55 protein-coding genes (1 of these 55 running past the window's edge) are annotated in these 57,096 nt (G+C 65.5%); 34 read left to right on the top strand and 21 right to left on the bottom strand.

Going from position 1 to position 57,096, the window contains the following annotated elements:
- The 6 genes from ABIA30_RS17370 to ABIA30_RS17345 all read right to left on the bottom strand — a co-directional run.
- A protein-coding gene (locus ABIA30_RS17370) for a lysylphosphatidylglycerol synthase domain-containing protein (protein ID WP_370067539.1) crosses the window boundary here: on the bottom strand, window positions 1-2,200 show its 5' portion. Its footprint begins 164 nt before the window's first position; the window shows 2,200 of its 2,364 coding nt (coding positions 1-2,200); it begins with the start codon at window positions 2,198-2,200; the stop codon falls past the left edge of the window.
- 141 nt (window positions 2,201-2,341) lie between these two features.
- Window positions 2,342-4,117: a penicillin-binding transpeptidase domain-containing protein gene (locus ABIA30_RS17365; protein WP_370067537.1), complete on the bottom strand. Its 1,776-nt coding sequence runs from the start codon at window positions 4,115-4,117 to the stop codon at window positions 2,342-2,344.
- 43 nt (window positions 4,118-4,160) lie between these two features.
- Entirely contained in the window at window positions 4,161-5,081 is a 921-nt protein-coding gene (locus ABIA30_RS17360) for an acyl-CoA dehydrogenase family protein (protein WP_370067535.1), read from the bottom strand.
- Window positions 5,078-6,229, bottom strand: coding sequence for an acyl-CoA dehydrogenase family protein (locus ABIA30_RS17355; RefSeq protein WP_370067533.1), 1,152 nt, complete (start codon window positions 6,227-6,229; stop codon window positions 5,078-5,080). Before ABIA30_RS17355 ends, ABIA30_RS17360 begins: the two co-directional genes overlap by 4 nt.
- Window positions 6,226-7,134 (bottom strand): acyl-CoA dehydrogenase family protein, encoded by a 909-nt coding sequence (locus ABIA30_RS17350; RefSeq protein WP_370067531.1) that lies wholly within the window; start codon window positions 7,132-7,134, stop codon window positions 6,226-6,228. The genes ABIA30_RS17355 and ABIA30_RS17350 overlap by 4 nt, the downstream gene beginning before the upstream one ends.
- Window positions 7,131-8,312 carry an acyl-CoA dehydrogenase family protein gene (locus ABIA30_RS17345; protein WP_370067529.1) on the bottom strand — a complete coding sequence of 394 codons (1,182 nt, stop codon included), beginning with the start codon at window positions 8,310-8,312 and terminating at the stop codon, window positions 7,131-7,133. The genes ABIA30_RS17350 and ABIA30_RS17345 overlap by 4 nt, the downstream gene beginning before the upstream one ends.
- A gap of 47 nt (window positions 8,313-8,359) precedes the next feature.
- On the opposite strand from ABIA30_RS17345, the gene ABIA30_RS17340 reads away from it, so the two are divergent.
- Together ABIA30_RS17340 and ABIA30_RS17335 are read left to right on the top strand one after the other, a co-directional pair.
- Complete coding sequence (locus ABIA30_RS17340) at window positions 8,360-9,124, top strand: FadR/GntR family transcriptional regulator (protein ID WP_370067527.1); 765 nt, start codon at window positions 8,360-8,362, stop codon at window positions 9,122-9,124.
- Window positions 9,125-9,198: 74 nt separating this feature from the next.
- On the top strand, window positions 9,199-9,936 hold the full coding sequence (locus tag ABIA30_RS17335; protein WP_370067525.1) for an SDR family NAD(P)-dependent oxidoreductase: 738 nt from the start codon (window positions 9,199-9,201) through the stop codon (window positions 9,934-9,936).
- Here ABIA30_RS17335 and ABIA30_RS17330 read toward each other — a convergent pair.
- From ABIA30_RS17330 to ABIA30_RS17315, 4 genes are all read right to left on the bottom strand, one after another.
- Window positions 9,933-10,253, bottom strand: coding sequence for a hypothetical protein (locus ABIA30_RS17330; protein ID WP_370067523.1), 321 nt, complete (start codon window positions 10,251-10,253; stop codon window positions 9,933-9,935). The two genes, ABIA30_RS17335 and ABIA30_RS17330, sit on opposite strands and share 4 nt — an antisense overlap.
- Before the next feature lie 247 nt (window positions 10,254-10,500).
- Window positions 10,501-10,803, bottom strand: coding sequence for a hypothetical protein (locus tag ABIA30_RS17325; protein ID WP_370067522.1), 303 nt, complete (start codon window positions 10,801-10,803; stop codon window positions 10,501-10,503).
- On the bottom strand, window positions 10,800-12,281 hold the full coding sequence (locus ABIA30_RS17320; protein WP_370067520.1) for a class I adenylate-forming enzyme family protein: 1,482 nt from the start codon (window positions 12,279-12,281) through the stop codon (window positions 10,800-10,802). Before ABIA30_RS17320 ends, ABIA30_RS17325 begins: the two co-directional genes overlap by 4 nt.
- A gap of 13 nt (window positions 12,282-12,294) precedes the next feature.
- Window positions 12,295-13,158 carry an SDR family oxidoreductase gene (locus tag ABIA30_RS17315; protein ID WP_370067518.1) on the bottom strand — a complete coding sequence of 288 codons (864 nt, stop codon included), beginning with the start codon at window positions 13,156-13,158 and terminating at the stop codon, window positions 12,295-12,297.
- Between the two features lie 193 nt (window positions 13,159-13,351).
- On the opposite strand from ABIA30_RS17315, the gene ABIA30_RS17310 reads away from it, so the two are divergent.
- From ABIA30_RS17310 to ABIA30_RS17295, 4 genes are all read left to right on the top strand, one after another.
- Entirely contained in the window at window positions 13,352-14,929 is a 1,578-nt protein-coding gene (locus ABIA30_RS17310) for a methylmalonyl-CoA mutase family protein (protein WP_370067516.1), read from the top strand.
- Window positions 14,930-14,954: 25 nt separating this feature from the next.
- On the top strand, window positions 14,955-15,368 hold the full coding sequence (locus ABIA30_RS17305) for a cobalamin B12-binding domain-containing protein (protein WP_370067514.1): 414 nt from the start codon (window positions 14,955-14,957) through the stop codon (window positions 15,366-15,368).
- A complete protein-coding gene (locus ABIA30_RS17300) occupies window positions 15,359-16,315 on the top strand; it encodes an LLM class F420-dependent oxidoreductase (protein ID WP_370067512.1) in 957 nt (318 codons plus the stop codon). Before ABIA30_RS17305 ends, ABIA30_RS17300 begins: the two co-directional genes overlap by 10 nt.
- Before the next feature lie 67 nt (window positions 16,316-16,382).
- Window positions 16,383-17,414, top strand: coding sequence for a CaiB/BaiF CoA transferase family protein (locus tag ABIA30_RS17295; RefSeq protein WP_370067510.1), 1,032 nt, complete (start codon window positions 16,383-16,385; stop codon window positions 17,412-17,414).
- Window positions 17,415-17,424: 10 nt separating this feature from the next.
- Here ABIA30_RS17295 and epsC read toward each other — a convergent pair whose 3' ends face one another.
- The 3 genes from epsC to ABIA30_RS17280 form a co-directional block, all read right to left on the bottom strand.
- Window positions 17,425-18,009 carry a serine O-acetyltransferase EpsC gene (epsC, locus tag ABIA30_RS17290; protein WP_370067508.1) on the bottom strand — a complete coding sequence of 195 codons (585 nt, stop codon included), beginning with the start codon at window positions 18,007-18,009 and terminating at the stop codon, window positions 17,425-17,427.
- A gap of 4 nt (window positions 18,010-18,013) precedes the next feature.
- The gene (gene cysK / locus ABIA30_RS17285) at window positions 18,014-18,949 is read right to left on the bottom strand and encodes a cysteine synthase A (RefSeq protein WP_370067506.1); all 936 of its coding nucleotides are present in this window, start codon (window positions 18,947-18,949) and stop codon (window positions 18,014-18,016) included.
- Between the two features lie 113 nt (window positions 18,950-19,062).
- Entirely contained in the window at window positions 19,063-19,365 is a 303-nt protein-coding gene (locus tag ABIA30_RS17280; RefSeq protein WP_370067504.1) for a 2Fe-2S iron-sulfur cluster-binding protein, read from the bottom strand.
- 103 nt (window positions 19,366-19,468) lie between these two features.
- On the opposite strand from ABIA30_RS17280, the gene ABIA30_RS17275 reads away from it, so the two are divergent.
- The 4 genes from ABIA30_RS17275 to ABIA30_RS17260 all read left to right on the top strand — a co-directional run bounded on the left by ABIA30_RS17275 (window position 19,469) and on the right by ABIA30_RS17260 (window position 23,655).
- Window positions 19,469-20,878 carry a class I adenylate-forming enzyme family protein gene (locus ABIA30_RS17275; protein WP_370067502.1) on the top strand — a complete coding sequence of 470 codons (1,410 nt, stop codon included), beginning with the start codon at window positions 19,469-19,471 and terminating at the stop codon, window positions 20,876-20,878.
- 61 nt (window positions 20,879-20,939) lie between these two features.
- Window positions 20,940-21,776, top strand: a complete 837-nt coding sequence (locus ABIA30_RS17270) for an acyl-CoA dehydrogenase family protein (protein WP_370067500.1) — start codon at window positions 20,940-20,942, stop codon at window positions 21,774-21,776.
- Complete coding sequence (locus ABIA30_RS17265; RefSeq protein WP_370067498.1) at window positions 21,763-22,845, top strand: acyl-CoA dehydrogenase family protein; 1,083 nt, start codon at window positions 21,763-21,765, stop codon at window positions 22,843-22,845. The genes ABIA30_RS17270 and ABIA30_RS17265 overlap by 14 nt, the downstream gene beginning before the upstream one ends.
- Before the next feature lie 45 nt (window positions 22,846-22,890).
- The gene (locus ABIA30_RS17260; protein WP_370067496.1) at window positions 22,891-23,655 is read left to right on the top strand and encodes an enoyl-CoA hydratase/isomerase family protein; all 765 of its coding nucleotides are present in this window, start codon (window positions 22,891-22,893) and stop codon (window positions 23,653-23,655) included.
- 6 nt (window positions 23,656-23,661) lie between these two features.
- Here the strand turns inward: ABIA30_RS17260 and ABIA30_RS17255 are convergent, their stop codons facing one another.
- Entirely contained in the window at window positions 23,662-24,786 is a 1,125-nt protein-coding gene (locus ABIA30_RS17255; protein WP_370067494.1) for a sensor histidine kinase, read from the bottom strand.
- On the bottom strand, window positions 24,786-25,520 hold the full coding sequence (locus ABIA30_RS17250; protein WP_370067492.1) for a response regulator: 735 nt from the start codon (window positions 25,518-25,520) through the stop codon (window positions 24,786-24,788). The genes ABIA30_RS17255 and ABIA30_RS17250 overlap by 1 nt, the downstream gene beginning before the upstream one ends.
- Window positions 25,521-25,677: 157 nt before the next feature.
- Here ABIA30_RS17250 and ABIA30_RS17245 point away from each other — a divergent pair, with 157 nt between their 5' ends.
- A complete protein-coding gene (locus ABIA30_RS17245; RefSeq protein ID WP_370067490.1) occupies window positions 25,678-25,977 on the top strand; it encodes a hypothetical protein in 300 nt (99 codons plus the stop codon).
- A gap of 4 nt (window positions 25,978-25,981) precedes the next feature.
- Here the strand turns inward: ABIA30_RS17245 and ABIA30_RS17240 are convergent, their stop codons facing one another.
- Window positions 25,982-26,716, bottom strand: coding sequence for an SDR family NAD(P)-dependent oxidoreductase (locus ABIA30_RS17240; RefSeq protein WP_370067488.1), 735 nt, complete (start codon window positions 26,714-26,716; stop codon window positions 25,982-25,984).
- The gene (locus ABIA30_RS17235; protein WP_370067486.1) at window positions 26,716-27,480 is read right to left on the bottom strand and encodes an SDR family NAD(P)-dependent oxidoreductase; all 765 of its coding nucleotides are present in this window, start codon (window positions 27,478-27,480) and stop codon (window positions 26,716-26,718) included. Before ABIA30_RS17235 ends, ABIA30_RS17240 begins: the two co-directional genes overlap by 1 nt.
- A 125-nt stretch (window positions 27,481-27,605) precedes the next feature.
- Between ABIA30_RS17235 and meaB the strand changes: the two genes are divergently transcribed.
- From meaB to ABIA30_RS17215, 4 genes are all read left to right on the top strand, one after another.
- Complete coding sequence (meaB, locus tag ABIA30_RS17230; protein WP_370067484.1) at window positions 27,606-28,514, top strand: methylmalonyl Co-A mutase-associated GTPase MeaB; 909 nt, start codon at window positions 27,606-27,608, stop codon at window positions 28,512-28,514.
- 50 nt (window positions 28,515-28,564) lie between these two features.
- Window positions 28,565-28,978, top strand: a complete 414-nt coding sequence (locus ABIA30_RS17225) for a Zn-ribbon domain-containing OB-fold protein (protein WP_370067700.1) — start codon at window positions 28,565-28,567, stop codon at window positions 28,976-28,978.
- 11 nt (window positions 28,979-28,989) lie between these two features.
- On the top strand, window positions 28,990-30,135 hold the full coding sequence (locus tag ABIA30_RS17220) for a thiolase family protein (protein WP_370067482.1): 1,146 nt from the start codon (window positions 28,990-28,992) through the stop codon (window positions 30,133-30,135).
- Between the two features lie 85 nt (window positions 30,136-30,220).
- Window positions 30,221-31,138 (top strand): enoyl-CoA hydratase, encoded by a 918-nt coding sequence (locus tag ABIA30_RS17215; protein ID WP_370067480.1) that lies wholly within the window; start codon window positions 30,221-30,223, stop codon window positions 31,136-31,138.
- A gap of 95 nt (window positions 31,139-31,233) precedes the next feature.
- On the opposite strand, the gene ABIA30_RS17210 is transcribed toward ABIA30_RS17215, so the two are convergent.
- Entirely contained in the window at window positions 31,234-32,874 is a 1,641-nt protein-coding gene (locus ABIA30_RS17210) for an FAD-dependent oxidoreductase (RefSeq protein WP_370067478.1), read from the bottom strand.
- A 25-nt stretch (window positions 32,875-32,899) separates the two neighbouring features.
- Window positions 32,900-33,610, bottom strand: coding sequence for an IclR family transcriptional regulator (locus tag ABIA30_RS17205; RefSeq protein WP_370067476.1), 711 nt, complete (start codon window positions 33,608-33,610; stop codon window positions 32,900-32,902).
- Window positions 33,611-33,709: 99 nt separating this feature from the next.
- Here ABIA30_RS17205 and ABIA30_RS17200 point away from each other — a divergent pair, with 99 nt between their 5' ends.
- From ABIA30_RS17200 to ABIA30_RS17115, 18 genes are all read left to right on the top strand, one after another.
- Window positions 33,710-34,588: an alpha/beta fold hydrolase gene (locus ABIA30_RS17200; protein WP_370067474.1), complete on the top strand. Its 879-nt coding sequence runs from the start codon at window positions 33,710-33,712 to the stop codon at window positions 34,586-34,588.
- Window positions 34,543-36,264: a bifunctional 3-(3-hydroxy-phenyl)propionate/3-hydroxycinnamic acid hydroxylase gene (locus tag ABIA30_RS17195; protein ID WP_370067698.1), complete on the top strand. Its 1,722-nt coding sequence runs from the start codon at window positions 34,543-34,545 to the stop codon at window positions 36,262-36,264. The genes ABIA30_RS17200 and ABIA30_RS17195 overlap by 46 nt, the downstream gene beginning before the upstream one ends.
- Window positions 36,209-37,126: a 3-carboxyethylcatechol 2,3-dioxygenase gene (locus tag ABIA30_RS17190; protein ID WP_370067696.1), complete on the top strand. Its 918-nt coding sequence runs from the start codon at window positions 36,209-36,211 to the stop codon at window positions 37,124-37,126. Before ABIA30_RS17195 ends, ABIA30_RS17190 begins: the two co-directional genes overlap by 56 nt.
- Before the next feature lie 31 nt (window positions 37,127-37,157).
- Window positions 37,158-38,900 carry an FAD-binding protein gene (locus tag ABIA30_RS17185; RefSeq protein WP_370067472.1) on the top strand — a complete coding sequence of 581 codons (1,743 nt, stop codon included), beginning with the start codon at window positions 37,158-37,160 and terminating at the stop codon, window positions 38,898-38,900.
- Window positions 38,897-40,207, top strand: coding sequence for an LLM class flavin-dependent oxidoreductase (locus tag ABIA30_RS17180; RefSeq protein WP_370067470.1), 1,311 nt, complete (start codon window positions 38,897-38,899; stop codon window positions 40,205-40,207). The genes ABIA30_RS17185 and ABIA30_RS17180 overlap by 4 nt, the downstream gene beginning before the upstream one ends.
- 5 nt (window positions 40,208-40,212) lie before the next feature.
- The gene (locus tag ABIA30_RS17175; RefSeq protein ID WP_370067469.1) at window positions 40,213-41,121 is read left to right on the top strand and encodes a coniferyl-alcohol dehydrogenase; all 909 of its coding nucleotides are present in this window, start codon (window positions 40,213-40,215) and stop codon (window positions 41,119-41,121) included.
- A complete protein-coding gene (locus ABIA30_RS17170) occupies window positions 41,114-42,109 on the top strand; it encodes a cyclase family protein (protein WP_370067468.1) in 996 nt (331 codons plus the stop codon). The genes ABIA30_RS17175 and ABIA30_RS17170 overlap by 8 nt, the downstream gene beginning before the upstream one ends.
- A gap of 89 nt (window positions 42,110-42,198) precedes the next feature.
- Complete coding sequence (locus ABIA30_RS17165; RefSeq protein ID WP_370067466.1) at window positions 42,199-43,449, top strand: HNH endonuclease signature motif containing protein; 1,251 nt, start codon at window positions 42,199-42,201, stop codon at window positions 43,447-43,449.
- Window positions 43,450-43,709: 260 nt separating this feature from the next.
- On the top strand, window positions 43,710-44,534 hold the full coding sequence (locus ABIA30_RS17160) for an alpha/beta fold hydrolase (protein ID WP_370067464.1): 825 nt from the start codon (window positions 43,710-43,712) through the stop codon (window positions 44,532-44,534).
- Window positions 44,531-45,340 (top strand): SDR family NAD(P)-dependent oxidoreductase, encoded by an 810-nt coding sequence (locus tag ABIA30_RS17155; RefSeq protein WP_370067462.1) that lies wholly within the window; start codon window positions 44,531-44,533, stop codon window positions 45,338-45,340. Before ABIA30_RS17160 ends, ABIA30_RS17155 begins: the two co-directional genes overlap by 4 nt.
- Window positions 45,341-45,401: 61 nt before the next feature.
- Complete coding sequence (locus ABIA30_RS17150; RefSeq protein WP_370067460.1) at window positions 45,402-46,052, top strand: TetR family transcriptional regulator; 651 nt, start codon at window positions 45,402-45,404, stop codon at window positions 46,050-46,052.
- A gap of 9 nt (window positions 46,053-46,061) precedes the next feature.
- Entirely contained in the window at window positions 46,062-46,256 is a 195-nt protein-coding gene (locus tag ABIA30_RS17145; protein WP_370067458.1) for a ferredoxin, read from the top strand.
- 2 nt (window positions 46,257-46,258) lie between these two features.
- Complete coding sequence (locus ABIA30_RS17140; RefSeq protein WP_370067456.1) at window positions 46,259-47,491, top strand: cytochrome P450; 1,233 nt, start codon at window positions 46,259-46,261, stop codon at window positions 47,489-47,491.
- 33 nt (window positions 47,492-47,524) lie between these two features.
- Window positions 47,525-48,691 carry an amidohydrolase family protein gene (locus ABIA30_RS17135; protein ID WP_370067454.1) on the top strand — a complete coding sequence of 389 codons (1,167 nt, stop codon included), beginning with the start codon at window positions 47,525-47,527 and terminating at the stop codon, window positions 48,689-48,691.
- The gene (locus tag ABIA30_RS17130; RefSeq protein ID WP_370067452.1) at window positions 48,688-49,956 is read left to right on the top strand and encodes a M24 family metallopeptidase; all 1,269 of its coding nucleotides are present in this window, start codon (window positions 48,688-48,690) and stop codon (window positions 49,954-49,956) included. Before ABIA30_RS17135 ends, ABIA30_RS17130 begins: the two co-directional genes overlap by 4 nt.
- Window positions 49,946-51,079 carry a M24 family metallopeptidase gene (locus ABIA30_RS17125; protein WP_370067450.1) on the top strand — a complete coding sequence of 378 codons (1,134 nt, stop codon included), beginning with the start codon at window positions 49,946-49,948 and terminating at the stop codon, window positions 51,077-51,079. The genes ABIA30_RS17130 and ABIA30_RS17125 overlap by 11 nt, the downstream gene beginning before the upstream one ends.
- Window positions 51,072-52,031 carry an enoyl-CoA hydratase/isomerase family protein gene (locus ABIA30_RS17120; protein WP_370067448.1) on the top strand — a complete coding sequence of 320 codons (960 nt, stop codon included), beginning with the start codon at window positions 51,072-51,074 and terminating at the stop codon, window positions 52,029-52,031. Before ABIA30_RS17125 ends, ABIA30_RS17120 begins: the two co-directional genes overlap by 8 nt.
- Before the next feature lie 4 nt (window positions 52,032-52,035).
- The gene (locus tag ABIA30_RS17115) at window positions 52,036-54,414 is read left to right on the top strand and encodes a CaiB/BaiF CoA transferase family protein (RefSeq protein WP_370067446.1); all 2,379 of its coding nucleotides are present in this window, start codon (window positions 52,036-52,038) and stop codon (window positions 54,412-54,414) included.
- 69 nt (window positions 54,415-54,483) lie between these two features.
- Here ABIA30_RS17115 and ABIA30_RS17110 read toward each other — a convergent pair whose 3' ends face one another.
- Window positions 54,484-55,110 carry a TetR/AcrR family transcriptional regulator gene (locus ABIA30_RS17110; RefSeq protein ID WP_370067444.1) on the bottom strand — a complete coding sequence of 209 codons (627 nt, stop codon included), beginning with the start codon at window positions 55,108-55,110 and terminating at the stop codon, window positions 54,484-54,486.
- Between the two features lie 81 nt (window positions 55,111-55,191).
- On the opposite strand from ABIA30_RS17110, the gene ABIA30_RS17105 reads away from it, so the two are divergent.
- A complete protein-coding gene (locus ABIA30_RS17105) occupies window positions 55,192-56,145 on the top strand; it encodes an oxygenase MpaB family protein (protein ID WP_370067694.1) in 954 nt (317 codons plus the stop codon).
- 39 nt (window positions 56,146-56,184) lie between these two features.
- On the opposite strand, the gene ABIA30_RS17100 is transcribed toward ABIA30_RS17105, so the two are convergent.
- Window positions 56,185-57,030 (bottom strand): mycofactocin-coupled SDR family oxidoreductase, encoded by an 846-nt coding sequence (locus ABIA30_RS17100; protein ID WP_370067442.1) that lies wholly within the window; start codon window positions 57,028-57,030, stop codon window positions 56,185-56,187.
- Between the last annotated feature and the right edge of the window lie 66 nt (window positions 57,031-57,096).

Below are 57,096 nucleotides of genomic sequence, written 5' to 3'. Positions count from 1 at the left end.
CGCCGCCGGGCGTCGGCGCCGCTGACGCGAGGGTGCCACCGATCATCGTCACCACACACACTGTGACGAACGAGGTGGTCCCACCGAAGGCCTCGATGCTGGCCCATAGCACCAGCGCCGCACCGAGAGTCGTTGCGCCGCAGCCCAGAATCACCAGTCCCAGTCGCCGGGGCTGGCGGGCCAGGGTGATCAGATCGGCCCACACCTCGGCGAGGCGCGGCTGCAGCGAGGTACCCAACCAATGGCGTGCCCGCGGCACCAACATGAACGCGCCGACCACACCCAGCGCTGCGCCGGCGATCAGATACAGCGCGGTGGTCGACGGCACGAAATGCGACAGGTTGGCCGACACGCCCGCAACCGCACTGAGCATGATCAGCAGGGCCACGTGGGTCAGCACCTGCACGGTCTGTTGCATGGCCACCGCCGCCGTGGCCCGAACCGCGCCCAACCCGGCCTTCTGCAAGAACCGCGTACTGAGGGCCAGCCCACCGACGCCGGCGGGAGTGGTGGTCGCGGCAAAGGTGTTCGCCACCTGCATGATGGCCAACTTGCCGAAGTTCACCTCTTCTGAGGCGCAGGCCCAAAGTGCTGCTGCCGCACCCACATACGTCAGCCCGGAGACCACGAACCCGAGCAGCGCCCACCACCAGTTCGCGGTGCGCAGCTCGGAGAAGAAGGTCGGCACCGCGCTGATGAAGGGGTACGCCACATAGACCAGGCCCACCATCAACACCAGCTGGATCACCTGGTTGCGGGTGAAGCGGGTGATGGTCTCGGTCTGGATCTTGTCGGCACCGGTCTGCCGTTGTACCTCATCGCGGGCCGCGGAGATGACCTTCGACGCCTCTGGGATTCCATCCCGAAGTCGTTGCGGGACAGCTGATTTGGTTAGCCGTCCCGACGCGGTCAACACTACGTCCTTGTCGAAGCTCTCGATGGCCGCCGTCACCGCCGGCTCGGCGCCGTAGAGCGCGGTCGTGGTCACCAGCAACTGCGCCAAGTCGGACTGCAGCTGTACGTCCGAGGCGCCGTACTCGGCGCTCTCCAGTCCGCCGAACAGGACGGCGTCGTCCTCGACGGTGATCTCCGAGGCCCGCAGATCACCGTGCGAGATCTGGTGATTGTGCAGCATGCTCAGGGCGTTCCAGACCGTCTGCACCGGGGTCTGGCCGGTCAGTACCTGGCCACGCACGGGAGTCCGCGCGATCAGCGTCCAGCCGCGGTCCAGCGATGCCACCGTCAGCGTCTTGGTGTTGGCCAGCCCGAGTTCGCTGACCGCGATGGTGATCAGCCCGCGGTGCTCGACGGCCCGCCGCATCGACGTCTGCAGCGGCCCGGTCTCGTCGTTGCGCAGGGTGATCTTGCGCCACACCTGGCTCAGGGCGCCGCCACTGCGCTGATTGGGGCCGTACATCTCGACGACGACCCGGCTGCCGTTGTCGGCTTCGGCGCACAGTTCCAAAGGCCCGGCCCCCGCCGGCCGCACGACCGTCAGCGACGAGGCCGTGAACGAGCGGCGGGCCAGCGCCTGTACCGCGCCAACCAGTGGAACCTCCAACGCGGGCGTGCCGCTGGCCAGCACCACCAACGCACCGACGAACCAGCCGACCGCCAAACCCAGCAGCGACTGGGCCGGCACGATGGCGCTGACCACCAGATGGATCGGCACGAACGCCAGCAGCAGGGTCCACCACCAGCGTCGCAGCCGGGCCGGCTGCCACGGCCCGGACACCGTCAGCACCGCGGCGAGCCAGGCGATCCAGCGCGGATCGTCCAGAAACTGCGCGAGCACCGAGTTGAGTCGGTCGGACGGATCGAAATGCCACTTGGGCGCCGCGACGCCATTGGCGTTGACCGACAGCGCCAGCACTGCGAGGGTGCCGGCGATCGCATACGCGGCCAGCAGTTTCCACTGGCGGGAGACCAGCAGGCTGAGCAGGATCACGAACGGCAACGCCAGGATCGCGACGCCGTAGGCCAGATACACCAGGTTGGACTGGGTGGGTGAGAGCACTCCGACCACGCGCGATATCGACTTCTCCAGCGCCACCCAGTCGCGGCGGGTGATCAGTGAGCTGGTGATCACCGTGGCCAGGAAGGCCGACGCGGCGACCAACCGCAGGATGTCGTTGGTGCGGCGGGTCACTGGTTGCAGCAGACGACCCGAGACCGCGACCTCGCGTCCGTCAACCCGCATCGATCCAGAATCCCAAGTGGTGACGCGGTTCGCGGGCAGGGCACGCCGACCGTAACTGGATTGCGTCGAGACGACGGTTTGTGACGAAACCGGGCCGATTTGTGTCAAAAACCGTACCGCCGGCACTCACTATGCGAGTGCTCACGAGCCCATGGCGCGTAGGAAGTTGCCGGTGACCGTGACGGCGGGTGTCGACGAATCCCCGCCGACCACCAGCGTCGCGAACGCGAGATCACCGTCGATCCCCGCAAACCAGCCGTGCGAGTGGGTGTTGTCGCCGAACTCGGCCGTGCCGGTCTTGCCGCCGAGGCCATCGATGTCCTTGAGCGAGGCCGCGGTGCCATCGGTGACAGTCAGTCGCATCATCGCGCGCAGCGCGTCGGCGACCGCTCCGGGGATCGGGGCCGAGGGGGAGCTGGCCGTGGTCTTCTGATCGGGCAGCAGCACCGGGGTGATCGTCGAGCCATGCGCCAGGCTGGCCTCGGCAACGGCCAACCCGAACGGGCTGACGGTCACCGTGCCCTGCCCGATACCGTTCTCCACCCGCTGCGCCGGGGTGTCGGCATTGGGCACTTTGCCGGTGACCGTGGTGATCCCGGGGATGACGTAGTCCACGCCGATCCCGAAGTTGCGGGCCATGTTCGGCAGTGCATCGGGCGGCAACCGGTCGGCCAGCGCCGCCATCGTGGTGTTGCACGAATGCGAGAACGCCTCGGACAGCGGGACCGTCCCGAGACTGAACTGGTCCTCGTTGGGGATGGTGCGGTTCTCGATCGTCACCGTGCCCGGGCACTGCTCTGGGGTATCGGCGGTGGCCAGCCCCTTGTCCAAGGCGGCGGCGGTGGTGATGGTCTTGAACGTCGAGCCCGGCGGGTACAGGCCGGTGAACGCGATCGGTCCCTGGGCGTCGGCCGCTTCGTTCTGCGCCGCCGCCAGGATGCCGCCGGTGCTGGGTGCGATGGCCACCAGAACCGTCGGACGTGGGTCGGTGGCCACGGCCTGCTGGGCCAACAACTGCAGCCGGGGATCGAGGGTGGTACGGATCGGCTTGGTGTCCGCCGGCGGCGTGGCGGCAAGTTCATCGGTGGGCTGGTTGTTGGCGTCGACGAGTTCGACCGACCAGCCTGCAGTGGCGTCGATGGTCTTCTGCCAGACGTCGGACAGCCCGGCGATGGCCGGCGAGTGCAGGTTCGGGTCGGCGGTCAGCAGTTGGCCTTGTTTGGCGACGTTCACCCCGGCGATCTGGTTGAGGTCGTCACTGACCTGGTCCAGGTCGTGCTCGCGCAGCTTGATGACGGTCTCGCGGTCGTCCTGATTTCCGTTGAACTGATTGGTGATCGAGTCCGCCGTGATGGTGTTGTCGAATCGCTGCAGTACTGGCACCAGCGCTGCAGCCGAGTCGAGGTGATCGCGGCTGAGCGTGACGACCCCGATGGTCTGCCAGTTCAGCAGCGGCTGGCCGTCGCGGTCCACCACCGGCGTCAGCAGGGCTTTGTCCTGGCTGAACTGGAAGCTCACACCTGGTCGCAGCTTCGAATGCAGCACCGCTGGAGTCCAGTGCACCTTCCAGTCGTCGCCGACCTTGGCGGCGGTGGCGATGGTGTCGTAGGTGAACTGGTGACCGGGCGCGAACGTCCAGGTGTAGCTGAGTTTGGCCGTTGACTTGTTCTCGTCGCCGGACACCGCGGACTTGACGTCGACGGTCGCGTCCTTGCCCATGCCGTCGAACATCGCCTTGATCACCGGGGTGGCCTGGTCGGAGTTGTCGGTGTCGCCGGCCGCGGCGTCGCTGTCCTTGCGGTGCAGCGCGTCGACGAAGGCATTGAATGCGTCCTGCGGTTGGTGGCCGTGCAGCAGCGAACACCCGCTGGAAACAAGCGCGAACGTGAGCAGCGGCACCGCAATTCGTTTGATCATGGCGCTCCCAGCCAACCATGGTCAGCTGGGAATGCCCGGCATTTCAGGCGGTGAATCGCCTGGCCAGCGCCTGGCGGTGCTGGGCAGGGGAGCCGTAGAGCGCCCGGTTGAGCGCGGCCCGCTTGAGGTAGACGTGCACGCCGCTTTCCCAGGTGTAGCCGATGCCGCCGTGTAGTTGCATGGCCTTGCCGGCGACGTCGACGGCCATCTCGGTGACGTACGACTTGGCCATGTGCGCTTGGACGGTCGCGTCGTGCCCATCGGCGATGGCGGATGCCGCTGACGAAACCAATTGCCGGGCAATCGAAATCTTGACCTGCATGTCGGCGCAGGCGTGCTTGACTGCTTGGAACGAGCCGATGGCTCGGCCGAATTGTTTGCGGATCGTCACGTAGTCGACGGTCCTGGCCAGGATGGCCTCGGCGATGCCCAGGCTGTCGCAGGCGATGGCCACCTGCGCCCGCTGCTGGATTCCGGGTGCCAGCGGCCAGGTCTGTGTGATCGGCGCTTCGTCGGCCACCACGATGCCCAGCGATCGCGTCTCATCCAAAACTGGTTGCCGGGTGACCACAACCGGCGCGGTCACCACGGTGTCCTCGGCGACCAGCAGCAGAAGCTCGGCGCCCGGGGCGTCCGGGACGAATTCGGCTCGCCCGCTGACCTTTCCGTCCGTGACGGTGAATCCGTTGGCGACCGCGGCGCGGGTGATCAGGGCGGCGTCGGCCTCGGGTAGTGCGCCGACGGCCAGGACAATGCCGAGCAATGACTGCGTGGCGGCGGCCCGGCCCATCTCCTCGAGCAAGATTGCGGTCTCGGCGAACGAGGCGCCCGAGCCGCCCCGAGCTTCGGAAGTTTCCAGTGCGGTCCAGCCGGCATCGACGATTTGTGGCCAATCCGGTTGGGTGGCAAGCAGATCACGAGCCACTGAACGCAACTCGTCGTGAAGTTCGCGCATCTGCGTCATGCCGGCTCCCGCGGCAGTCCGAGCCCGCGCTCGGCGATGATGCTGCGTTGAATCTCGCTGGCGCCACCGGGAATCGTCCATTCCCACGACCCGATGAAGTCCAGCATCCACGCGCCGGATTCCCAGCCGCTGGACATCGGCTTGGCTGTTATGGCGTGGGTGTCCAGGCCGGCGATCTCGGTGCCGAAGTCGGTCATGCGTTGCAGCAGTTCGCTGTAGAACAGCTTGATGATCGAGGCATCAGCCGCGCCTGCGGCCTCGCCGGATACCATGTCACGGCACAGGCCCCGCAGCCCGGTGATCTCGATCTCGAACTGTGCCAACCGGTCTCGCGCCCGGCTGTCCATGGCGTTGGTGCTTCGGCATTCATCGACCAGCCAGCGGAACCCGGCGTTACCGAGCCGTTCGGCCAGCTCCAGCATGGTCATGCCACGCTCGGTGCCCAGTGTCTCTTGCGCCACCTGCCAGCCGGCATTCTCCGGTCCGACGAGATTGGCCTCCGGAATCACCACGTCGTTCAGGAAGATTTCACAGAAGTGCGACTCGCCGACGGCATTGCGGATCGGCCGGACGTCCACGCCGGGGGAGCGCATGTCCATCAAGAAGTACGAGATGCCTTTGCGTTTCGGGGCGTCCGGGTCGGTGCGGGCGAGCAGGAGGCACCAGTCCGCGTGCAATCCGCCACTGGCCCAGAGCTTCTGGCCGTTGACCACGAAGTTCCTCCCGTCCCGGCGGGCGGTGGTCCGCAGTGCCGCCAGGTCGGAGCCGGCTTCGGGTTCGGAGAATCCCTGCACCCAGATCTCGCCGTCGAGGATGGCCGGTAGATGTCGGCGGCGTTGGGCGTCGGTGCCCGCGGCCAATAACGTCGCGGCGGCATGGTGAATGCTGACGAACTGCAAGACCAGTCGCGGCGCGTCGTGAACGGCCAGCTCCTGGTAGAGCACGACCTGCTGGTCCACCGACATGCCGCCGCCCCATTCGGCCGGCCAATGCGGCACGGCGAAGCCGGCGCTGCGCAGTTGTCGAAACCAGTCCTGCTGGAACCGCACGAATTCGGTGTCGCTGACGCCGGTTTGGGACTGCCGCCAGTCTTTCGGGATGTGGCTTGTGCACCACTCCCGGACCCGTCGCCGGAACTCTGCGGTCACGACAGCGCGGCCAATCCGGCGCTGCCGATCCGCCGGGTCAACAGGTCGCGGGTTGCCGACAGCCCCAGCGGCAACCGGCGCAGCGGTTGGCTGTACCGCGACAGCCAGGACAGCGTGGTCTCATCGCAGAAGCCGGAGGCACCGTGCAGTTGATGGGTTACGCGGAACACCACTTCGGCGGCTTCCAATGCGGCCATTCGTAGGGCCAGCGCGTCGTCGAGGGCTGCCTCACGGCAGGCTGCGACGCTCCAGAGAGTATGGCGGGCAAGCATTTCCAGTCCGCTGCGCTCGACCTCGGCGTCGGTCAGCTGGAATTGCACACTTTGGAAACCCGACAGGGCCTGACCGAACTGCTTGCGGATGTTGACGTGGGCAATGGTCAGATCGAGCGCCCGGTCGAGCATGCCGAGCAGCGTCCACACCGGCAGCATCAGCGCCAAGGCCAAGTCCTTGGTGCCGTCGGGGTCGACTGGCTGCAGGTCCAGGTCGGCGACGAACGCGATACCCGCAGCTTTGGGTGTTGCCAGGCTGCGGGCTCCGTCCAGGGTGACAGCGCCCCAACGTTCATGCAGCCCACCGATCGCGGCTTGCGGACGCTGCGCGACCACCACCAGGCCGTCGACATCCAGATCAGTTGGCCGACAGAGTCGTTCGGCAACCGGATAGGGGAGCGCCCAATAGCCTGCGCTGCGGCACAAGGCGGCAGTCGCCTCGAGTTGGTCGGCATCGCTGCGGGGTTCCAGATCCAGCGCACCGAGCTCGTTGAGGATCGGGGCGATCAGCGGTCCCCGGATGGTCGGGTCGGCTTGGGCGCGCTGAACCAGCGCGTCGCCACCGGCAGCTTCGAAGGCCCGCGAGGCCTGGTGGCCGTATTCGGTTGCTTCGTCGGAGAATTCGATGTTCACTTCACCGCCAACATGTTCCGGGACAGCAGGATCCGCTGCATCTCGATGCTTCCCGACGACACCGTCGAGGCCTGCGAGTAGCGCCAATGATCTTCGATCTCGGCGCGCAGCAGGCGGTCGTCATCCGAGGTGTCCAGATGGGCCGCGAGTTCCATCAGCACCTCGGCGCTGTCCTGATCAAGTTTGGTCACCGCGATGCGGTACCCGGCCGAGTCCTTGGGCGACACCGTCCCCGAACTCTGCAGCGCCACAATGCGGTATGCCATCAACTGGGCGCGCCGACAATGCGTGAGCATCCGGGTCCAGCGGCTCTTGAGTTCGTCGGGTACGTCGTCCCATCGGTCGCCCAACACCGTTGGCGCCAGCCGCAACAGCCGGTCGCACCGGGCGTATCGGGCGATGCCGACCCGTTCGAAGGACAGCACGTCGCCGACGATCGACCAGCCGTCGTCCACGGTGCCCAGCAGGTCGGCCTCGGTGACCCGCAGGTCGTCGAAGAACACTTCGTTGAGGTGGTGCGGACCCAACATGGCGCGAATCGGCCGGACCGTGATCGCCGGATCGGACATCGGTACCAGGAAGATGGTCAGGCCCTGCTGCTTCTTGGCGGCGGTCTGAGTAGGGTTGTTGTGCAGTGGCTCACCGACTTTGGTGGTGCGCGCCAACAGGAAGATCCATTGGGCCATGGTGGCGTACGAGGTCCAGATTTTCTGACCGTTGATCCGCCAGCCGTCGCCGTCGCGAGTTGCGTGGGTGCGTAGCGATGCCAGGTCTGAGCCCGCCTCCGGCTCACTGAAGCCCTGGCACCAGATCACCTCGCCCTTGGCGATGGGCGGCAGATGTTGGGCTTGTTGTTCGGCTGTACCGTGCCGCATCAGAGTCGGGCCGACCCAGTTGACACCCATGTACTGCGCACCGCGCGGTTCGTGGTGCGCCCACATCTCCTCCCGCACCACGGTCTGCTCCCACGGGGATGAGCCGCGCCCGCCGTACTCCGGTGGCCAGGACATGCATAGCAGGCCCTGCTCGGCGAGTAGTCGGCAGAACTGTTGTGCGGTCGCCAGGTCATTGGGGTTATCGGTGAAGGCGCCCAGGAAGTCTTCGGGTACATGCTTTTTCACCAGCGTGCGAAGTTCCCGGCGGAGGGCCTCGGCCTTGGCTCCCATCTCGAAGTCCACGCTTGGATCGTATGTCAATCCTTATAAGGATTGCTAGTATTGATTTCATGCCACGGCGCACACCGCAGCAGCGAATTGCTGAGACGATCGCCGGCGACCTGCGTGAGCGAATACTTGCGGGCCGCATGCGCGACCAGCTGCCCACCCAGGACCAGTTGGTCACCGAGTTCGGGGTCAGCTATCCGTCGGTCCGTGAGGCGCTGCGCATTCTGGAAACCGAGGGGCTGATCACGGTCAGGCGTGGCAGCGTCGGCGGAGCCGAGGTGCACCGGCCCGACGGCGCCTCGGCGGCCTACCACCTGGGCCTGGTATTGCAGGGCGAAGGCGTGACACTCGGGGACCTGGCGTCGGCGTTGTTGCGACTGGAGCCGATGTGCGTTGGTGAGGTGGCCCGGCGGCCGGACCGGCTGAACAAGGTCGTTCCAGTGCTGACGGCCAACGTCGACGCCAGCGCCGAGGTGGTCGAAGACGGTATCGAGTTCACCCGGATCGCTCGCGAATTCCATGATCTGGTGGTCGCTTTCACGCCCAACGACACGATCCGACATGTGGTGCGGTCGCTGGTGGCGCTGTGGTCGGCGCAGGAGCAGCAGTGGGCCGCGGCGTTGACCAAGCGCGGCGAGTACCCATCGGTTGCCGAGGCACGCGGTGCGGTGCGAACTCACCGTCGGCTGGTGTCGGACATCGCCGCCGGGCGTGCCGATGACGCCGAGCGGATCGCACGCCGGCACCTGGCCGCGACCCAGTCGCTGTTGTTGGACCGGTTCACCGATGACGTGGTGAGTGCGGCCCCGGCGCGCAGAGCCCGCTAGTTGGGACGATCTCGAACGCAGGCGCTGACTTTGAGGTTCAATGCCAGCCAGACTCGATCAACGGGAGGTCCTTCGTGAGTGGTGTGGTGGTTACCGGTGGCGCTTCGGGTATCGGACTGGCGTCGGCCAAGGCGTTGATCGCCGACGGCCGCGCGGTGGCGTTGTTCGACATCTCGCCGCAGGTCGAGTCGGTGGCCTCGTCGATCGGTGCGCACGGATTCGTGGTCGATTGCAGTGACACCGAGTCGATGTCAGCCGGCGTCGCGGCTGCGGCCGCCGCCCTGGATGGGATCGACGGCCTGGTCCACGCCGCGGGCCGGGTGGCCGCCGAGCCGGTCGGCGCCTTCACCGCCGAATCATGGGATGCCGTCGTCGATGTGAACCTGCGGGCGCAGGCGCTGCTGTCACAGATGCTGCTGCCGCATTTCAAGCAGGCGCTCGCCGGCGGCGCTGCGCCGTCGATTGTGGGCATCTCCAGCATCGAGGGATTGGTCGGTAACCCGTTCATCCCGGCGTACTGCGCGTCCAAGGCCGGCCTGCTGGGCCTGACTCGGTCGATGGCTGGTCAATTGGGGCCCATCGGAATTCGGGTCAATGCGGTCTGCCCGGGCTTCATCGAGACGCCGATGCTGGCCGACGCGCTGGCGGTCGACGAGGTCAAGTCGGCGTTCGTTGCTGCCGCTCCGCTGGGTCGTCTTGGCCAGCCGGAGGAGATCGGCGCGACGGTGGCATTCCTCATGTCGGCGAAGGCGTCGTTCATCACCGGAACTCAGATCGTCGTCGACGGCGGGGTGACGTCCCGGCACGCCTAGGCCTGGTCGCCACGGGCGCGGGCACGCAGTTCGAGCCAGCGCTGGTGCATGCGGTACTCGGTGCTGCGCGGCATTGAGCCTGGGCCGTAGCGGCCGCGCCCGCGGCGCCATACCCGGCCGCGTGCACGCTCGGTGCGCAGTGCATCCGAAATACATTTAGAGGGGCGGCCGGCGGTGGTGAAGCCCTGCTCGGTTAGCAGCTCGACCATTTCTTTGATGGTCATCGTGCCGTGCACCGCCAAGTTCATGGTCAGCACGTAGCGCAGATTGGTCCAGCGCAAGACCAATGGGCCAGAAGAAGATTCGATGACGTTCATCAGCCGAGGATGGCACCGGCCGCTGACATGTTCGGGGTCGAGTAACACTGGCCCCATCCGTCGCTGGCCGAGGGTAGTGGCGTTGTGCCCACCTATTTGCGACAAAGTGAGCGAGTGAAGGTGCGGTGCGGCGTGGCGGTTCGTTTTGTCGCAAATAGGCGGGCACAACGAAGAGTCTTCCGCGCAGGTGCGCGTGTTACTGCTGTGGCGCGAAAGGCGCGGGGTGGCTGAGTGGGTGCCGGCGAAGCTAGTCGCTGGCGGGCAGCGGCTTGGCTTCCTTGATCGACAGCGGGGCCGACCCGATCGACAGGGTGCCGGCGCCGGCCTTGGTCACCAACACCTCAGCTCCGCCGTCATCGACGTAACGCTTTCCCATCAGGGTGCCATCCGACAGCGCGGGATCCAGCGCCAGCGACGAGTCGACCTCGCCGCCGACCGCGACCATCGGCGCACCGCCGGCCCGCAGATCATCGAGGCTGTCGGCGCTGCGCACCACGATCACCTGGGTGTCGCAGACCTGGCTCTGCAGGCGGGTGCCGTTCTTGATCATGCGGGCTCCTTGGAAGGGGTCAGGTCGCGAATAAGCTCGCGGCGCAGCACTTTACCGGTGGCGTTCGTGGGCAGCTCATCGCGGAACACCACCCGGTCCGGGGTGCGCGAACCACGCAAGTGTCCGCGGGCGAAGTCGCGCAGTTCTTCGGGTGATGGTTCGCTACCGGCGGGCACCACGACCGCGACGATGATCTGGCCCCACTCGGCGTCCTCGACACCGACCACCGCGCAATCGCGTACCGACGGGTGCTCGACCAACACGTCCTCGATCTCCGCAGGTGCGATGTTCTCACCGCCGCGGATGATGGTGTCGTCGGACCGGCCGCCGATGAACAGATAACCCTCGTGGTCGAGCATCGCCACATCGCGCGTCGGGAACCAGCCCTCGGCATCAAGCACCGATCCGATGCCGGTGTAGCGACCCGAAACCTGTTCCCCGCGAACGAACAACTCGCCGGTCTCGCCCGCGCCCAGCACCGTCCCGTCCTCGGCGCGGATCTGTACCTCGACACCGGGAACGGCCTGACCGACCGATCCGAGCCGGCGGGCGACGGCTGCGCTGGACGAACCCAGGGCGGCCCGGTGGTCGTCCGGCGTCAGCACCGCGATGGTGGAGCTGGTCTCGGTCAGTCCATACGCGTTGACGAAACCGACGCCCGGCAGCAGGTCAAGTGCCTTGCGCACCAACGGCAATGCGACCTTCGACCCGCCGTAGGCCAGGGTCCGCAGCGAAGCCAGTGGGGTCGGAGTCTCTTCCAACACCGTGATGATCCGATCCAGCATGGTCGGCACCACGGTCGCCGAGCTGACGCCCTCATCGCCCACCAGGCGCACCCATTCGTGCGCATCGAACTGCGGCAGGTACACCATCTTTCGGCCCGCGTACAGGTTCGACAGTGCCGCACTGACCCCGGCGATGTGGTACGGCGGCACGCAGATCAGCGCCGCGTCACCCGGCTCGGCGGAATCGAACTCGACGCTGCCGGTGATGTAGCTGGTCAGGTTGTTGTGGGTCAGTTCAACGGCTTTGGGCTTGGATGTGGTGCCCGAGGTGAACAGCACCACGGCCACCGCATCCGGGTCGGCGAACTCGACATTGGGTTCGGCCGTGCGGGCCGAGGCGACGAAATCGGTGGACGACATCCCGGATACCACGTCGGCATACTCGGGGTCGACGATCACCAACGGCGAGGGCAGCCGCTCGATCAACTCGGCCAGAGCCGCCGTCGACAAGCGATAGTTCAGTGGCGTCACCGGAACACCGGCCCGCGCAGCCGAGAACAACAGCAGCGGCAGCATGGCCGCGCCGGCACCGACGTAGGCAACATGCTGGGCACCCGACGCGGCGATGACGCCCGCCCCGCCGTCGGCGAGCGCGCTGAGTTCGGCTGTGGTGAAACGGGTCTCGCCGGCCACCAGCGCGGTGCGGTCCGGATTGGCCGACGAGGCCATTTCCAACAGCAGCGAGATGCTCATGACGGGTCCACACTCACACTTGATCAACAAATATGTCGATGATCGGATGGTCGCCACCACCGTAACGCGAAAGGTCGGTGACCCCGGCGGACTTGAGGACGTCCGAGTCGATGAAGGTCTGCGCAGTCACCGCGGCGGCAGCGCTGCTGAAGATCTCCATCGCGGCGTCGGCCATGATCTGCGGGCTGCGCGAGGACTGCAGCTGCGCTTTGCCGTCAGGGGAGTTGGCCACTGCTGAGGTGGCGATGTAGGTCTCCGGCCAAAGACACGAGAAGCCGATGCCGGCGTGGCGGTACTCCTCGGCCCAGCCCAGTGACAGCAGAGTCATGCCGTACTTGGACAGGGTGTAGGTCGGGTGCGCACCGAGCCAGTGCGGGTTCATGTTCATCGGCGGCGAGATGGTCAGCACGTGGGCTCCGGCTATCCGTGCTCCTTGCGTGCGCGCAGCCGACTTTCGCAGGTGCGGCAGGCAGGCCTTGGTCAGCAGGAAGGTGCCGCGTACGTTGATGTCCATCATCAGGTCGTACTTCTTGGCGGCCAACGCCTCGGTGGGCTCGGCCGCGATGGCGCTGGCATTGTTCACGCAGATATCGATGCCGCCGAAGTGCTCGACCGCGGCGTCGACCGCGCGCTGGACGTCCTCTTCCTTGCGTACGTCGCCCACCACTGCGACACCCTTGCCGCCGGCGGCTTCGATCTCGGCGACCGCGGTGTGCACGGTGCCGGGCAGCTTGGGATGAGGTTCGGCCGTCTTGGCCAGCAGCACGACGTTGGCGCCGTGGTGGGCGGCGCCGAGCGCGATGGCCAGGCCGATACCGCGGCTGGCACCGGAAACGACCAGCGTCTTACCGGCCAGCGAGTGCTTGTCGCAGGACATTGCCCTCCTTGGTGTCGTTCTCGATGGTATTGGCATTCTCATTTTTGGCAAATGCGATATTCGCAGACCGATTCGCGCGGCCACGGTCGGGGTGCGGTTGCACGTTGGGTCTGGATGAGAAACCGCATGTCGTGCCCACATTTTCCGACAGCGGTATTGGCATTCTCATTTTTGGCAAGTACGTTATCCAGTGATGAGCGAGATCGTGCAGACCCCTTCGGGCATCCCGCTGGAACCGGTGTACGGCCCGAGCGACCGGGCCGGGGAGCCGCCTGCGTCCGGCGAGTACCCGTTCACCCGCGGCAACTTCGCGTCCGGCTACCGCGGCAAGACCTGGACCTTTCGGCAGTATTCGGGCTTCGGCACGGCCGAGGAGTCGAACAAGCGGTATCGCTATCTACTCGACCAGGGCGGCACCGGCCTGTCGGTCGCACTGGATCTGCCCACTCAGTGCGGCTACGACTCAGATGACCCGGAGTACGGCGAAGAGGTGGGTCGGGTCGGCGTCGCGGTGGATACCCTGGCCGATGCCGAGATCTTGTTCGATGGCATTCCGCTGGAAACGATCAGTACCAGCTTCACCATCAACGGCACCGCGGCCATCCTGCTGGCGTTCTACGTCGCCGCCGCCGAGAAGAAGGGCGTGCCGCGCGAGAAGCTCACCGGCACAATCCAGAACGACATCCTCAAGGAGTACGCCTCTCGCGGTACCTGGATCTGGCCGCCGGAACCGTCGCTGCGGCTGATCGCCGACACCATCGAGTTCTGTGCCGCCGAAGTGCCGCGCTTCAATGCCATTTCGGTTGCCGGAGCGCACTTCCGGGATGCCGGCGCCAACGCTGTACAGGAGATGGCGTTCACCCTGGCCGACGGCGTCACGTACTGCGACACGGTCGTGGAGCGTGGCCGGATGTCCATCGACAAGTTCGCTCCGCAGATCTCATTCTTCTTCTACACCCACGGCGACTTCTTCGAGGAGATCGCCAAATACCGTGCGGGACGGCGTCGTTGGGCCACCATCGTGCGGGAGCGCTATGGTGCCGGCACCGACAAGGCGTCGATGTTCCGCTTCGGCTGTGTATCGGGCGGGGCATCGTTGTATGCCCCGCAGGCGCAGAACAACCTGGTGCGGGTGGCCTATGAGGCGCTGGCATCGGTGCTGGGCGGAGTGCAATCGATGTTCACCGCGGCCTGGGATGAGCCGTTCGCGCTGCCCAGCGAGGAGTCGGCGACGCTGGCGCTACGCACCCAGCAGATCCTGGCTTATGAGACCGGCGTGACGAAAGTGGCTGACCCGCTGGGTGGTTCGTACTTCGTGGAGGCGCTGACTGACGCCACCGAGAACCGCATCATCGAGATCATGGCCGATCTGGACGCGCACGGCGGCATGGTGCGGTGCATCGAAGACGGCTACCTGCAAGGGCTCATCGCCGACGAAGCCTTCAAGATCCACCAGGAGACCGAATCCGGTGCGCGTCCGGTGGTCGGGGTGAACAGGTTCGTGGTCGACGAGCCGGCGCCGGAGATCGCCACCTACGAACTCGATGCTGAGGGGCGTGACCTGCAACTCAAGCGGCTGGCAAAGGTGAAGGCCGAACGGGACGACGTAGCCGTCAAAGAGACGTTGGCGGCATTGGCCAGGGGCGCGGAGGGTGATGACAACCTGATGCACCGGCTGATCGACTGCGCCAACGCGTATTGCACAGTGGGAGAGATGGTGTCGACGCTGAAGTCGGTGTGGGGCGAGTTTCAGCAGCCGGTGGTGTTCTGATGGCGCGCACGCGAGGAGCAATCCAATGAGTGACAGCCCGGTTCGCGTGCTGGTGGCCAAGCCCGGGCTGGACGGTCACGACCGGGGTGCCAAGATCGTCGCCCGGACCCTGCGCGATGCCGGCTTCGAGGTGATCTATACAGGTATCAGGCAACGCATCGAGGACATCGTATCGATCGCGTTGCAGGAAGACGTTGCGCTGGTGGGCCTTTCGATCCTCTCTGGTGCGCACGTAGCGCTGACCACCCGGACCGTGCAGGCGCTACGTGCTGCTGACGCGGGTGATATCGCCGTCGTTGTCGGTGGCACCATCCCGCAGGGCGATGTGCAGAAGCTGCTCGATGCCGGTGCAGCCGCGGTCTTTCCGACCGGCACCGCGCTCGACACCCTGGTCACCGAGGTTCGGGCTCTGACGGGGAAGGCACGGGCATGCGATTAGGCGTGATGATCGGCGCCGAGCGTGGGGACATGGCGCGCAAGGTGTCCAAGCTGGTATCCGACATCGAGTGGGCCGAGTCCGCTGGACTGGACACCGCATGGATGCCGCAGGTGCCCGACGACTTCGACTGCTTGACCATGGCGGCACTGATGGCCGCACACAGTTCCCGCATCGAGCTGGGGACCGCGGTGGTGCCGCTGCAAGCCCAGCATCCGATTGCCCTGGCCCGCCAGGCACTCTCGACCCATGCGGTGTCCGATGGTCGGCTCGCGTTGGGCGTCGGGCCGTCGCATCACTGGATCATTCGGGACATGCTGGGACTGCCGTACGACCAGCCGGCCGCCTACACCCGGAACTACCTGCAGGTGCTGAACACCGCCATCGCCGGGCCGGGATCTGTTGATGTGGAGAATGATTCGTTCACCGTGCACAATCCGACGGCCATTGGTGCGGACACCCCGATGCCCGTGCTGATTGCGGCGCTCGGCCCGGTGATGCTCCAGATTGCCGGCGAACTGGCCGATGGCACCGTGCTGTGGATGGCCGACGAACGAGCGATCGGCGACCACATCGCTCCGAAGATCACCAGGGCCGCCGAAGCTGCGGGCCGCGCAGCGCCGCGGATCGTCGCGGGTATCCCGGTATGTCTGTGTGCGCCTTCGCAAGTCGACGATGCCAAGCAGCGGGCCAACCGGATCCTCGGCGAGGCCGAGGTGTCGCCGAACTATCAGCGACTGTTGGAGCGCGGCGATGCCCGTGATGTCGGTGACCTGTGCGCGGCCGGTGACGAGGACGCGATTCTTCGGCGGTTCAAGCAGTTCGCCGATGCCGGCGTGACGGATCTGTCGGTGCGGTTGTTGCCGATCGGTGACAGCCGCGACGAGCTGATCGCGTCGAAGTACCGCACCCGTGAGGTGATCGCAGAGCTCGCCAAGCAGGTCCGATGAGCCGCCGAAGCTACGGTTTATTGCGACTTTTCGGCCCGATCCCGTCACAAACCGTATCCTCGGCGCAATGACGGGACCGCTCACGGGCATCAAGATCCTCGAGGTCGGCACCATGCTGGCCGGCCCGTACGCCACCATGATGCTCGCCGACCTCGGCGCCGAGGTGACCAAGCTCGAGCCGCCGACCGGGGACATCTCCCGGCAGGTCAGCGACGACTACTTCGCCAGTCTCAACCGCGGCAAGCGCAGCATCGTATTGGAGTTGGCCACCGAAGAGGGGCAGCGCCGTCTCGGTGAACTCGTCGCCGAATCCCATGCACTGCTGGTGAATCTGAAGCCGTCGGCCATTCACCGGCTGGGGCTCACTTACGACGCACTCCGCAGGTACAACGAGAAGTTCGTGTGCGTGGCGGTCACCGGGTTCGGCCTGCACGACGGCGACGACCCGGCCTTCGACTACATCGTGCAGGCGGCCACCGGTATCGCCGCGCTGACCGGCAGCCCCGATGACCCGCCCACATTGCCGGGCTATTCGTCCGCGGACAATTCGACGGGACTGACTGCTGCGCTCGGCTTGTTGGCGCAGGTCATCTCGGGCCGCGGCGGCCAGATCGATGTCAGCCTGCGCGACGTGATGCTCTCGCAGTTGAACTACCATGCGTCGGCCTACCTGAACAGCGGAGTGCAACCGCAGCGGCGGCCCTTCGGTGCGCACTCGTTTTATGTTCCGGCGCAACTGTTTCCGACTGCATCGGGATACTTGGCTTTGTTCGTCACGCACGACGGGTTCTGGCGGTCGTTCGCGTCGGAGGCCGGTATCTCGGGTTTCGAGACCATGGCCGAGCGGGTGGCCAAGCGCGACGAGGTGCTCGACGTGGTGTCACGCGCCCTGACCACCGACACAGCGGCGAACTGGGAGGCCCGACTCAAACCGTTGGGGATCCCGGCGGCCGCGGTGCGCACGCTGCCCGAAGCGCTCGACGCCCGGCCCGAGGCAGTGGTGAAGGCCGGGCCATATCGATTGGTGGGCAGCTCGATTCGCGTGGACGGCTACGTGCCGGACTACCGGCCACCACCGCTTCTCGGCGCCGACAGCTGAAATCAGTGCCTCAGATGAACATCGCGGGGTCGATGTAGGTCGTCGGGTCGACGCCCTGCTCGCGTTGCTTGTCGGTGCGTGGGCGCACCAGGGCTGGGATTCCGGTGGCGATGGAATCGGCTGGAACATCGTGTGTCACAACGGCATTGGCGCCGATCGCCGAATCGTCACCGATCTTCACCGGGCCCAGGACCTTGGCTCCGGCGCCGATGGTGACGCGGTTTCCGAGGGTCGGGTGACGTTTGCCCTGGTTCAGGCTCCGACCGCCTAGCGTCACCCCGTGATAGAGCATCACGTCGTCGCCGATCTCGGTGGTCTCGCCGATCACCACGCCCATGCCGTGGTCGATGAAGAACCGGCGACCGATGGTCGCGCCCGGATGGATCTCGATGCCTGTCAACAGCCGAGTCAGCTGCGCGAGCACCCGGGCCGGTCCTCGCAACGCGGGTCGCTCCCACATCTGATGAGCGACCCGGTACGACCAGATCGCGTGCAGACCCGAATACACCAGCGCGTTCTCGAGATCACCGCGGGAAGCCGGGTCGTGACTGCGTGCGTTCGTCAGGTCCTCGCGCACGGCCGACCACAAGGTCATGTTCTCAGTCCCGGATGTGCTCGTACAGCGCCGTGGAAACGTACCGCTCACCGAAGTCCGGAATGATGACCACGATCAGCTTGCCGGCGTTCTCGGGGCGCGCTGCCAATTGCAAGGCAGCCCAGACATTCGCTCCTGCCGAGATGCCACCCAGAATGCCTTCGTCGGTGCCCAAGGCCCGCGAGGTCTTGATCGCGTCATCGAAAGCGACGTCGATGATCTCGTCATAGACGTCGCGATCGAGGATCTCCGGAATGAAGTTGGCGCCAAGGCCCTGAATCTTGTGCGGGCCGGCCGCGCCGCCGGTGAGGATGGGGGAGTCCACGGGCTCGACCCCGACGATCTGCACCCCGGGCTTGCGTGCCTTGAGCACATGCCCGACCCCGGTCAGCGTTCCGCCGGTGCCGATGCCGGCCACGAAGATGTCGACCTCGCCGTCGGTGTCGGCCCAGATCTCCTCGGCGGTGGTGGCTTCGTGGATCGCCGGGTTGGCCGGGTTGGCGAACTGGTCGGCGGACACGGCGTTTTCGGTCTCGGAGATGATCTGCTTGGCCCGGGCCACGGCGCCGGCCATTCCTTCGGAGCCCGGCGTGAGCACGATTTCTGCACCGAAGGCCCGCAACATCACCCGACGCTCGGTGGACATGGTCTCCGGCATGGTCAGGATGACCTTGTAGCCGCGGGCCGCGCCGACCAACGCCAGTGCGATGCCGGTGTTGCCGCTGGTGGCTTCCACGATGGTGCCGCCGGGCTTGAGGGCACCGGAACGCTCGGCGGCATCAACGATGGCCACTCCGATCCGGTCTTTGACGCTGTTGGCGGGGTTGTAGAACTCCAGCTTGGCCACCACCTGCGCACCGAGATCGGCGGTCAAGCGGTTCAGTCGCACCAACGGTGTGCGCCCGACCAACTCCGTGACGTCGTTATAAATCGTGCCCATCGGTGCCTTCCTGCCATCGCCGACCAGTCTGCGGCCATGAATACATCAAACCGCATTGCGTCGACCTTGGGCGGGTATGGATCGTGCTGAGGCAAACAATAGGTGAGCGGGTTTTAGTCCTCGTAGTCGCAGACCACTGTGGTGGTGGTCGGAACTGCCTGACAGGTCAGCACGTAGCCGTCCTGAACTTCGTCCTCGGTGAGCGCATCGTTGACCCGCATCGTCGCCGCGCCTTCGGTCAGCTTGGCCATGCAGGTGCCGCAGTTTCCGGCTTCGCAGGAGAACGGTGGCGTCAGACCGGCACGCCGGGCGGTCTCCAGGATGGTCTCGCCTGCGACCTGGGTGGCTTTGGTGGATCTGCGGTCGAAAATGATGGTGACCTCGGCGACCTGGGTGTCCAGTGCTTCTACGGTCATCGGTCCTCCTGGCCAAGTACTGACACGTGCATTCTGATCTAGCGAGAATATCATTCTCGCAGGGTGATACCATCTTCTCAACAAGAATCGTCGAGGAGGGCGAGTGGCTGATCGGGTCGTGCTCGCGTTCGGCCACCGGCAGTACCGCCGCGCCGATCTCGACTCGATGGCCGACCGAATGGCCGCCGAATTACGGCGCCGCGGCGTCGTCCCCGGCGATCGGGTCGCCCTGATGTCATCCAACCGCCCGGAGTTCGTGGTGGCGGTACTGGCCATCTGGCGGCTGGGCGGTTCGGTCGTCCTGCTCAGCCCCGCGTGGAAACGGACCGAGGTGCTCCACGCCCTGAATCTCACGGCGCCGGCCGCCGCGGTCGGCGACCATGAGGTGCTGGCCGACCTCATGCCGATGCTGCATCTCGATGAGCCCGTGCCCGACGGCTCCGTCCAGCCCGCGCCCCTCGATGGTGAAGCCGTGCTGGTGTTCAGCTCCGGCACCACCGGCATGCCCAAGGCGGTCCGGCACACCCACCGGGGGCTCAGGGCGGCCGTCGACCAGTGGCGCGCGGTGCTGGGACTCGGCGACACCGACCGCATGCAGATCATGACTCCGCCCTCCCACATCCTGGGCCTACTGAACATCTTGACGGCGCTCGACGCCGGGGTCTGGCAACGGCTACATCCGCGATTCGACATCGACGCGATGCTCCAGCACATCCAGGACGACCGCGTCACCGTCGAGATGGTGGTTGCCCCAATGGCTTTGGCGCTCGCTGCGCATCCCGGCCTGGAGTCCTACGACCTGTCGTCCCTGCGTTTCATGATGTGGTGTGCGACGCCCGTGACAGCCAGTGTGGCCGAAGAGATCACTCGGCGTACCGGCGTGCCGTGGTTGACCGCCAGTGGATCCAGCGAGGTTGTGTTGTTCTCCTGCAACGAGATCGGCGGGAATCTCGACACCGTCGGTAAGGCAGCGCCGGGCGTGCAGATCCGCATCCGCTCCGTGTACTCCGATGAGGTCCTGGGCGCCGGCGCTGAGGGCGAGATCCAGGTGCGCTCGGATGCGGTGATGGCCGGCTACGTACCCGACACCGACACCGCTACGGCCTTCGAAGACGGCTGGTACCGCTCCGGGGACATCGGCTACCTCGATGTCGACGGACGGCTGTATATCACCGACCGGGCCAAGGAGATGATCAAGGTCCGCGGATTCCAGGTCGCCCCTGCGGAAATCGAGTCGGTCCTCCTCGGGCACCCCGCCGTGGCCGATTGCGCTGCGTTCGGGATACCCGACGCGGCGGATGGTGAAGCCGTGGTGGCTGCGGTGGCCCGCGCGGGGCAGGTCGAAGCCGACGAGTTGGCCCAGTCTGTCGCCGAGTGCCTGGCCTCCTACAAGCATCTGTCGAAAGTGGTTTTCGTACCGGAGATTCCACGTCTCCCATCCGGAAAGGTGTTGCGCCGAGTGTTGAAGGAGCAATTGATGAGCGCTTGCGCGAAGAACGTGTGCTCAGTATGAGCGCTTGCGCGAAGAACCTGTCGCTCAGTATGAGCGCTTGCGCGACGAACAGAGGGCTCTAGTGGACGTCCGTCTGACGGCCGAACAACAACAACTGCGGAAGGCCGCGGCGAGCTTGGCCGACGACCTCGGACCGGAGTCGGTCGCCGATCTGGACAACGAGATTCGCCGGGCCCGGCTGGAAAAGGCGGTCAATGCGACGGGCTTTCGCACTTTGCGTACCGACTTGGCCTCCGGGGTCGAGGTTGCCATCGTGGCCGAGGAGTTCGCCCGCGGGCTGGTCGACGTGCCGTTCATCGGCCCGGTCCTGGCCGATGATCTGCAGCACCGCACGGGCAGCGCGCCGGCGGTCGGTGACAGCGAACCCGTCGGTGTCGGCTTTGGGGTGGATCTGACGGCGAGCCTGCGCGGTGTGGTCGAGTCGCCCGCCGAACTGGAGGCGTTGGACACCGAAGACGTATTGCTTTGGCAGGCACTGGCTTTGACCGTCACTGCCGCCGATCTGGTCGGCGCTTCTCGTGGCGCGCTGACGCTGGCATCCGACTACGCCAAGGTGCGTGAGCAGTACGGCGCCCCGATCGGCTCCTATCAGGCCATCGGACACTTGCTGGCCGAGGGGCTGACGCTGATCGAAGGATCGATCAGCGTGCTGCGGCACGCGGCCTGGGCTGTCGACGAGCTGCCCGGTGACGAAGCGATGCGGGCGGCGAAGATCGCCAAGATCTACTGCGCTCGGGCCGCTCGCACGGTGTGCGAGACCGCCATTCAGGTGCACGGCGGCATCGGCAACACCTGGGAATGCCTGGCGCACGTGTACCTGCGCCGAGTGCTGGTGGCCACCTCGACGTGGCCCGTGGAGCTTCGGGACCTGGAAGGCAAAGACCTTGGACTTTCGTGACTCACCGGAGGAAGCCGCATTCCGGGATCGACTGCGCGCCTGGCTGACTGACAACGCCGCAAGCTACAAGGCCTCTGGCGACGACTACTGGTCCCGAATGGGTGAATGGCACCAGGCCCTTTACGCTGCAGGGTTTTTCGGAACGTCCTGGCCCTTGGAATTCGGCGGTCAGGACTTGGCGCCGGTTTACGACGTCATCGTCGATGAGGAGATCGCCCGGGCCGGCGCGCCACCGCGGCCGTCACTCGGGTATCTGGTTGTCGGCCTGGGGCAGCACGGCAGCAAGGAACTGCAGCAGCGGTTCCTGCCTGGGATGATCAACGGCACCGAGCGCTGGTGCCAAGGATTCTCTGAGCCGGGCGCCGGTTCGGATCTGGCCTCGCTGACCGCCACCGCGGTGCAAGACGGCGATGACTACGTCATCAACGGGCACAAGATCTGGACCAGCTACTCGGATGTCGCCGACTGGTGCCTGGTGCTGGCCCGCACCGACAAAGAGGTGCCCCGGCACAAGGGCATCTCGGCATTCGTCGTCTCCATGCACCAGGACGGCGTACAGCAGCGGCCGCTGCAGATGATCAACGGTGTGACGACCGAATTCGGCCAGGTGACGTTCGACGCCGCCCGGGTACCGGCAGTCAACATGGTCGGTGCGCTCGGCGATGGCTGGAAGCTCGCCATGACGGTGGTCAGCCATGAGCGTGAGCCCTCGACGCTGGGTTACTCGGCACGTTACGGAAAGCTGGTGCGGCAGATGGCCTCCGGCTACGACGGTCCATTGCCAGACGATCTGGCCTGGGCCGGAGTGCAGGCCGAGATGCTGCGGCTGCACGTACGACGGCGCCTCTCTGAGCAACTCGACGGAATCACCCACGGCCCCAACGGATCTTTGGACAAGCTGCTGATGACCTGGGTCGAGCAGTCGGTCGGCCATGCCGCGCTGGCGGTCACCGGCACCAAGGATCCCGAATTGCTCAGTGCCTATCTGTACAGCCGCGCCCAGAGCGTCATGGGTGGCACCTCGCAGATTCAGAAGAACATCATCGCGCAGCGAATCCTCGGTTTGTGATGAGCGCTTGCACAAAGACCGATCAGGACTGGTAGGAGAGACGAATTGTACGGAATGCCAGAGGAAATCGATGTCCGGGCCGACGGTGGTCTGCGGATCATCACCCTGAACCGTCCCGACGCACTCAACGCCGTCAACGACAATCTGCACGTCGGGCTGGCGCGGGTGTGGGAGGAGCTCAACGAAGACGCCTCGGCGCGTGCCGCGGTGATCACCGGCGCGGGCCGGGCGTTCTCGGCCGGCGGCGACTTCAACTATCTCGATGAGCTGCGTCGCGATGAGGCGTTGCGGCAGAAGACCATCAAACACGGTCGCGATCTCGTCATCGGCATGGTGCGCTGCCGGATCCCGGTGGTGGCCGCGGTGAATGGCCCGGCGGTCGGGCTGGGCTGCAGCCTGGCCGCGCTCTCGGACATCGTGTACATGGCGCCGGGCGCGCACTTCGCCGATCCGCATGTGCAGATCGGACTGGTCGCCGCGGACGGCGGACCGCTGGTGTGGGGTTCGCAGATTTCCTTGTTGCAGGCCAAGGAGTTTGCCCTCACCGGCGTGCGGATCAAGGCCGGGCGGGCGCTGGAGCTGGGGCTGTGCAACCATGTCGTCGAGGACCCGCTGGCCGAGGCGATCACGTGCGCACGCAAGCTGATCGAGCTACCCAAGCAAGCCGTCGAGGCGACCAAGCGACTGATGAACATCCAACTGGAGCAGCAGGTGATGGCCTCGCTCGACTACGCCAACCTGGCCGAGTACGTGTCATTCGGCACCGCCGACTTCAACCGGATCGTGGACGGGCTGATCGCCAAGAGCTAGCGCGCACTAGGCGGCCGGGCGGACCGGAAGGTCGACGGTGAAGGTGGATCCTGCGCCGACGCCGGTGCTGGCGGCTGTGATGTGGCCGTCGTGGGCTTCGACGAGCGCCTTGGCGATGGCCAGTCCGATCCCGGCACCGCCGTGCGCGCGGTCTCGCGCGGAATCGACTCGATAGAACCGTTCGAACAGCCGAGGCAGGTGCTCGGGTGGTATGCCGTCGCCGTCGTCGGCGATCTGGATGCGTACCCCCGCGCCGGCCGCGGTCGCGGTCACCCGCACCGCTCCGCCTGCCGTGGTGTGCCGCAGTGCATTGGCGAGCAGGTTCGCCAAGACCTGGCCGAGCCGTTGCGGATCGGCCCACAGCTGGGGCAGGTTCGGGGCGACGCTTGACGTCAGGGCAACATCCTTGGCTCGGTACGGCGCCGCGAAGGCGTCGACGGCAGCGGCGATCACGTCGGTAGGCGAGACGCTCTGGGTGTCCAGCAGCGCGGCATCGCTTTCGGCTTCGGTCAGCGCCCGCACGTCGGCGCTGAGCCGGGTGAGCCTGCGCGTCTGGTCCCGCAGCACGCCGATCGTCGTCGTGTCGAGCTCGTGTACGCCGTCTTCGAGTGCCTCCAGGTAGGCCTCGATCACCGACACCGGCGTGCGGAGCTCGTGCGCCAGGTCAGCGAGCAACTGCCGCCGGGTCGCTTCGACGGAGCCGAGCTGCTCGGCCATCGTATTGAAAGCTTCGGCAATGGTGTCGAATTCGGCACCCAGATGTGGTGACGAGACGCGGATGTCGTAGTTCCCGCCGGCGACGGCGGTGGCCGCTGCGGCGAGTTCGGCAGTGGACCGGTGCATCCGGCGACTCAGATACCAGCTCAGGGCGAGGGCGGCGGTGGCAGCCACCACGAGCGATATCCCCACCGATACGGCGGTGGCCTGGCGGAAGGCATGCTCATACGGGTGGGGGCCGGTACGTCCGGGTATCAGCACGTCGCGCATCACCCGCCGGAACATCGGCGGGCCGATGGCCAGCCCGACGGCGGTGCTGGTGACGATGGCCGCGGCCACCACCACGGCGTTGGTGGCCAGCAGCCGGGTCTGAATTCCGTGCTTGCTGCGCGGACGGTCGAGATCAGTGGCCATCAGCCATCACCCATTCGGTAGCCCACGCCGCGCACGGTGGTGACGTAGCGCGGCTCCGTCGAATTGTCGCTGAGCTTGCGTCGTAGATGACCCACATGGACGTCGACGACATTGTCGTTGCCGAACCACGATTCGCCCCACACGGCTTCCAGCAGTTGGTGCCGGGTCCACACGTGCCGGGGCCGTGAGGACAGCGCGGCGAGCACATCAAATTCGGTACGGGTCAGCATGATTGGTGTGCCCCTGAGATGTGTCAGCCGGCTTTCGACATCGATGTGCAGATCGCCGAATTCTCTCGGCGGAGTTCCGCCGGACGATGGCTTGTCCAGATTCGACGCCCTGCGGGGGCGTCGTAACATCGCGCGGATGCGGGCCACCACCTCGCGCGGGCTGAACGGCTTGGTCACGTAGTCGTCCGCGCCCACCGACAACCCGACGATGGTGTCGACCTCGGTATCGCGGGCGGTCAGCATGACCACGTACGCGTCGGAGAAGGTACGCAATTGGCGGCACACCTCGATGCCGTCCAGGCCGGGCAGACCGATGTCGAGGATGACTACGTCGGGGTCCATCTCGCGCGCCGCCGTCAACGCCGAGGGGCCGTCCGCCGCGACGCGCACTTCGAATTGCTCGCGGCGCAAATAGCTGGCCACCACGTCGGCCAGAGCTGTCTCGTCGTCGACGACCAGCGCGCGCAAGCCCTGGGCGGCCGGCGTGGGATCGGTGTCGTTCACCTGCTCATAGTGCACCCACGCAATGACCTGTTCTGCGGAACTGCCTGGTCGGCGACTGCTTCTTTAGCGAATCTTCATCGTTTCACCGCGGAACCCTTGTCGGCGGATTCGAAGCTGAGAGTCGTCAAACAAAACCTCTCCCGAAGGGACAGAGATCATGTTCAGCAAGATCGCACTCATTTCCACCGTCGCAGCTCTGGCGGCGACTGCCCTGACTTCTGCTGGTGCCGCGCAGGCCTCCAGCGCCGCCGGCAACAATGCCGGCGATGTGGTGGGCGCGTTGATCGGCGAAGGCTACAACGTGCAGATCGATGGCACGCCCAGCGCTCCGCTGTCGGGGTGCACGGTGACCGATGTCCACGGCCTGCCCAATGCGGCCGATGCCCTGACCCAGCGTGCCGATCCGAAGGTCGTCACCACCGTCTACGTCGACGTCGACTGCGCCTCGGACGTCTGAGGCGCTAGATATCAATCTCTTCGGAACGCTGAACGGTGCCGGTGATGCCGGAGCCGTCTTGGTGGGCCAGAAGCACTGCGGCACGGGCCATGGCCTCGGGCGGCTCTACGTACTCCGGCGGAATCTGCATACCCTCGCCGCCGGCTTGCCAACCTTCGGTGAGCACCACCCGCGACGGGCTCAGGCAGTTCACCGCGATGTTGTCGCCGCGCAGATCCTCCGCCAGCCCGAGGTACAGCCGCTCGGCGGCCGCCTTCGATACCCAGTAGGCGTTGGCCCCGGGCATCCCTACGCCGGTCGTGGTGATGGCCATCAGCGATCCACCACCGCGTGCCCGGACGTGCGGGATGACGGCCTTGGTCACCAGGAAAACCCCGGTCAGGTTGACGTCCAGGCAGAGCTGCCACCGCTTCACAGGAGTCGATTCGATCGGTCCGAGCCACAGCACCCCGGCGTTGGCGACCAGGATGTCGATCCCACCGAACTCCGAAACTGTTGCTGCGACAGCGTCTTCCACCGAGGATTCGTCGGTGACGTCGCATCGCACCGCTAACGCGCGGCCGCCGGCCGCCGCAATCGACGCGGTCACCGAGCCGATGGTTCCGGGAAGCTTGCCTTCCTCCGAAGACCGGGCAGCCACCGCGACACAGGCACCTTCGGCGGCCAGCGCCGTGGCGATCGTCGCGCCGATGCCGCGGCTGGCACCCGCGACGAACGCGACCTTCCCGTCGAGGCTCACTAGCGAGGCGGGAACCGCAGCGCGCCGTCGAGTCGGATGATCTCGCCGTTGAGGTAGTCGTTCTCGACGATGGACTGCGCCAGCTGCGCGTACTCGGTCGAGCGGCCCATGCGCTTCGGGAAGGGCACCTGCGGACCCCAGTACTGCTCCAGCTGGTCTGCGGCCTTGCCGTATGCGGGGGTGTTGATGGTGCCCGGCGCGATGGTGCAGACGCGAATACCCAAGGGGGACAGGTCTCGCGCCGCCACCAGCGTCATGCCGAGCACGCCGCCCTTGGCCGCGGCGTAGGGCAGCTGCCCGATCTGGCCCTCGTATCCGGCGATCGAGGCGGTGTTGATGATCACGCCGCGGGCGCCCTCGTCGAGCGGCTCGGTCTGGGCGATCGCCGCAGCGGTCAGCCGCATGACGTTGAACACCGCGGTCAGGTAGAACTTGATGGTCTTCTCGAAGCCCTCCAGGTCCAGCGGCGAACCGTCCTTGCCGATCAACCGGCCGCCGGCGGCCGGCCCGCCGTGCGTATCCACCGAAATACGCAGTGGCCCAAGAGCTTGCGCCTCCGCGATGGCTGCATTGACGGATTCTTCCGAGGTGGCGTCGGTGCTCACATACCTGACGCCGAGCTCGGCTTCGAGGGCCTTGCCTTTATCGTCGGCGAGGTCCGCGACCACGACCTTGGCGCCGGCGGCATTCAGTCGGCGGGTCGTCGCCTCTCCCAACCCACCTGCGCCGCCGACAACGATCGCGGAAACACCTGCGATATCCATGCCATTCCCCTCCTTGCAACTAAGACTCTCTGACTGAGAGAATAGTATTCTCATACTGGGCGGGAGGCGGCAAGTCTGTGGCGAAAGCCGTTGTCCGGGGGCTGCTCCAACTAGGGTCCCGATAGATGACCGAAAAGACCGTCCCCGACCTGATCGCCGCGGCGCGTGGCGGTTCGATCCGTGCGGTCGGGCGACTACTGAGCATGGTCGAAAGTCCACGTCGTGACGAGCTTCTTGTAGCCATCGAGCCGGTTCCGATTCGAATCATCGGCATCACCGGCCCGCCGGGTGCGGGCAAGTCGACAACCATTGCGGTGCTGGTCGCCGCCTATCGTGCACGCGGACAACGCGTCGCGGTGTTGGCCGTGGACCCGTCGTCGCCCTACAGCGGGGGAGCGCTGTTGGGTGACCGGATCCGGATGTCCCAGCACATCAATGATCCCGACGTCCTGATTCGGTCGGTCGCGGCCCGCGGGCACCTTGGGGGTTTGGCGGCGGCGGTGCCCGCCGCGATCCGCTTGCTCGGTGCGCTGGGCTACGACGTCGTCTTCATCGAGACCGTCGGGGTCGGACAGTCTGAGATCGAGGTCGCGGCGGTCGCTGAGCCGACGGTGGTTGTCCTCAATCCCGGTGCGGGCGATGCCATTCAAGCCGCCAAAGCCGGCCTGCTCGAGGTGGCTGACATCGTCGCGGTCAACAAGGCCGATCGTGAGGGCGCTGATCAAACGGTCCGGGACCTGCATGCTGAGACCGATGCGCCGATCCTGAAAATCGTTGCGGCGCAATGCGAGGGTATCGACGAGTTGGTTCGGGCCATCGAGGACCATCACCGCGCAGACAATCCCGAACGCCGCGTTGCCCGGGCCCGCGCACAACTGCTGTCGTTGGCGCAGAGCGCGTTGCGGGGCCACGCCGGTCTGGACGCATTGGCGGCCGGGGTCGCGGCGGGTTCGATCGATGTCTATGCGGCCACCGCGCAGCTGCTCAATCGGGATGAGTCGAAGGATGAGAATGGGGTTACCGGTTTTCAGTAACCATGTTGTACGATTTCGTCAACGTATTCTTTCGGCGTATCGAGGAACTCATGCAGAAGGCGCTCGCCCCCGAGATTTCCACCTGGCCCGACGAGAACCCGCAGCTCATCGGCAGTCAGTGCGGCGCCTGTTCGGCGACGGTCTTCCCACGTCAGCCGATCTGCCCCAAGTGCAGCCAGGCTGCGATGGCCGACCTGCTGTTGCCGCGCCGCGGTACCGTGATCGCTTGGACCACACAGGGTTTCCCGCCTGGAGCGCCGTACGCGGGACCCACCGGTAAGGACTTCGTGCCCTACGGCGTCGGCCTGGTTCAGCTCGGAGACGTCATCCGAGTGGAGGGCCGCTTGACCGAAAACGACCCGGCGAAACTGGAATTCGGCATGGAGGTCGAGTTGGCGATGGCGCCTTTCGCCACCGATGCCGAGGGCGACGAGCTCGTGACGTTCTGGTTCCAGCCGGTCTAGAAGGGTTACCCGTGTCTAACGATGTAGCGATCATCGGCGTCGGTATCCACCCGTTCGGCCGGTTCGACAAGACCGCCATGGAGATGGGTGCCGAGGCCATCCAGTCCGCGCTGGCCGATGCCAAGCTGGAGTGGAAGGACATCCAGTTCGGTTTCGGTGGCAGCTATGAGATCTCCAATCCGGACGCGGTCACGCGACTGGTCGGACTCACCGGCATCACGTTCACCAACGTATTCAACGCCTGCGCGACCGCGGCCAGTGCCATCCAGCAGACGGCCGACACCATCCGATTGGGCAAGTACGACATCGGGATTGCCATCGGGCTGGACAAGCATCCGCGCGGCGCGTTCACCGACGATCCGGCCAAACTCGCGCTGCCGCAGTGGTACGCGCGGGGCGGGCAGTTCGTCACCACCAAGTTTTTCGGCATGAAGGCCAACCACTACATCCACAAGCACGGCATCTCGGAGGAGACGCTGGCGCGGGTGGCCAACAAGAATTTCCGCAACGGCATCCTGAATCCGAATGCGTTCCGGCGCAAAGAGATCTCGGTCGAGGAGATCATGGCGTCGCCGATACTGAACTACCCGCTGCGGCAATACATGTTCTGTGCGCCCGACGAAGGTGCGGCTGCGGTGATCATGTGCCGCGCCGACATCGCCCACAAGTACACCGACAAGCCGGTCTACGTGCGGGCCAGCGAGATTCGCACCCGGACCTACGGCGCCTACGAGGTGCACGCGACTTCCGCGCCGCTCGACGAGGACGTCGCACCGACTGTGTATGCGGCGAAGGCTGCCTATGAGGCCGCCGGCATCGGACCCGAAGATGTCGACATCGCGCAGTTGCAGGACACCGACGCCGGCGCCGAGGTCATCCACATGGCCGAGACCGGGCTGTGCGCCGACGGAGACCAGGAGAAACTGCTCGCCGATGGTGCCACCGAGATCGGCGGCACGCTGCCGATCAACACCGACGGCGGGTTGATCGCCAATGGTGAACCGATCGGCGCCTCGGGCCTGCGGCAGATGCACGAGCTGGTGCGCCAGCTGCGCGGCGAGGCGGGGGACCGGCAGGTCCCGGGCAGTCCGCGCGTCGGCCTGGCCCAGGTGTACGGCGCGCCCGGAACCGCCTCGGCCACGCTGTTGTCGCTATAACCTCGCGAGCAGACACAAATGTGCCGCGACAGGCCATGTTTCGGGTACATATGTGTCTGCTCACGGAGTAACGAAAGGTGCCCTCATGACTTCGGCCAACGCCGGCGACGCTGACTACAAGTACGTCACGTACGAAACCCTCGACGACGGCACCATCGCCCGGATCATGCTCAACCGGCCGGACGCCCGCAATGCCCAGAACCGGGGCCTGCTGGTCGAACTGCATGAGGCGTTCCTGCGGGCCGAGGCCGACGACACCGTCCGTGTGGTGATCCTGGGCGGCAACGGCCCGATGTTCTCTTCGGGTCACGATCTCGGCTCGGCGGCTCAGCGCACCGAATACACACCGGGACCGGATCAGCACCCGAGCTTCAAGGTCAACGGCGCCAACCGGCAGGGCGCCGAGAGCCTGATGTTGCAGGAATGGCACCACTACTTCGAGAACACCCGACGCTGGCGCAACTTGCGCAAGATCACCGTCGCCTCCGTACACGGCGACGTGTACGCCGCCGCCCTGATGCTGATGTGGGCCTGCGACCTGATCGTGGCGGCCGACAACACCCGGTTCGCCGATGTGGTGGGCACCCGCCTCGGCATGTGCGGCGTCGAATACTTCGCGCACCCATGGGAATTCGGTCCGCGTAAGACCAAGGAGCTGATGCTCACCGGCGACACCCTGTCGGTCGACGAGGCGCACGCGATGGGCATGGTCTCCAAGATTTTCCCGGTCGACGAACTAGCGGACAAGACACTGGAATTCGCCCGCCGGATCGCCAAGGTACCCACCATGGCCGCGCTGCTGATCAAGGAGTCGGTCAACCAGACCCAAGACAACCAGGGCTTCTACAACTCGCTCAATGCCTGCTTCACCCTGCATGAGCTGAACCACAGTCACTGGGCTCAGGTGCACGAGAACAGCTTTCCGGTCGGCCTGGCCTCCGATGGCCTGGAGGACTGGAAGACCGCCGGCCCGCCGCGGGCTTCGATCAAAGACCAGCCGTAGGTCGCGTCATCGCCGAGATAGCAACTATTGGCGAGGTTGTGGCCAGATCTCGCCAATAGTTGCGATGTCGGCGCGCGTCGGTGCCGGCTGCCGGCTTACCCCGGGGCCGACTCGCCGGTCGCGGCAGCGTAGCCGCAGCGGTAGCCGAAAACCATTGCCGGACCCAGGGTTCCGCCGGCGCCGCCATACGCCTTGCCGGTCACCCCGGCCATCGCGTTGCCGGCGGCAAATAACCCCGGGATCAGCGCACCGTTGACGTGCAGCACGGCGCCGTCACGGTCCGTGCGGGGTCCGCCCTTGGTGCCCATCGCGCCGACGGTGACCGGTACCGCGAAGTAGGGTGCCGTGTCGATCGGACCCAGGGTCTTCAGTGCCGGGGTGCTCTCGGCGGTATCACCCCAGTAGCCGTCGTAGGCACTGGAGCCGCGGCCGAAGTCGGGGTCGCTCCCGTCGGCAACGTTGGCATTCCATGCCGCCAGGGTGTCGGCCAGGGCCACGGCGGAGATGCCGGTCTTGGCCTCCAGCTCCTCCAGGGTTGCGGACTGGCAGAACCAGTCGGGCACTGCGACACTCCCCGTCGCTTCGCTCGCCCCGGCTCCGTCTGGGTCGATACCGAGGAAGCCGTACTTCTTCAGGTGCAGCGAGTCGAACACGATCCACGCCGGGTCGTTGAGATAGCCCAACCGTGGGTCGAGATGGTGGAACGGCCCGGCCATCGAGTTGTATTCGCCGGCCTCATTGAGGAAGCGCTTGCCGGCCCGGTTGACAATGATGCTGCGTGGACGGGTGCGTTCCAGGCGGACACTGCGGCTGCGGGGCTTGCCCTCGAAGGTATCGCCGGGAATCTGCACGATCGGCACCCACCAGGCCTCGCCCATGTTGGCCAGCTCGGCGCCGTGTGCCATCGCCATCCGCAGGCCGTCGCCGGTGTTGTTCGGCGGCGAGACCGGTCCGTGCATGGGGCCGCGCAGAAATGCATCGACCAGGTCGGGGTCCCATTCGAAGCCGCCGGTGGCCAGCACCACGCCCCGGCGGGCACCGACTCGAATATCGGTGCCGTCCACACTGATTCGCACGCCTGCGATTCGGCCGCCGACCGCGACCAACTCGGTAGCGCGGGCTTCGGTCACCGGCACCACACCTAAATCCAGCAGACCCTTGAGCAGCCCGGCGATCAACGCGGTGCCGGCCACGCAGACATCGGCGTCGTCGACGGCGGCATGGATCCGCGCCCGCGTCTCGGCGTCGATGCCGACGTTGCTGAAGTCTGCGGGGAAGGACGTGATGCGATCACGCCAATCACCCAACTCGGCGAGGTTGAAGGGTTTGGCGTTCAACGACCGCCCACCGCCGGGCTGACCGCCGGGCAGTTCGGGTTTGTAGTCGGGAAAGCCCTCGGCGACTTCGAATTTCAACAGGCTGTGTGCCTCGAGGAACTCCAGCATCTGTGGCCCGGTGCGCACGAAGGTCTCGACCAGCGCGGTGTCCATGGCGCCGAGCGACTGGGCCGCCAGATATCTCATGGCGTCGTCGACGGTCAGCTCGCCGGCGGCGGCCCGGTTATGCGCTGGTATCCAGGCAATACCTCCGGATACGGCGGTGGTGCCGCCGACCGTCGCGGCCTTCTCGTACACCGCGACCTCGGCGCCGTTGACCGCCGCAGTCAATGCCGCGGTCAGGCCTGCTCCGCCGGTGCCGAGCACGACAACGTCGACCTCGTGATCCCAGTTACTCACGGGCTCAGATCCTTTCGATCGCTGCTCAGCTCAGAATGTCCGAGAGTCGTTGGGCTGCCGCGATAACGGCGTCCTTGCCTTTCAGTAGCACGTCTTCCCGGTGCGAGATGACGTTGATGCACGTTGGTGGTGACGGTGGTCGCCGCCGGACCGGGACGGCCAGTCCGTAGGTGTCGGGTTCGATCTCGCCGTGGGTGATCACCCAGCCCTGGGTGCGGGTCTGAGGTACCAGTTCACGCTCGCCCGGACGCGGAGCCATGCTGGAGAGCAGCGCAATGCCGGCCGCGCCGCGATCCAGGGGTTCGCGGCTGCCCTCGTGAAAAGCCAACTGGTAGAAGACAAGTGTCGGCACGATGACGGCGATGGCCACTTGATGCTCGCCTTCGGCGACCAGTAGCGAGACTGTCGAGCCGAGGTCGTCGGCGAGGGTGCGCAATGTGGGCACACAGAGTTGGCGCAAGTTGTTGTCGAACGAGGCGCCGAGCGTCGCCAACGCAGCGGCGGGTCGATAGCGACCGTCCTCACCCTTGGTGATGTACCGGAACTGAACCAGGGTGGACAGCAGTCGGTAGGCGATGGTCCGGTGCACTCCGACGTGGTCGGCAACCTGTTGCGCGGTGGCGCCGCTGGGCGAGCTGGTGACGGCGTGAAGCGCACTGAGACCGCGGCCGAGGGTCTGAGAACCAGTGGCCGCTTTGTCGCCGGCGTTTGTGTCGTCACCCTTGACAGGGGTCATCGCGAGAGTGATGCTCTATAGATAGTGCACATCGTAGTGCGATATTAGCACAGATGATTATCGATACAAGAGAATCGGATTTCCGCAAAGAAGGGTCGCATGGCTGGATTCGACGGGTTCGAAAGCATCTGGAGCGACCTGCAGGGCGTCGCGTTCTCGCAGGGCTATCTCGATGTTGCGGGGGTCCGCACCCGTTACCTGCACGCCGGTGACACGAATCGGCCAACCCTGGTCCTGTTGCACGGCTCGGGCGGACATGCCGAGGCTTACGTTCGCAACCTGGAGTCTCACGCAGAGCACTTCTCGACCTGGTCCATCGACATGCTGGGCCACGGCTACACCGACAAACCCGGGCATCCCCTGGAGATCCAGCACTATGTCGACCATCTGATCGCGTTCTTCGACACCATTGGCGCGCAGCGGGTTTACCTGTCCGGTGAATCGCTCGGAGGGTGGGTTGCGGCCCGCGCCGCGTCCGATCACCCCGACCGAATCATTCGTCTGGTGCTGAACACCGCCGGCGGCTCGCAGGCAGACCCGGAGGTGATGAAGCGGATCATCACGCTGTCCATGGCCGCTGCCGAGAACCCGTCCTGGGAGACCGTGCAGGCCCGGATCAAGTGGTTGATGGCCGACAAGCTCAAAGACTACGACGACATCGTGGCCAGCCGTCAGCGGATCTACCGGACGCCCGGATTCGTCGGGGCAATGAGCGACATCATGGCGCTGCAAGATCCGGTCATCCGGCAGCGGAACCTGCTGGGGCCCAAAGAGTATGGTTCCATCGCGGCACCCACCTTGGTGCTGTGGACCAGCGATGACCCCACTGCCGATGTGAGCGAAGGTCGTCGGATCTCCGAGATGATCCCGGGTGCAACGTTCGTGGTGATGCCCGACTGTGGTCACTGGCCGCAGTACGAGGACCCTGACACATTCAACAAGCTGCACGTCGACTTCCTGCTTGGGCGCGACACGTGAGCGAATCCGTGGATGTGGTGATCGTCGGTGCCGGGCCGGTCGGCCTGACGCTGGCAAACATCCTTGGGCTGCAGGGAGTCCGGACGCTGCTCCTCGAAGAGCGGGACTGTCTGATCGACTACCCGCGGGGTGTCGGTCTGGATGACGAGTCACTGCGGGCATTCCAGTCGATCGGCGTGGTGGACGACGTGCTGCCACACACCGTGCCCAACCAGATCCTGCGGTTCTATGACCGCAAGCGCCGACTGCTGGCCGAAATGGCACCGGCCAACCCGCTTTACGGCTGGCCCCGGCGTAACGGCTTCGTACAGCCGATGGTCGACGCCGAGTTGCTGCGCGGGCTAGACCGCTTCGAGCAGGTAAGTGTGCGCTGGGATGCGCAGATGGCGACCTGCGCGCAGGACGCCCGTGGGGTGACTGTCGAGATCGACGGTGCCGCACCGGTAAGCGCCAAATTCGTGGTCGGTTGCGATGGCGGACGCAGCGCCACCCGCCGCCTCATGGGTGTGACCTTCGAGGGTACGACGTCGGAAACCCGTTGGCTGGTCATCGATGTGGCCACCGACCCGCTTGGCCACCCGAACAGTGAAGTCGGTGCCGACCCGGCCCGGCCGTACGCGTGCATCTCGATCGCTCACGGTATCCGCCGGTTCGAGTTCATGATTCACGCCGACGAGTCGGACGAAATGGTCGAGCGCCCGGAGTTCATCGCTCGGATGCTCAAACCCTTCGTGCCCTACCCTGAGCGTGTCGAAGTGATCCGGCATCGCGTCTATACCCACCATTCGCGCATCGCCGGGTCGTTCCGGAAAGGCCGGATGTTGTTGGCCGGCGACGCCGCCCATCTGATGCCGGTATGGCAGGGGCAGGGCTACAACAGCGGCATTCGAGACGCCTTCAACCTCGGATGGAAGCTCGCGACGGTAGTCAACGGTCAGGCCGGTGAGGCCCTGCTGGATACGTATGACACCGAGCGCCGCAAGCACGCCCGCGCCATGATCGACCTGTCGACACTCGTCGGCCGGGTCATCTCGCCGACCAGCCACCGCATTGCCGCCCTGCGGGACAGCGTGATTCGGGCGGCGTCGGTGGTACCCACTCTCAAGCGGTACATCCTGGAGATGCGGTTCAAGCCGATGCCGCGATACGAGCAGGGCGCGGTCGTCCACCTTTCATCGCCGACCGACGCCGCACCCGCCGGTACGCTGTTCATCCAACCGCGGGTGGACACCCGTGACCAGAAAGACGTATTGCTCGACGATGTCCTCGGTGCCGGCTTCGCGATTCTGAGTTGGAACAACAATCCGCGACGACTTCTGGGCGAGGACGCCTTCGCGTTGTGGCGCGATCTCGGCGCGACGTTCGTGTCGGCCCGGCCGAATACTCAACTGAATTGGACCGGGCACGACGACCCCGAGGTCGTCATCGTCGGTGATCGCACCGGCGCGCTCAAGGCGTGGTTCGACGCTCACACCGAATCGGTGCTGTTCCTGCGACCTGACCGGTGCATCGCTGCCGCCGGAATCGCCCAATTGGCACCAGAACTCAGCGCCAAGCTGAGCCAGGTCCTGCATCTCACGCCGGGAGGCTCTCATGGAATCGCAACTGGCCCTGTGCTGCATGTCGCACAGCCCGCTGCTGAATCTGCCGGGACCATCAGCGGAGCTGCTGGATGACATCAACAGTGCCATCGTGCAGGCCCGCGACGCCGTGCAGGACTTCGACCCGGAGCTGGTCGTCATCTTTTCACCGGACCACTACAACGGATTCTTCTACCGCACCATGCCCCCGTTTGCGATCGGCTCAGCGGCGTCGGGCGTGGGTGACTACGGTACCCAGAGTGGACCGCTGAACGTGCCCAGCGACATTGCCATCCAATGTGTTTCGTCGGTCCTGGAGTCCGGCGTCGACGTTGCGTTTTCCGCGGCCATGGACGTCGACCACGGTACGGTGCAACCGCTGCAGGGATTGTTCGGCGACGCCACGGCCAAGCCGGTGATCCCGATCTTCATCAACTCGGTGGCCACCCCACTCGGTCCGATGCGTCGGGTTCGTGCGCTCGGTGCGGCGGTGGGGGAGTTTCTGTCAGGCCTGGGCAAGCGGGTGCTGATCGTCGGATCCGGTGGGCTGTCGCATGATCCGCCGGTGCCGACCCTGGCCACCGCGCCGTTGACCGCGCACGGGCGGATTGTGCACGGCGAACCGATGAACGTCGAGGGCCGGATGGCCCGGCAGCAGAACGTGATGTCGGCTGCCCACGACTTCGCCCACGGCGACAGTCCGCTGCGCCCGTTGAACCCGGAATGGGACGGAGCGCTGCTGGACCTGTTGGACTCCGGTCGGATCGCCGAGGTCGATGGCTGGACCAACGACTGGATCGCGCAGACCGCGGGAAATTCAGCGCACGAGGTGCGTACCTGGGTGGCGGCATTCTCGGCATTGGCCACCGCGGGCAGCTACCGGAGCACGTTCGGGTATTACCGAGAGGCGGCAGAACTGTTGGCGGGATTCGCGATTCGTGTGGCGGTGCCGGCGTGAGCGCGCAGCGAGAAGCGACGGTGGATCGCGCATGAGCACAGCCTTCGACCATGAGATCGACGTCCTGGTGGTCGGCTCAGGCGGCGGCGGCTTGACCGCCGCACTGGCCGCCAAGGACAGTGGGCTGGACGCGCTGGTCGTCGAGAAGTCGGCGAAGTTCGGTGGTTCGACCGCGCTGTCCGGCGGCGGCATCTGGGTTCCTGGCGCCCCGCCGCAGACCCGCGCCGGATATCGCGTTGATCTGGACGGGGTTTTCGACTACCTCAAGCAGATCACCGGCGGGCTGGTCACCGATGCCCGGCTGCGCGCATATGTCGACGAAGCGCCAAGAATGATGGACTTCCTCGAACGCTCCAGCACGTGGATGCAATTCGTCTGGAAGCCCGGCTACGCCGACTATTACCCCGAACTGCCGGGCGGGTCCGAGCAGGGCAGCACGATCAACGTCCCCGAGATCGATCTGCGGGCGCTGGGCCCTGAGGAACAGAATCTGTTGGCGCCGCTCGCTATGGCGCCGCGCGGAATCTGGTTCGCGCCCAAAGACCTTCGGCTCTTCTATCAGGTTCGGCAGAACTGGCGCGGTAAGGCCGTGCTGATCAAGCTGATCTGGCGGATGGTGCGGGCGCACGTCTTCGGTGACCGGATGGCCGCAATCGGCCAGTCACTGATGGCCCGGATGAGATTGGCCTTGGGGGAGCACGACATACCGCTGTGGCTGAGCGCGCCGATGACCGAACTCATCACCGACGTGGACGAGCGGGTGGTGGGCGCAGTGGTAGAGCGCGACGGCCAGCCGCTGCGGATTCGGGCCCGCGGTGGTGTGGTGATCGCCAGTGGCGGGTTCGATCATGACATGGCCTGGCGGCTCGAGCACCTGCCCGAACTGAAACGGGTGCGGGAGATCGCCGGCGCAGACAGGGACTGGAGTTTCGGGAATCCGGCTTCGATGGGCGACGGTATCCGTGCCGGCGAGAAGGTGGGTGCCGCAGTGGATCTGCTCGACGAGGCTTGGTGGTTCCCGGCGATGTGCTGGCCTGACGGTCGGCTGCAGTTCATGCTCAACGAGCGGATGATGCCGGCGCAGTTCGTCGTCAACGGGGACGGCAAGCGGTTCATCAACGAGGCGGCGCCGTACATGGATTTCGCGCACGCCATGCTCGACGGTCAGCGGGCCGGCATCGAGACCATCCCGTGCTGGCTGATCACCGACATCCGCTCGTTCCACAAGTACGTCGTCGGCGGGCACTTGCCGATTCCGAAGGTCCCCTTTGCGCCGGTGCCGACCGGACGCAAAGTACCCGAGGCGTGGCTGGAGTCGGGGATCGTCAAGGAGGCCAACAGCTTCGAGACGCTGGCTGCCAAGATCGGGGTGCCACCGGCGCAGTTGCGGGCAACGGCCGAGCGCTTCAACGAGCTGGCTCGCCGCGGACACGACGACGATTTCAACCGGGGTGACAGTGCATACGACAACTACTACGGCGACCCGACCTTGCCGAACCCCAACCTGCGCCCGCTGAGCAAAGGGCCGTACTACGCATTCCAGATCATCCTCGGTGACCTGGGTACCTCGGGCGGTTTGCGCACCGATGAGCATGCCCGTGTGCTGCGCGGCGACGACACGGTGATCGACGGGCTGTACGCCACCGGCAATGCCACCGCTGCCGTGATGGGCCGCAGCTACGCCGGTGCCGGCGCGACCATCGGCCCGGCAATGACCTTCGGCTATGTGGCAGCCAAACACATTGCACACCAATCTCAGGAGGTAACCAAGTGAAGATTTCCCTGTTCTATGAGTTCCCGCTGCCGCGACCGTGGTCCGACGACGACGAGCACCAGCTGTTCCAACACGGCCTCACCGAAGTCGAGGCTGCCGACAAGGCAGGCTTCTCCACGGTATGGCTGACCGAGCACCATTTCCTGGAGGAGTACTGCCACTCCACCGCACCCGAGCTGTTCCTGGCCGCAGCCAGCCAGCGCACCAAGGACATTCGGCTCGGCTTCGGTGTGATGCACCTGCCGCCACCGATCAATCACCCGGCGCGCATCGCGGAGCGGATCGCGACCCTCGATCACCTGTCGGGCGGCCGGGTCGAATTCGGCACCGGCGAAGGCTCATCGGTCGCCGAGCTGGGCGGCTTCAACATCGATCCGGCAGACAAGCGCGCCCAGTGGGAGGAGGCCCTTGAGGTTTCGATCCGCTGCATGGTCGAAGAACCGTTCACCGGGTTCAAGGGCGAGCACGTCGACATGCCCGCCCGTAACGTCATTCCGAAGCCGCTGCAGAAGCCGCACCCGCCGGTCTGGGTGGCCTGCACCCGTCCCGCATCAGTGCAGATGGCGGCCCAAAAGGCAATCGGTGCACTGAGTTTCGCCTACACCGGCCCGGAAGCGCTCAAGGACCGAGTTGACGGCTATTACCAGGAGTTCGAGCGCGCCGGCGCGCCGATCACGCCGATGATCAACCCGAACATCCTCGCCATCGGTGGTGACCTGTCGATGATGGTGGCGCGCACCGACGAGGAAGCGCTCAAGCGCCTGGGTACCGGCGGTGGCTTCTTCTCGTTCGGGATCATGCACTACTACCTGACCGGCATGCACACCCCCGGCCGCACCAAGGTCTGGGAGCGCTATCAGGAGGCCGTCAAGGAGGATCCGACCCTGGCGTACGGACCCGGCCGCGGGGCCATCGGATCGCCGGAGACGGTGCGTGAATTCCTGCGTGGTTACGAGGCCAGCGGCGTGGACGAGATAATCTTGCTGCTCAACCCGCGCAGCCACGAGGGGACCATGGAGTCCATCGAGATCATGGGCAAGGAGATCTTGCCCGAATTCATCGAGCGTGATGCAAAGGCTGTGGAGGCCAAGGCACTTCGCCTGGAGCCGGTGGTCGAGAAGGTCGAGGCGCGCCGGCTGGCGTGTGCCGCCCCCGCGTTCGATGAGAGCTACTCGTTCGGTGGCCTGCCCACCGGCCGCGGCGGCAAGTTCACTGCTGGCGAGATTCCCGAGGCGATGGCCGAGATCAACGAGGGCCGGGTCAAGGCCGCGCAGGCCGAGAAGGCTGCTCGCGAGGCGGCCAGCTGAATCTGATGCGCACACTGGGGGACATGCTCAGTTACCGCGGCCGGCGGGTCGCGGTGACCGGCGTCGCCTCTGGTATCGGTGCCGCGTTGGTCTCTCAGCTCAGTGAGCTCGGTGCCGAGGTGGTGGGCTTGGACACTCAAGAGCCGACAGTGCGGGTCAACATGTTTCACCCCGTCGACCTGTCCTCGCCGGAATCCATCGACGCCGCCGTCGCCGCCGTGGACCCGGTCGATGGGTTGTTCAACGTGGCTGGGGTGTCTTCGGGGATCGGTGACTCGCTGCTGGTGGTGAAAATCAACTTCCTCGGTATGCGTCAGCTGACCGAGGCACTGGTGGCCACCATGCCGACCGGTGCTTCGGTGGTGAATGTGGCGTCCCTGGCGGCTTCGGAGTACGTATCGAACGCATCGGTTGTGGCGGGCCTGTCGAGCACCGTGGATTTCGCCGACGGGGTTGCGTGGTGCCAGGTGCATCCCGACGCGTTGGCCGACGGCGGGTACCGGCTCTCCAAGCAGGCGGTCATTCTGTACGGTATGGAGGCTGCCGTGCGGCTGGGGCCGCGCGGTATCCGGATCAATTGCAGTGCACCGGGTGTCACCGAAACGCCGATCCTGGATCAGCTCCGGGCTGCCTACGGGCAGGACTACCTGGATTCGTTCCGAGCCCCGCTCGGTCGGGTGTCCACCCCCGACGAGCAGGCCGCGGTGCTGGCCTTCCTGGGCAGCGCAGCGGCCGGGTATATCACCGGACAGGTGATCTGGGCGGACGGTGGCATCTTGGCGCAGCGGGGTGTAGGCCAGTTGTTGGGGGCGAGCGGAGCGACGGGGAATGTGGTGGGGGCGAGCGGAGCGACGGGGAATGTGTTGGGGGCGAGCGGAGCGACGGGGGATCTAACTGTGGAGGATCATGCCTGACCTGAACGACTTTCGGAGAGTGGCGGCCGACGTCAGCAACTGGGGCCGCTGGGGTGACGACGACGAGCTGGGCACGCTCAACTTGATCACCGCGGAGAAAGTCGCGCAGGCCGCTGCCACGGTCCGGCACGGCAAGGTGTTCGCCCTCGGCGGCGACTTCGGTTCGTCTGGGCCGCAGGGCGCGTTTCAGTTCCGGCAGAATCCGACGCACGTGATGACGGTGGACGGCGGTGATGCCGAGACCCTGGCTCGATACGGACCGCAGTGGCTGCGCAACAAGGTGGCACGTCAGGTCAGTTCGATGTTCGTGGACAACCCTTTCCGGTTCAACGACGACATGATCGTGATGCCGTTGCAGGCCGCCACCCAATGGGATGCGCTGTCGCACGTCTACTACGACGACAAGCTGTACAACGGCTTTCCGGCCGACTCGGTGACCAGTTTCGGGGCCTTTCACTGCGGCATCGACAAGGTCGACGTCAAGGGCATCACCTCGAGGGGGGTGCTGCTCGACGTAGTCCGCCATCGCGGCGTCGAGATGTTCTGCGAGCCCGGAAACGCCATCACCCCGGCCGAACTCGATGACATCGTCGCCGCGCAGGGGGTGACGATCACGCCCGGCGACATCGTCGTCGTGCACACCGGTTGGTGGACCCGGTTCCAATCCACCGGCAATGGCGCAGAGCAGGGTTCGGGTCTGCATTGGACCTGTGCGTCCTGGCTGCACGACCACAATGTGGCAGCGGTTGCCGCGGACAATCTGATGGTCGAGGACCCCGATCCGGCCAACGGGGTCGATGGGGTCTTCCTGCCGATGCACTTGCTGTGTCTACGCGACATGGGCCTCATGCTCGGCGAGTACTGGGACTTGACCGCCTTGTCTGCGGATTGCGCCGCTGACCGGGTTTACGAGTTCCAGCTCATCGCTCCGCCGCTCAGGGTCACCGGTGCGGTCGGTTCACCGGTGAATCCGATCGCGATCAAGTAGCCCAGTCGTTTGTTGTGCCAGGGACTGCGGCCAGCTGGTCGCGGATCCCGCCGCGTGGATTTGTCGGACCCCTCTGCGATGATGGGGTTATGTCCACCGCCGCAACACCTTTGGCCACCGGGGTGCATCCCGGTGAGCGCCTGGAGGTGTTGTTCGAGGAGATCGCGGAGCTGACCGGTCAGCGCAACGCGATCGACGGACGCCTGGTGCACATCGTCGCCGAGATCGAACGTGACGAACTGTGGGGGGCCACCGGCGCCCGGTCACTGCCATCGTTGGTGGCCTGGAAAACCGGGGTGACACCACACAACGCCGAAACCATCGTGACTGTCGCGCATCGGCTCGAACAGTTTCCCCGCTGCGTCGACGGGATGCGCGAAGGCCGGCTGTCGTTGGATCAGGTCGGGGTGATCGCCGAACACGCTGCCGAGGGTTCCGATGCGCACTACGCCGAACTGGCCGCGGTGGCCACCGTCACCCAGCTACGCACCGCGGTCAAACTGGAACCACGCCCTGACCCCGATCCGCGGCCTGAACCGGAGCGCTTCATCACCACGACGATCGGCGACCAGTACACGACCTGGCGGATCCGGTTACCCCGGGTCGAAGCCGCGAAATTCGAGACCGGATTGCAGTCCCACCACGATGCTCTGATCGTCGACTGGAAACGCGATCACCAGACCGACGAACCCGTGTCGGAGCAGGCGCCGCCGTTCCCCGACGCCATCGATGCGTTCATGAGCCTGATCGAAGCGGGCTGGGACACCGACGTCACCGGCCGCCCACACGGACAGCACACCACCGTCGTCGTACACCTGGACCTCGACAAGCCTTCTGCTGCACTGCACCTTGGCTCGCTGCTCACCGACGACGAACGCCGACTGCTGCTCTGCGATGCGACCTGCGAGCTCTGGCTGCAGCGCCACGGCCAGCCGATCGGCGCCGGACGTACCACCCGGCAGATCAACCGCCGCCTACGCCGCGCCCTGGAGCACCGGGACCGGTGCTGTGTGGTGCCCGGCTGCGGGGCCACCCGCGGATTGCACGCCCACCACCTCCAGCACTGGGAAGACGGCGGACCCACCGAACTACACAACCTGGCACTGCTGTGCCCCTACCATCACCGGTTGCATCACCGCGGCGCCATCACCATCACCGGACCCGCCGACCAACTCATCGTCACCGACACCACCGGACAACAACTCACCAGCCGGCCGCTGGCCCGACCACCAACCACCCCACCACCCGACGTCCCACCATGCCCCGGACCCACCGGCGAACACGCCCAATGGTGGTGGTACCAACCATTTCAACCACAACCACCACCGTCACCCAATTAGCTTGGGACCAATTAGTGTTTGTTGTGCTGATGATTCGCCACCCCAGTGACGTGCGTACGACAACGCTCATGCAGGCTGCCCGAGACAGCTGAATCTCGACTGCGCCTGGCGGTAGAACCAATCGCGGCAGGTGCTGACAGTCGCACAGTCCCACAGTGCCGCGGGCGATTGCCCGCGAGATCGTGGTGGACCTGACTGGTTTCCGGTGGAAACCGGAGAATCATGTTCTCCAAATCGGCAAATCCCAGTATCGTGAATCCGTGGACTTCGAACGTAGGTCGGTGGTGGTCGACGGATTGACCACCGGCTACCTGGAAGCCGGCAGCGGTGATCCGGTGGTGCTGCTGCACGGAGGCGAGTTCGGCGCCAGCGCCGAACTCGGCTGGGAACGCAACATCGCCGCGCTGGCAACGCAATTCCGAGTGCTGGCACCGGACATGCTGGGGTTCGGGGAGTCTGCCAAGGTCGTCGACTTCACCGATGGCCGTGGCATGAGGATCCGGCATATCGCGCGGTTCTGCGAACTGCTGGGCGTGACGTCGGCGCACTTCGTCGGCAATTCGATGGGTGCGATCAATCTCCTGGTCGACGCCACCGCTCACGGGCCGGTACTCCCGATACGGTCTCTGGTGGCCATCTGCGGCGGTGGTGAGATCCAGCGCAACGAGCACGTCAGCGCGCTATACGACTACGACGCCAGTTTCGAGGCGATGCGCCGGATCGTCGCTGCGCTGTTCTTCGACCCGGGCTATCCGGCTGACGACGACTATGTGCGGCGGCGGTACGACTCCAGCACCGTCCCCGGTGCATGGGAATCTTTGGCGGCAGCCAGATTTCGCCGTCCGGGTCTGCCTGCGCCGACGGCACCGTCGGCGCAGCGCGCCTACGGCCGGATCACGGTTCCCGCTCTCGTGGTGGAAGGTGCCGGTGACAAGTTGCTGCCCGCCGGGTGGGCGGCCGACCTCGCCGGTCAGATTGCGGGAGCGCGGTCTGCGGTCATCGACGGCGCCGGGCACTGTCCGCAGATCGAGGCGGCCGGCGCCACCAACGCATTGCTCTTCGAATTCTTGAAAGAGGTCTCATGACAGCGGAATTGGCAGGCAAGGTCGCGATAGTCACCGGGGGTGCGTCGGGGATCGGGCGTGGCGTCGTCGAGCGATTCCTCGCCGAGGGTGCCAAGGTTGTCATCGCCGACGTTCAGCGAGAATTGGGCGAAGCTCTGGCGACCGATGCCGGCGACGATGCGCTCTTCCACTACGTCGACGTCGGGGATCAGGCCCAGATCGCGCAGCTTGTCGCGACTGCGGTCGAGCGGTTCGGCGGGCTTGACGTGATGGTGAACAACGCCGGGATGCCCAGCCCGCTGAAGAAGAGCCTGTTCGACGAGGATCTGACAGAGTTCGACCGTGTCATGCGGGTGAATGTGCTCGGCGTGATGGCCGGCACGCGTGACGCCGCGCGGCACATGGCCGAGCACGGTGGTGGGTCGATCATCAACATGTCCTCGATCGGTGGAATCCAGGCCGGTGGTGGGGTGACGTCGTATCGGGCGTCGAAGGCCGCCGTCATCCATTTCAGCAAGTCGGCGGCAATCGAGCTGGCGCACTACGAGGTTCGGGTCAACTGCATTGCGCCAGGCAACATTCCGACGCCGTTGTTGCAGACCGCCGCCGGCGACGAGGATCGTGAACGGCTCGAACGTTTCGAGGCCAGGATCCGTCAGCAGATGCGCGACGATCGTCCGCTCAAGAGAGAGGGCACCGTCGACGATATCGCCGAGGCCGCCCTTTATTTCGCGACGGACCGGTCGCGCTACGTCACCGGGACGGTGTTACCGATCGATGGTGGAACGGTGGCGGGCAAGGTGATGGCCCGCAAACCGAAGGACTAGTACGTCCGATCAGCTATTAATTCAATCACTTGACTTAGGGGAATTAAAGCGGTTGACTGAGATGGTGACAGCAGCGCGGCCGTTCCGCACTGAGCGGGCCAGCGGTACCCGTGAATCCATTCTCGTTGCCGCTGAACAGCTTTACGCCGAGCACGGCGTCTTTGCGGTATCCAATCGGCAGGTCAGTGAGGCTGCCGGGCAGGGCAACAACGCCGCCGTCGGCTACCACTTCGGTACCAAGACCGACCTGGTCCGCGCTATCGAGCAGAAGCACCGGGCGCCGGTCGAGTTACTGCGCGAGCGGATGATTGAGCAGCTCGGCGGGGACGCCGGTCTGCGGGACTGGGTGGCCTGCCTGGTACAGCCACTCACCGGTCACCTGGCCGAGCTTGGTAACCCGACCTGGTACGCGCGGTTCGCCGCCCAGGTGATGACCGACCCGGCCTACCACAACATCGTGGTGCGTGATGCGTTGAGTTCGCCGTCGCTCGTCCAGGTCATCGACGGCATCAACGACAGTCTGCCGGATCTGCCGATCGAGGTTCGACTAGAACGAAATATCATGGCCCGCAACCTGTTGATGCACAGCTGCGCCGATCGCGAACGTGCGCTGGCTCAGGGTGGGTCGGTGGCCCGTAAGACGTGGCAGGCCAGCGCCACCGGCCTCGTCGACGCCATCGTCGGGCTGTGGCTGGCACCAGTGACCGGATAAGGCGCAAGCATGAAAGTCATTGTCGATCAAGACAAATGCGTGTCTTCGGGGCAATGCGTACTGAATGCCGCCGACGTATTCGACCAACGTGACGAGGACGGCGTCGTGATCCTGCTGATCACCGAGCCGGCACCCGACCAGGCCGACAATGCCCGCCGAGCCGCGGCTGCCTGCCCGGCGCTGGCCATCGATATAGAGGAGTGAGCATGACGCAGGCGCCCAGCCAGACAGTAGAGGTGTCCGCCGGCATCCCCGAGTACCCGATGGAACGCGACGCGCGCTGCCCGTTCGCCCCGCCGCCGCCGATGCTGGGAAATACCAAAGGTCTTACCCGCGTTCGGATCTGGGATGGCAGCACCCCGTGGCTGATCACCGGGCACGCCGAGGCCCGGGAACTGTTCGCCGATTCCCGGATCAGCGTCGATGATCGCAAGCCGGGTTTCCCGCACTGGAACGAGCACATGCTCTCCACCGTCGACAAGCGGCCGCGGTCGGTGTTCACCTCGGATGCCGAGGAACACACCCGGTTCCGCCGGATGTTGTCCAAGCCTTTTACGTTCAAACGGGTCGAGGGTCTGCGCCAGGCCATCCAGCAGGTCACCGACCAGTGCATCGACGAGATCCTGGCCGGCCCGCGGCCCGCGGACATGGTGGCCAAGCTCGCGCTGCCGGTGCCGACCGTGGTGATCAGCGAAATGCTGGGTGTTCCATACGAAGACCACGAATTCTTCCAGGAGCACGCCAACGCCGGCCTGGCCCGCTACGCAGCGGCGGACGCCATGCAAAAGGGCGCGATGAGCCTGCACCAGTACCTGATCGATCTGGTGAAGGAGAAGCAGGCGAACCCATCCGAGGACGCGGTGTCGGACCTGGCCGAGCGGGTCACCGCGGGGGAGATCGACGTCAAAGAAGCCGCCCAGCTGGGTACGGGCTTGCTGATTGCCGGCCACGAGACCACCGCGAACATGATCGGCATCGGCATCCTTGCGCTGCTGGAGAATCCGGAACAGGCAGACTTCCTGCGCAACACCGACGACCCGAAGGCGATCGCCAACGCGGTCGAGGAGCTGATGCGCTACCTGTCGATCATCCAGAACGGCCAGCGCCGGATCGCTGTCGAGGATATCGAGATCAGCGGTGAGACCATCAAGGCCGGTGACGGTGTCATCATCGACCTGGCGCCGGCCAACTGGGACGCTGCCGCTTACCCGGAACCCGACAAGCTCGACCTGCGCCGGGATGCCAGTCAGCAGTTGGGCTTTGGCTACGGTCGGCACCAGTGCGTCGGCCAGCAGCTGGCCCGCGCCGAGCTGCAGATCGTCTTTCACACCTTGTTGCGCCGGATCCCGACGATGAAGCTGGCGATTCCGTTCGATGAGGTGCCGTTCAAGCACGACCGCCTCGCTTATGGCGTGTACGAACTTCCGGTCACCTGGTGACCTTCAGCCCAACCGCCTGATTGGAGTGTCGAAGTGACCACCGCGACAACAACTCTGTACCCGCCGGAAGGATTTGGCGCTCCCAAGGACCGCACCGGCCACGCCCACGGCATCCCCGGGTTGCCCGCGGGCACCACGATCTTCTCCGCCGACAACCACATTTCGGTGGCCGAGGATGTTTTCTACGACAAGTTTCCGGACGACCTCAAGGGGGCGGCACCGCGCATCTGGTACGAGGACGGCGCCTACATGGTCGGCATGAAGGGAAAGACCTGGGTCGGCGGTGATTTCGGCCGAGTGCTCATGCAGTACGACGACCTCGCCGGCGCAGCCACCAACAACATCTCCGCGCGCATCCGTCAGCTCGCCGAAGACGGCATCGACAAAGAGCTCGCGTTCCCGAACGCGGTGCTCGCCCTGTTCCACTACCCGGACAAGGGCATTCGCGAGCGAGTGTTCCGGATCTACAACGAGGTGATGGCCGATCTACAGGAGCAGTCCAAGGGCCACTTCTACGGCGTCGGCCTGATCAACTGGTGGGATCCCAAGGGCTGTCGCAGCACGCTGGAAGAGCTGAAGTCGCTGGGCCTCAAGACCTTCCTGCTGCCACTGAACCCCGGCAAGGACGACGACGGCAACATCTACGACTACGGCAGCGCCGAGATGGACGTAGTTTGGGATGTGATCGAGGAGGTCGGCCTGCCCGTCGCTCACCATATCGGTGAGACGCCGCCGAAGACCCCCTGCGAGAACAACAGCGTGGTGGTCGGCATGATGGTCAACGTCGACTCCTTCCGGGAACAGTTCGCCAAGTACGTGTTCTCCGGCATCCTGGACCGTCACCCGTCGTTGCAGATCGGTTGGTTCGAAGGCGGAATCGCCTGGGTGCCCACGGCCCTGCAGGATGCGCAACATCTGCTGGCCTCCTATCGGCACATGTTCAATCATGAACTGCGGCAACCGGTGCGGCACTATTGGGACAACCACATGATGGCCTCGTTCATGGTCGACCCGCTCGGGCTGCGACTGATCGACGAGATCGGCGTCGACCGCGTCATGTGGTCCAGCGACTACCCACACAACGAGAGCACCTACGGCTACTCCGAGAAGTCGCTCGCGGCGGTGGTCGAGGCCGTCGGTCCGGAGGATGCGGTCAAGATCGTGAGCTCCAACGTCCAGAAATTCCTGGGGTTGGCATGACGACTTCGACCCAGCCGGGCGTCACACAGATTGCCCGGACCGGGTACACCTGGCTCGACATCCCTGCCGAGCCTGACCCAGCCCGGATGCGTCGAGAAGTCAGTGTGCGTCTGCAGGTCGCGATGGCTGAGCAGGGGGTCGATGCGCTGGTGCTGCTGGGCAATGGCAGCGTCATGTACGCCACCGGGATCGCCTGGCCGCTGGCCGACGCGGGACTCTCGCATGTCGAGCGGCCGATCGCGGTCGTGCTGGCGGGCGATGAGCACCCGCACCTGTTCTTGCCGTTCCGTGAGGGCGCGGCAATGGAGTCGGACTTGCCCGATGACCATTTGCATGGTCCCGTCTATCTCGAATTCGACGAGGGTGTAACGGAATTCGCGAAGATTCTGGCCGGTCTGATACCGGCCGGGGCGACCATTGCGACCGACGAGTTGACCGGGGCGATGCGGCGGGCCGGCAGCGCGCTGTTCCCGAGTGGACCGGTGGATGCCGCCCCGGTGGTCGGCGCGGCCAAGTTGGTCAAGACGATCGACCAGATCGCCTGCATCCGGCGGGCCTGCCAGATCACCGAACAAGCCGTCGCCGAGGTTCACAGTTCTCTGGCCCCGGGTGTGCGCCAGATCGACCTTTCCGCCGAATTCGTCCGTCGCACATTCGAGCTCGGCGCGACGACCAACATGTTCGATTCGATCTGGCAGGTCATGCCGGCCTCGCGAGCCGAGGGCACCTGGACCACCACGGGTGATCTGGCACTTCCCTTGCTGACGACCGAACGCGAACTGCGGCGCGGCGACGTGCTGTGGACCGACGTCTCCATCTCCTACCGCGGCTACTGCTCCGATCATGGGCGCACATGGATTGTCGGTCAGGACCCGACGTCCGCACAGCAGGCACAGTTCGACAAGTGGCGCCGGATCGTCGATGCCGTGCTGTCGGTGACCAGGGCCGGCGCTACGTGCGGTGACCTCGGCCGCGCGGCGACGGCAGCGGCCGGCGGGCAGAAGCCGTGGCTCCCACATTTCTACCTCGGTCACGGTATCGGTGCGAACGCAGCCGAAATGCCCATGATCGGAACGGATCTCGGACAGCAGTGGGATGACAATTTCGTCTTCCCCGACGGGATGCTGTTGGTGTTCGAGCCGGTGGTGTGGGAAGACGGCACCGGCGGCTATCGCGGCGAGGAGATCGTGGTGGTCACCGAGGGCGGCTGGATGCCGCTGACGGCCTATCCGTACGACCCCTATGAGGTGTCCAATGGGAATTGAGATCGAGGCCGATGACCGGGCCTTGCGGTTCAGCCGGCGGGGGCGCGCCATCGCCCAGATGGAGGCCCATGACCTCGACGTGCTGGTGCTCGGCCGGCAGGCCAATGTGCGTTACATCTCTGGGGCGCCGCAGCTGTGGGTGGTGGGTACTCGACCGTTCGGACCCATCTGCACCTTCGTGCGGGCCACCGGTGAGATTCACCTGAACAGCACCTGGGACGAAGGCGTTCCCGAGGAGATCCCGCACGAGAATCTGTATGGCCTGGCGTGGAATCCGATGACCCTCGTGGGTGTGCTGCAGAACATCAAAGGTGCCGATACCGCCCGTCGGGTCGGAACCGACGCCCTGACACCGACTTTCGCCAGGCTGTTGCCGATGGCCTTTCCGGCGGCCGAGCTGGTCGACGGTGAGCAGGCGATGCGGGCAGCGCGGCGGGTCAAGACCGCAGAAGAAATCGTCGCGTTGCGGCGGGCGTTGGCGGTCGCCGAAGCGGGGCTGGCAGCAGGCATCGCCGTATTGGCGCCGGGCGCCACCGAGAAGATCCTCGCTGGTGCGATATTGAAGGCGGAGGCCGCCGGCGGGGTGAGCACACCCGCCACGCAAGATGCCGCCTGGGTGACTTCGAAGGACCATCCGTGGCGGCGGTCCGACGGCGATGGCCGGGTGCGCGAAGGCCACCTGGTGGCGCTGTCGGCCGGTGTCCTCGCCGACGGGTATGTCGGTGAGGTCGCGCGGACGGTGTATGTCGGTCCGCCGACCGACGCGGTTCGATCGCTGTATCGGCGCCGCGATGACCTGTGGGACAGGCTCATTGATGCCTGCCGTGCCGGCAACCCGACCGGTGCGCTGCTGGATGCGTACGCGGCGGCAGGCGAACCGTTGCCGGCGATGCCGGTGGCGCATGGCCTCGGACTGGGATTTGACCCGCCCGTAGTGTCGCCGAACCTGCGGGCCACCGCCGAGGCCGATATCTTCGAGGAGGGCATGGTCCTGGCCGTCACCGGCTACGTCTGGCAACAGGGTGTCGGCGCGGTGTTCACCCGCGATGCCGTGCTGATCACTGCAGGCAATGCCGAGGTGCTCACCAGTGCAACATCTTTCAGTGAGGCGGCACATGTCTGAACGGCCCTCCCCGGAGGAGATCATCCTCTACGAGAAGAATCCGAAGACCAAGATCGCGACGATCACGTTCAACCGGCCCGAGTTCCTCAACGCGCCGACCTCGATGGCCCGGCTGCGCTACGCCGACGTGCTGCGCGCGGCCAACGCGGACAACGACGTCAAGGTGGTGATCATCCGTGGTGTCGGGGACAACCTGGGTAGCGGCGCTGATCTGCCGGAATTCATGGAGGGCAACGACAATCCGGCCGTCCGATTGGCCGAGCTGCGCCTGGAGGACGACGGCGTCGGCGAGGTGACATACCCGCCCAAGGGTACTTTCCGTAACGGCGCCACCATCAGCTCCTGGTACGCCAACTCGCAGGCCGGAAACCGGGCGCTGCAAGACTTCAAGAAGATCAGCATCGTCGAGGCCAAGGGCTACTGCTACGGATGGCACTTCTACCAGTGCGCCGACGCCGATCTGGTGATCTCCTCCGACGACGCGTTGTTCGGCCATCCGTCGTTCCGTTACCACGGCTGGGGTCCCCGGATGTGGACCTGGGTGCAGATGATGGGGCTGCGCAAGTTTCAGGAGATGGTCTTTACCGGACGGCCGTTCACCGCGGCCGAGATGTATGACTGCAACTTCCTGAACAAGGTGGTGGCCCGGGACCAGCTGGACGCCGAGGTGGACAAGTACGCGCTGGCCTGCGCCCGGAACCGCCCGGTGGACACCGTCTTTCAACAGAAGATGTTCTTCGAGATCTTCAAACAGCAGCAGGGTGAGTACATGGGCAGCCTGCTGTCCGCGTTCTTCGAATCGATGGGTAACGGCGTCGCCAATGACAGCGACGAGGATCTCGACATGTTCGAGTCGATCGACAGTGGCTTGTCGGCTGCAGTGAACGACAACGACAGCAAGTTCCCGCCGGAGTTCCGGTTGAGTAAGAAGAATCGGGCCAAGCCCGAATAAGCCCGTGACCCCACCATTGACCGGGTACACCGTCGTCGACCTGTCCAGCGGGATCGCCGGTGCCTACTGCACGAAGATCCTGGCCGACGGCGGCGCCGATGTCGTCAAGGTGGAAGCACCCGAAGGTGATCGGCTGCGTACTTGGTCCGCGTCGGGCGCTGCCGGTGGCGCGTTGTTCAGCTTCCTGGCCGGCGGCAAGCGTTCGGTAGTGATGGCGCCGCATGATCTGAGCCTGCTGGATCAGTTGGTGGCGGCCGCTGACGCGGTAGTGTGGTCGCCGGAATCTGCGGTGGCGCAACAGGTGTCACCGCAAGAGTTGTTCGCCCGTCATCCCCACCTGATCGTCACCGCCATCACCCCGTTCGGATTGGCCGGGCCCTGGAGTGACCGTCCGGCGACCGAATTCACGCTGCAGGCCTGGTCTGGCGGCGCGATCGGGATCGGTCGGGGCTGTCAGGACCGGGCCCCGGTGTCGATCGGCGGTCAGGTGGGCGATTGGCTGTCCGGTGCGTATGCGGCGGCGATGATGCTGGCGTTCCGGGTACGAGCGTTCCGCGATGGGCACGGAGAGCTCATCGACCTGTCGATGCTGGAAGCTCAAATACTCGGTCTCACTTACTATCCGGTGACCTACTTCGAGATGCTGGGCAAGCCCTGGCGTACCGAACGTCGGCCCACCGTGCCGGGCGTGGCGCACGCTGCCGATGGGTTGGTGGCGCTGGGCTGCGGCACCGCGCAGCAATGGTGGGATCTGTGCGCGATGTCGGGTCATGACGAATGGATCGACGAAACCTCCGAGCTGACCATCACCGAGCAGGCCACCCTACACTCGGATGAACTGTACGGGTGGCTGCGCGACCAGAAGGTCGATGAAGTCCGCGATTTGGCCTCGGCGTTCCGGATACCGAACTCGCCAGTGGGCAACGGTGAAAACGTCACGGCGATGGACCAATTCGTCGAGCGCGGTGCCTTCGTGACCAATCCACGCGACGGCTTCACTCAGCCCAACCATCCCTATCGTTTCACCGGCTGTGATCTGCGTGCGCAGGCGCCGGCGCCTCGGCTGGGGGAGCACACCGCCGGGTTATCCACGGCCGCACTGACGCCACGGGCGGAGCCCAACAGCGCACCGGACCGGGACCGGTTGCCGTTCAGTGGACTTCGGGTGCTCGACATGACGACGTTCTGGGCCGGACCGTCATGCACGCATCTCCTCAGCATGCTCGGCGCCGACGTCATCCACCTGGAATCCACTGCGCGCCCGGACGGCACCCGGCTGATCGCCGGTATTGCGGCCAACGTCGAGCAGTGGTGGGAGCGCTCACCGATCTTCAGTGCACTGAACACCAACAAACGCAGCGTGACCCTGGACTTTCAGACCGAGCAAGGCCGGGACCTGTTGCGCCGGTTGATCACGACCTGTGATGTGGTGGTGGAGAACTTCACCCCGCGGGTGATCGATCAGATCGGTTTGGACTTCGCGGCGGTACGCGAACTTCGTGACGACATCATCATGGTGCGTATGCCCGGTTTCGGCCTGGACGGGCCGTGGCGGGACAACCCGGCGTTCGCCTACATCATCGAGGACGCCTCCGGGCTCAGCTGGCTCACCGGTTTTCCGGATCGCACGCCGTTCGAGCCGTATTCGGTGGGTGATCCGAACGCCGGCATCCACGCATTCATCGGCCTGCTGCTGGCTCTGGAACACCGCCGCCGGACCGGCGAGGCGGTGCTGGTGGAGGCTTCGATGGTCGACGCCGCACTCAACATCGCCGCCGAACAGGTCATCGAGTACTCCGCGTACGGGGCGCTGCTGCAGCGAGACGGCAATCGAGGCCCTACCGCGGCACCGCAGAACATATATCGCAGCAACGAGATCGACGAATTCGGCCGAGATGACAGTTGGGTGGCGATCGCCGTCCAGACCGACGTTCAGTGGGCGGCGCTGCACGGGGCGTTGGGTAACCCGTCCTGGGCGGTCGCGGCGTGGGATGCCGCCGAACGTCGGTCGAACCAGGATCTGATCGATGCGCACCTGGCTGCCTGGTGCCGGTCGCGGTCGGGTGATGAGATCGTGGAAGCCCTTTGGCCTGTGGGAGTTCCGGTTGCCAAGGTGATGCAACCACACCGGCAGAACGAGCTGGCGCAATTGCACCACCGCAGATTCTTCGAGTACGTGGGCCATCCGGTGAACAACCCGGCACTGCACAGCACGCTGCCGGTCATGCTGGCGAACGGGCCGACCACATTCCACCGGGCGCCGGCGCCGCTGCTCGGCGAGCACAACCGAGAGCTTCTGGGGGAGCTGGGTCTGTCGGACGATCAGATCGCAGCGCTGATCCAGAGCGGTGTCATCGGTACCGAGCCGGGCCGGCGCCGCTGAGTTGTCTATCGCTGCTGCGGATTTCGTTGACTGTGCACCGGAGCGCCGACAGAGCCCTTCGGCATCGCCTCAGCGAGAAGCCCTCTGAGGCACTGTATTGATGGTGGTGAACAGCAGGTCGGTGAGCCGGTCCACGAGATGTTCACGTTCGATGTCGATTTCGCCGGTGAACACGGCGGTCAGTGCTCCCGCAACACCGTGAAGCACGTATTGCGCAGTCAGCTGAATGTCCAGCAGTTCGGCGTTGGCAGCGTTCTTGGCAACTATGCCTATCAGGGTGGCGAAGTGGTGGGCCTCGGCCAGCCGGCGCCGGCCCAAGGTGGCCGAGGATGCGGATTCAATCAGGATGATCTGCCCCTTGCGCCGGTCATCGAGCAGTAGATCGATCACCGTCGAGAGGGCAGCCCTCGCCTGCGCTCTGGGTCTGGCCGGCGCAGCGGCGATGGCGGCCATGCCCTGGGACTCGATCTCGTTGGTGATCTGGTCGAAGACCGCGACGTGCAGTTCCTCGATCGAGCCGAAGGATTCGGCGAAATACCGCGCCGCCACACCTGACAATGCCGCTACGCCACGAAGGGTGGTGGCTGCGATGCCCTTGGTACCCATCAGCTCCAAGCCTGCAGCCACAAACCGTCCGCGGCGCTCCGCAATACGGTCGATGCCGCTGCGCCCGCCGTAGGTGCGAGGTCCGGTCACGAGCAATATCTTGACACACCCGTGGACAGATGGTTACGGTCGCCTCAATCTATCAACGAGTGATGACAGATTGGGTCGATGATGACAACGAAGGTGTCGCACGGGGAGTTGGCGACCGAGGTTGAGCCGTGGCATCCGAGCCGGCCGCATGCTGCACTGGCGGCCGATGTCAGGTGGTGGTTGGGATCTCCGTTCAGCCTCGGCCTGTTCGGGCGTTTGGCTCTCGACCAGGTTGCCTATCGACCGATCGCCGCCGCAGTGGACCACTCCGGGCGCTTCCGGCAGAACTTCACCGATCGGGGCGTCCGATCATTCACGTTCGGCATGCTCATGCTGTTCGGGGACGATTCTGACCGGCGTTGGGACACAGACGAACTCAAGCGTCTACATGCCGCGGTGCGTGGTGCCGGCAATGGCGAGTTCGAGGGCACCAGGTTCAGCGCGCTCGATCCGGAATTATGGAACTGGATCGCCGTCAGCTCCTTGAATCTCTTCTATCGGGGCTATGTTGCGGTCCGGGGTGAGGATCTCGACGACGAGCAGCGGGAGGCCGTGTATCAGACGCTGCGGTGGATGCTGAGCTATCTGGAGCTGCCCAGTGCTCGTGCCAAGCTGCCGGAAACGCTGCCCGACATGCTGTCGTACTACGACCGCGTGGCCGCGGAAAAACTGGCAGACAACTCGTTCCTGCAGTACGCCGACGAAAGCTTCGATGCGGTCCCGGTGCCTGAGTTGCTGCCGAAACCGGTGCGCGACCTCGTCGCACCGGTATGGAATCTGGTGGTACCCATTGCGCTGAGGCCGCCGAAAGTGTTGGGACAGCGGCTGGCGCACGCGAAGATGCGCGAACTGCTGGACGTCCGGCAGACTGGGACTGTGCGGCTGGAGTATGCCTGCTACCTCATGGCGCTGCGTTTGGCGTGGCGGCACCTGCCCAAACGCCTGGTCCTTGATCCGTTGGCGTACAACCGCTATCGCTACGAGCGGCTGCGGGCCGCCTATCAGAGCGTCCAACTGGATAGCTTCGCCGCCTAGTCGTCAGCGGCCAGGCTCGGCAGGCAGCCTGTCCCGGGATTACTTCAGGCAGCTGCCGGCGTCGACTGGCAGGGTGACGCCGGTGATGTAGCGGGCCTCGTCGGAGGCCAGGAACAGTACAGCGTTGCTGATGTCGACGGCGTCCACCCACGGGATGGGCAGGGTGTGGAACATCTGGCAGATCGGGGCCATGTCGTCGGGACCCGGGTTCTCCAGGTCTGGACGGAACATCTTGAAGGTGCCCTCGTTGTGCAGCATCTGGGTGCTCACGTGGGTCGGGTGCACGGTGTTGCACCGAATGTTGTGGTGGCCCAATTCAACCGCGAAGCCGCGCATCAGGCCCACGACGCCGTGCTTGGCCGAGACGTAGTTGCCGCAGTGCGGGTAGGCCTTGAGGCCGCCGACCGAGCTGGTGAGAACGATCGAGCCACCGCGACCACCGGCGATCAGGTGGGGCACACCGGCTTTGACCGACTTCCAGACTCCGGAGAGGTTGATGTCGATCATCTCGTCCCAGTCCAGCTCGCTGGTCTCGTGCAGGACGTCGCCACCGTTGCCGATGCCGGCGTTGGCAACGATGATATCAAGGCGCCCAAGGGTTTCCACGCCGCTGTCGACCGCATCCTTGACGGCGGGGGCATCGCGCACATCGACCTGAGCGGTGACGATACGGCGCCCGAGATTCTTGACCAGCTCGGCTGTCTCGGCCAGATCATCGGGCGTCGAGGCCGGAATGGCGGTGTCGACACCGGGCCGGATCGGCGCGCAGATATCGACCGCGATGATGTCGGCGCCTTCCTCTGCCAGTCGCACTGCGTGGCTGCGACCCTGGCCGCGGGCCGCGCCCGTGATGAATGCGACCTTGCCCTCAACCCGTCCTGCCATCGTGGACTCCTTGCTCCCGGCTCGTGATGGATGTGGCGCATACGGACGCTTCACACGCGCGTTGCT

It is taken from the genome of Mycobacterium sp. MAA66, from assembly GCF_041261665.1.
Taxonomy (GTDB): Bacteria; Actinomycetota; Actinomycetes; order Mycobacteriales; family Mycobacteriaceae; genus Mycobacterium.
Note: the sequence above shows the minus strand (reverse complement) of the source record. Positions and strands in the feature narration are given on the sequence as shown.

Coding starts and splice junctions, on each gene's coding strand:
- epsC (WP_370067508.1), bottom strand. CDS start 18,009: ATGACCTTGTGGTCGGCCGTGCGCGAGGACCTGACGAACGCACGCAGT.
- ABIA30_RS17145 (WP_370067458.1), top strand. CDS start 46,062: ATGAAAGTCATTGTCGATCAAGACAAATGCGTGTCTTCGGGGCAATGC.
- ABIA30_RS17170 (WP_370067468.1), top strand. CDS start 41,114: ATGCCTGACCTGAACGACTTTCGGAGAGTGGCGGCCGACGTCAGCAAC.
- ABIA30_RS17300 (WP_370067512.1), top strand. CDS start 15,359: ATGCGATTAGGCGTGATGATCGGCGCCGAGCGTGGGGACATGGCGCGC.
- ABIA30_RS17205 (WP_370067476.1), bottom strand. CDS start 33,610: ATGACCCCTGTCAAGGGTGACGACACAAACGCCGGCGACAAAGCGGCC.
- ABIA30_RS17185 (WP_370067472.1), top strand. CDS start 37,158: ATGAGCACAGCCTTCGACCATGAGATCGACGTCCTGGTGGTCGGCTCA.
- ABIA30_RS17155 (WP_370067462.1), top strand. CDS start 44,531: ATGACAGCGGAATTGGCAGGCAAGGTCGCGATAGTCACCGGGGGTGCG.
- ABIA30_RS17365 (WP_370067537.1), bottom strand. CDS start 4,117: ATGATCAAACGAATTGCGGTGCCGCTGCTCACGTTCGCGCTTGTTTCC.
- ABIA30_RS17225 (WP_370067700.1), top strand. CDS start 28,565: ATGCAGAAGGCGCTCGCCCCCGAGATTTCCACCTGGCCCGACGAGAAC.
- ABIA30_RS17140 (WP_370067456.1), top strand. CDS start 46,259: ATGACGCAGGCGCCCAGCCAGACAGTAGAGGTGTCCGCCGGCATCCCC.
- ABIA30_RS17200 (WP_370067474.1), top strand. CDS start 33,710: ATGGCTGGATTCGACGGGTTCGAAAGCATCTGGAGCGACCTGCAGGGC.
- ABIA30_RS17190 (WP_370067696.1), top strand. CDS start 36,209: ATGTCGCACAGCCCGCTGCTGAATCTGCCGGGACCATCAGCGGAGCTG.
- ABIA30_RS17105 (WP_370067694.1), top strand. CDS start 55,192: ATGACAACGAAGGTGTCGCACGGGGAGTTGGCGACCGAGGTTGAGCCG.
- ABIA30_RS17340 (WP_370067527.1), top strand. CDS start 8,360: ATGCCACGGCGCACACCGCAGCAGCGAATTGCTGAGACGATCGCCGGC.
- ABIA30_RS17255 (WP_370067494.1), bottom strand. CDS start 24,786: ATGGCCACTGATCTCGACCGTCCGCGCAGCAAGCACGGAATTCAGACC.
- ABIA30_RS17130 (WP_370067452.1), top strand. CDS start 48,688: ATGACGACTTCGACCCAGCCGGGCGTCACACAGATTGCCCGGACCGGG.
- ABIA30_RS17175 (WP_370067469.1), top strand. CDS start 40,213: ATGCGCACACTGGGGGACATGCTCAGTTACCGCGGCCGGCGGGTCGCG.
- ABIA30_RS17360 (WP_370067535.1), bottom strand. CDS start 5,081: ATGACGCAGATGCGCGAACTTCACGACGAGTTGCGTTCAGTGGCTCGT.
- ABIA30_RS17245 (WP_370067490.1), top strand. CDS start 25,678: ATGTTCAGCAAGATCGCACTCATTTCCACCGTCGCAGCTCTGGCGGCG.
- cysK (WP_370067506.1), bottom strand. CDS start 18,949: ATGGGCACGATTTATAACGACGTCACGGAGTTGGTCGGGCGCACACCG.
- ABIA30_RS17100 (WP_370067442.1), bottom strand. CDS start 57,030: ATGGCAGGACGGGTTGAGGGCAAGGTCGCATTCATCACGGGCGCGGCC.
- ABIA30_RS17280 (WP_370067504.1), bottom strand. CDS start 19,365: ATGACCGTAGAAGCACTGGACACCCAGGTCGCCGAGGTCACCATCATT.
- ABIA30_RS17150 (WP_370067460.1), top strand. CDS start 45,402: ATGGTGACAGCAGCGCGGCCGTTCCGCACTGAGCGGGCCAGCGGTACC.
- ABIA30_RS17235 (WP_370067486.1), bottom strand. CDS start 27,480: ATGGATATCGCAGGTGTTTCCGCGATCGTTGTCGGCGGCGCAGGTGGG.
- ABIA30_RS17215 (WP_370067480.1), top strand. CDS start 30,221: ATGACTTCGGCCAACGCCGGCGACGCTGACTACAAGTACGTCACGTAC.
- ABIA30_RS17295 (WP_370067510.1), top strand. CDS start 16,383: ATGACGGGACCGCTCACGGGCATCAAGATCCTCGAGGTCGGCACCATG.
- meaB (WP_370067484.1), top strand. CDS start 27,606: ATGACCGAAAAGACCGTCCCCGACCTGATCGCCGCGGCGCGTGGCGGT.
- ABIA30_RS17320 (WP_370067520.1), bottom strand. CDS start 12,281: ATGAGCATCTCGCTGCTGTTGGAAATGGCCTCGTCGGCCAATCCGGAC.
- ABIA30_RS17330 (WP_370067523.1), bottom strand. CDS start 10,253: ATGAACGTCATCGAATCTTCTTCTGGCCCATTGGTCTTGCGCTGGACC.
- ABIA30_RS17315 (WP_370067518.1), bottom strand. CDS start 13,158: ATGTCCTGCGACAAGCACTCGCTGGCCGGTAAGACGCTGGTCGTTTCC.
- ABIA30_RS17165 (WP_370067466.1), top strand. CDS start 42,199: ATGTCCACCGCCGCAACACCTTTGGCCACCGGGGTGCATCCCGGTGAG.
- ABIA30_RS17125 (WP_370067450.1), top strand. CDS start 49,946: ATGGGAATTGAGATCGAGGCCGATGACCGGGCCTTGCGGTTCAGCCGG.
- ABIA30_RS17325 (WP_370067522.1), bottom strand. CDS start 10,803: ATGATCAAGAACGGCACCCGCCTGCAGAGCCAGGTCTGCGACACCCAG.
- ABIA30_RS17310 (WP_370067516.1), top strand. CDS start 13,352: ATGAGCGAGATCGTGCAGACCCCTTCGGGCATCCCGCTGGAACCGGTG.
- ABIA30_RS17305 (WP_370067514.1), top strand. CDS start 14,955: ATGAGTGACAGCCCGGTTCGCGTGCTGGTGGCCAAGCCCGGGCTGGAC.
- ABIA30_RS17120 (WP_370067448.1), top strand. CDS start 51,072: ATGTCTGAACGGCCCTCCCCGGAGGAGATCATCCTCTACGAGAAGAAT.